The organism is Acidovorax sp. FG60 (assembly GCF_057808995.1).
The window spans coordinates 219020-274926 of the sequence record NZ_JBMDJC010000005.1; the positions used below are offsets into that span (position 1 = coordinate 219020).

Here is a 55907-nt window from a genome sequence, read left to right on the forward strand (position 1 = left end):
GTGGAGTTGATGGACAGCCACACCACGCCTTTGCCGGTGGCGTCTTTCTGCGTGGCGGGCATGTTGCCGCTGTCGTAGTGCTTGCGCACGAAGGGGCAGCCGGGGTTGGTCCATTCCAGCACCACGTGTTTGCCCTTGAAGTCCGACAGGCGCACGGTTTTGCCCGACGTGTCCTTGAGCGTGAAGTCGGGTGCGGGCTGGCCCACGGTGGCGGCGGCCTGGGCGCCCAGGGCAACCAGGGCGGCGGTGGCGATCAACGTACGGCGAAGCAGCTTCATGGCAGGGTCTCCTAGCGGTTGACGAGGGGGCGAAATGTTCTGGCAATCAACAGGGCAGCGTGAAGTCGGCTGCTCGGCACGCAATGACCGGATTGCTCCTCAGGCAATCAAGTTGGACGGGGTCGGGGCTCGCCAGGGGGGACTCCTGGGCGAGCCTTTCTGTGCGCCCACAGCCACAGCCCCACGCCCGCCGCGATCATCGGCAGGCACAGCCACTGCCCCATGCTCATGCCCAGCGACAGCAAGCCCAGGTGGGCATCCGGTTCGCGGAAATATTCGGCGATGAAGCGGAACAAGCCGTAGCCGAACAGGAAGGCTGCGGCCACCTGGCCCGGGCGGCGCTCTTTGCGCGCGTACACCCACAGCAGGATGAACAGCAGCAACCCTTCCATCAGAAACTGGTAGACCTGCGATGGATGGCGTGGCTGCAGCGAGCCGCTGTGCGCAAACACCATGCCCCAGGGCAGGTCGGGGCTGGCAAAGCGGCCCCACAGTTCGCCGTTGATGAAGTTGCCCACGCGCCCCGCAGCGAGGCCTGCGGGCACGCAGGGCGCCACAAAGTCGGCCACCTGCAGCCAAGGGCGCCTGCGCGAATGCGCAAACCACAGCATGGCTGCCACCACGCCCAGCAGGCCACCGTGGAACGACATGCCCGGGGTCCAGATCATCAGGATTTCCAGCGGATGGCTCAGGTAGTAGGCGGGCTTGTAGAACAGGCAGTAGCCCAGGCGCCCACCCACCACCACGCCCACCACGCCAAGGAAGAGGATGTCCTCCACATCCTTGCGTGACCAGGCGCCAGGGCCGCTGATGGAGGCGAACGGTGCGTGGTGCAGGCGCAGACGGCCAAGCAGCAGGAACAGCCCGAAGGCCGCAAGGTAGGTCAGGCCGTACCAGTGAACGGCCAGCGGTCCAAGCTGCAGTGCGACGGGGTCGATGGCGGGGTAGGTCAGCATGGGGCGGCGTTAGGGCTGGGGGTTTTCAAATACATCGCATGCCTTGCGCTTGCAGCGTTCCTGCCCTATAGCTGGGAGATGGTGGCGCGCACCTCGTCCACGCTGAGCACCTCGGTCAGTACCACCGGCGGCTTGCCGGGGCGGTAGAACACGTACACCGGCACGCCGCTGCGTCCAAGCTGGGTCAGCGCCGCCGTAATGGCGGGGTCGCGGCGCGTCCAGTCAGCACGCAGCAGGGCTACGTTCTTGGTCTGCAGGTCGGCCAGCACATCGGCGTTGGCCAGCGTGGTCTTCTTGTTGTATTGGCAGGTCACGCACCAGGCGGCGGTGAAGTCCACAAACACCGGGCGGCCCGTGGCCACGATCTGCTCGGCCGCGCCGGGTGCCCAGGGTTGCCAGCCGGTGGCCGAAGCCTGCGTGGACGGTGTGGCGGCCTGCGCGGTAGGAATGTGCGTGATGTGGGGCGCAAAGGCCCAGACCAGCAAGGCCATGGCCGCAATGGACACCGTGGCCATCCACACCCGCGCCTGCCCGGCCAGCGACAGCGCCCACACCACCAGCGACAGGCCCACCAGCAGGATCAGCAGCGCACCGGCGCCATCGATGCCGCTTTGCTGGCCCAGCACCCACACCAGCCAGACGACAGTGGCCAGCATGGGGAAGGCCATGAGCTTGCGGAAGGTGTCCATCCACGCGCCGGGGCGTGGCAGGGCGCGCGCCACGGCGGGCACAAAGCTGGCTGCCAGGTACGGCAGCGCCAGCCCCAGCCCCAGCGCCGCAAACACGGCCAGCGCCTGGGGCGCGGGCAGCGTGGCGGTCAGGCCCAGGGATGCGCCCATGAACGGCGCCGTGCACGGCGAGGCCACGGCCACGGCCAGCACGCCGGTGAGGAAGCTGTCTGCCACCGGGTGGCGTGCCTGCAGGCTGGCCACCGAGGACGGCAGGAAATGCCCGAACTCGAACACGCCCGCCAGGTTCAGCGCGATCAGCGTGAACAGCGCCGCCAGCGATGCCACCACGGCGGGCGACTGCAGCTGAAATCCCCAGCCCACCGCCTCGCCCGCCGCGCGCAGGCCCAGCATGAGGGCGCCCAGGGCGATGAACGACAGCACCACGCCCGCTGTGTAGGCGATGCCGCTGATGCGGTGCGCGCGCCGGTCTTGCGCGTGCTGGGTAAAGCCCACCACCTTGATCGCGAGCACCGGGAACACGCAGGGCATGAGGTTGAGAATGAGCCCGCCGAGCAAGGCGCCCAGCAGCGCGGCCGTGAGGGTGAGGGACGAGGCGCCGGAGCCCATGGCCGGCGCGGCAGCGCCGCTTGCCTGCGCGGCATTCGCCTTGAGCGCGGCCTCCAGCGCGGGCGACACGCTGGCAACCGACGCGCCCTGCGGCCAGGTGCCCAGCACCTTCAACTCGGCGCGGTAGCCGGTGCGCGTGTCGGGACCGGTGGCATGTGCGGGCGACTGCTCGGCCAGCACCACGGGCATCAGGCTGGGGCTGGCGCTGCGCTGGGCGGACAGGGGAATCTGCGCGGTCCACACGCTGCCGTTCCAGGCCTGCTTCCACTGCGCAGCGTTGTCGATGACCTCGGCGGTTTCGGGGAACAGGTCCAGTGTCTTGCCACGCAGCGCCACGGGCAGGCCCTGCACGCTCACGTTCAGCAGGTTGCCGTCGGCAATCTGCGCCTGGCTGTCCGGCACGATGCCGTTGGTGCCGGCCAGCACGGGTTGGGGTTGTGCTTTGGCGGCCGCCTCAAAGGCGGCACCGTTGAGCGCCGTGGTGCTCTGGATGGGCAACTGCAGCGTGAATTCGCCTTCTTCGGGAATGCACTCCTTGCGGCACACCAGCCAGGAGGCGCGCAGCTTGATCGTCGCGTCCTTGGCCAACGGGCTCGGGGCAAAACTGCTGGCCACGGTGACGGGCACGGGCAGCAGCACCGTGCCTTCGTAGCCATAGTTGGCCAGCGTGCCGATGGGGATCTTCTTGGGCAGGGGCCAGGCGATCTCGCCCGCGTCCAGACCGGCTGGCAGCGTCCAGGCCAGGTCGGTGGGCAGGCCAGAATCGCCAGGGTTCTTCCAGTAGGTGTGCCACTCGGGCTGGTGGGTGATCGAGAGGCCCAGCCACAGCGGCTGGCCGGGCGCCACGCCCTGGGGCGCATGGGCCAGCAACTCGGCGCGAACATAGGGCGTGGTGACCACGCTGGTGCCCTGTCCGCTGGTTTTTGGGCTAAATTGGGCGTTTGCGCCCGTCCATAAAGCGCTTGCAGCTATCAAAAACAGAGTAACTGCGAGGCGGTAAAGCGGGCGTGAAGGCATGGTGCAGTGTGGGAGCTGGCAGGGCGGGTTTGGTTCCGGCGCCCCTGTGCTCTGCCTGCGGGGCGATCAGACTGGCGGAGGGGGATTCCCCGGAACCTTCCGCCAGCCAGGCGCCTATTGTGTCGCCAGGCTCAAATCCGCACGCGGGGTCCACTTTTCGGGCTGTTTGCCAGCCTTGGGGGCCGCTACGAACAACCGCTCTACTGGCAGCTTCTGCGCCACCAGATAGGCGCGGATCGCCTGGCCGCGCTGCGTGGCCAGTTCGGCGGCCATGGCCTCGGTGGCGGGCTGGTTGGCCAGCAGCAGGGCTTCCATCTCGGGCACCGTGAGCTCCTTGGCCAGGCCGACCAGGTTGCGCGGCTTGGGGATGTCGGCGCGGCGGTACACCTCCTTGAGCAGGACGGGGTATTCGGCGGCCGATACGGGGGCGGTATCGCCCGGATTGGCGCGGCGTTTTTCGGCCAGCACCCGTTGTTGCAGGCTCTCGCGCCGCAGGCCTTCGCGCTCATCCTGCAGGCTGGCCGTGCCGGTCACAGTGATCTTGAGCGCGGGGCGGTCGGCCAGGGCCTTGGCCACCTTGTCCAGGTTCTGCTGCGCCTCGGGTGTGAGGGTGGCGCTGCCAGGGGCAAAGGGCACGTGGCTCATCTCGTCGCCACCGCCGAAGGCGCTGGCCAGCAGGCTGAAGGGCGAGGTCAGCGCCTTGCCGATGAGGTTGACGATGATCTTGAAGATCACCGGGCCAATGCGGAACTGCGGGTCGTTGAGCGAGCCGCTGATGGGCAGGTCCAGGTCGATCACGCCCTGGCGGTCAGCCAGCAGGGCCACGGCCAGCTTCACGGGCAGGCTGTTGGGCGCGCCCTCCACGGGCTCGCCAAAGGTCAGCTGGTTGAGCACCAGCCGGTTGCTGGCGGTGAGCTGGCCGTTGGGCAGCACCTTGTAGTTCACGTCCACGCTGAGCTTGCCGCGCTCGATGCCATGGCCCGCGTATTTGACGGAATAGGGCGTGAGCGGGGGCAGCTCCAGGTCGCGCACCTTGCCCACGATGTCGAGGGCCAGCGGTTTGGCCAGCGGGTTGAGCTTGCCGGTGACTTCGAGCGATGCCGAGCCCTCGGCGCGGCCGCGCAGCTCCAGGTCGGCCAGCATGGGCTCGCCACCCGAGGCTTCGGACGAGAACGCGCTGAGCTTGCCAGTCAGCTCCGACAGGTCGGCCGAGTAGTTGGGCTTGATGAAAAAGTCCGAGAACAGCACCTTGCCGTTGACCAGGCTCACGGGGCCAAAGACCACCACAGGGGCCAGCGGGTCGGCCTGGGCCACCGCAGCAGGGGCAGGGGCTGTGGGCGCTGCCGATGCGGCTGTGGCGGGGGCCGATGCCGTGGGGGCGGCCGTGCTGGCAGCGGCGCTGGCCGCATTGGCCGCCCGTGCCTCGGCCGGGGTCTTGGCAATGTCGCTCAGGTTGATGCGGCCGGCCTCGTTGATGGTGACCCGGGCAAAAAAATCCACCAGGCTGGTCTCCTTGACCTCCACGCGCGGCGCGGTGCCGGGGGCGGTGGCCACGGCCAGGCCGCGCAGGTTCAGGCTCTTCCAGGCCAGCAGTTCCTCACCCACCTGGGCTTCGGTCTTGGGGGTGAAAGCGGCCGTACTATTGGCCTGGAGGTCTTCCACCACGGCATCACCGCTCAGACGCAGGCTGACTCCTTTGTCAGTCTGCGCCAGGGCCACCTGGCCCCGGTAGCCCACATCGGCGCGCAGCAGTTCTACCGACAGTTGGCTGGCCAGGTAGCCGTCCAGTGCGTGCAGCGGCAGGCGGGTGGCGTCGAGCTTGCCCTGGGTGGCCAGCGGCTGCAGGGCCAGCGTGCCCTGGTAGTCGAGCTTGCCCGGCGCGGCCTTGCTGCCCTTGCCCGGTGCGGCGGCGCGGGCGGTGAGCGTGAAAGCTTCGGGCTTGCTGCCGTCGCTGGCCAGGTTGCGGGCGGTGATGCCCAGGGCCGTCACGTCCAGCGCCACGGGGCGCGGCTGGGCGTTGTCGGCCAGCGAGACGGTGCCGCCCTGCACCGAGAAATCGGCCACGCGCAGCTTCCAGGGCGCGGCGTTGCTGGCGGGGGCTGGGTCGGTCGTTGCGCTGCCTTGCACGGAGGGCGCTGCCTTGAGCCAGCGCTCGAACATCCAGCGCCCGTCCGCGCCCCGTTCCACCGCCAGTTGCGGCTGGCTGATGGCCAGGCGCTCCAGCGTGGCGGCGCGTGCGTCCAGGGGCACTTCGGCCCCGGCAATGTCGAGCTTGCCCAGGCTGGCCAAGGTGGTCTTGCCTTGCTTGACGGCCAGTTGTTCCAGCGCCAAGGGGCCTGCCTTGAGGGTGACGCCGGTGGCGCCTGCCTGCGCGGCTTGCGGTGTGGGCGCTTGCCACACCACGCCCACATCGCCCGTGAGCTGGCCGGACACCGTGGGCTCCAGCGTCTGGGCCAGGTAGGGCGCGGCCAGTTGCAGGGCCAGGGCGTTCAGGGTGGCGTTGACCTGGGCCTTCTGGTCCGTGGCTTCGCCGGTGAAGCTGAGTGTGCTGCCCTGCAGGTTGAGCCCACCCTTGAAGGTAAAGGGTTTGGCGAAGGGGACGGCGACGTCGGCCGCATCCAGCGTGACCTCTGTGGCCTGCAGGGCCGCTGCGGGGCGCGTGGTCTGGTCGGCCCAGCGCAGGGTGCCGCCGCGCACTGCGGCGGTGGCGACTTCTACTACCCAGGCGGGTGCGGCCTTGGCCTTGGCTTTGCTGGAGGAAGCGGGCGAGGCAGAGGCCGATGCTGCGCTGGCGCTGGTCAGTGGCGAAGACGCCGGTTCAGCAGATGCAGGTGCCGCAGGTGCGGGGGTCTTGCCCTTGACCGCCGATGGCGGCGGTGCAGGCGGTGCCAGTTGCGCCAGGTTGATCTGGCCTGCTGCATCGCGCGTGGCGGTGACCACGGGCGCGGTCAGCTCCACATGCTGCAGTCGCACCACCTGGTCCAGAGGGCGCACATCGGCCATGTCGACTTTCAGGCGCTCATAGCTCAGCAGGTCGGCGCCCTGGCGGTCTGCGATGCGTACGCCGCTGGCTTGCACGGTGCCGGTCAGCTTCACGGCCATGCGCGGGTGCTGCTCAAAGGCCACCTTCACATCCGCATCCAGCGTGGCGCCCAACACCTTGACGGGCAGGTTGGCTGGCAAATAGCCCAAGTAGGGCGCGAGGTCCAGCCCGTCCAGCCGAATCTGCGCGTCAGCCTGGCCGGTCTGCGCAAACGGCGTGCCCTGGGCGGACGAGTCAAACCGGCTGCCATTGAGCGTGAACGCCAGGTGGGGCTCGACCTTCACCTCGCGTTGCGACGGCAGGGTGCTGATGAAAGGCACCTTGAGGGCCAAGTCGCGCACCTCGTGGGTTTTATCCACGGCGGTGTCCGAGAAGTCGATGCTGCCACCCGTCAGTGCCAGGTTGTACAGCGCCACCCGTGCGGGGCCTTTGTCGGGCTCGGGTTCGCTGGTGGGCGCGGTGACCTTGGCGATGATGTCGTCCACGTCATAGCGGCCGTCGCCCAGGTGGGTGATGCGCAGCACCGGGTTTTCGATGGTGAAGGCGTCCACCACGGGCGCCAGGCGCAGCAGCGACTGCAACTCGCCATCGGCATAGACGCGGCCAATGGTCAGCTGTGGGGGCGCGCCGTTGGCACCCGCCACGGCCACGTCGCGCAGCGCGAATTCCAGGCTCCAGGGCTCAAAGTCGATGCCCCCCACGGTGACGGTGCGGCCCAGTTGTTCGGACGCAATGCGCTCCAGCGGCCCCTTGACCAGCGGCGGAATGGCCAGCCAGGTGACCAGCCACAGGACGATCAAACCCGCCAGCGCGCGGACGACAGGGCGGAACCAGCGGTGCTGGCGCAGGGAGGCAGACGAGACGGAGCGCAGGGAGATCGGCATGGCGGCAGGCAAAAGTGAGCGCCGCAGCCCCAGGAAGCCGGGTGCAAGAAGTCCAAAAAAGGCCGCGCGCGCGGGCCGCTATTGTCCCCGTTGTGGGTCTGGCGGGGTAAGCCATTGCAACCGGGGGCTGCGGCGGCTCAAGATTGTTGACATTTGAGGAGCGTGCTCGTCGCTGCGCTCACTGAGCAAAGCCCAGTACCACCCGTCGAGTCGTTGCGCTCTTTTTCTCGATTTTGGTCACCACGATGGCGCCGATCTCCGACGTGTTGGCCACATGCGTGCCGCCACAGGGCTGCAGGTCGATCAGCGGCGCGTTGTCTTCGCCACCGATGCGGATGGTGCGGATGCGCCCGGTGCCGCGCGGGGGCTGCACGCTCATGCTTTTGACCAGCGCGGGGTTGGCGTCCAGTTCTTCGTCGCTGATCGAGGCCACGGTGAGCGGGTGCGCAGCGGCCACCAGGGTGGCGATGGCGGCGGTCAGCTGCTCCTTGTCCAGCGGGTCGGTCATCGCAAAGTCCAGCCGCGCATAGTCGGGCGTGATGGAGCAGCCGTTGACCAGCTGCGGCACCACATGGCACAGCAGGTGGCTGGTGGTGTGCAGCCGCATCATGCGGTGGCGGCGCTCCCAGTCGATGCGGGCGGTAACGGCGGTGCCGGGCGCGAGCTGCGCCACGCGGTCTTCCTGCCCGGGGGCGGGGATGTGCACGATGTCGCTGATGGGGTTGCCTTCGGCGTCCTTGCCCTTGCGGGTGTCGGCGATGGCGATCTCGGTGCCATCGGCCAGCACCAGCACGCCGCTGTCACCCGCCTGGCCGCCGCCCAGGGGGTAGAACACGGTCTGGTCCAGCACGATGCCGGTATCGGTGACGGCGGTGATGTGGGCGCTGCATTCGCGCAGGTAGGCGTCTTGGCGGAAGAGGTCTTGGGTCATGCGGTGATGGTAGCGGGATGGGCGGCGGCGCGCGGCGGTGGGGCGGGCGCTATGCTGGGCTGCAGGGGTTTCTGCCACGCATCATTCCGCGCCGCTCCACCTTCGGTTTTTCATGAACACGCCCTTGCCCTCATCGCCACAGTCGTCTTCTTCGGCCCCACTTTCGCGCAGGGCGGTGTGGGTCTCGCGCACGCTGGACGTGCTGTTGCTGGGGCTGTGCGTGGCATTGGGGGGCCTGTCCTACTACACCTTCTCGCTGTACTGCGAGAGCTTTGGCTGCCTGGGCGTGGGGCTGTTGTGGATGCTGTGGGCCGGGCTGGCAGCGGTGGGCTGGGTGGTGGCTCTGGTGGTACGCGCCTGGCAGCGCCGCCGTGGCCTGGGCAGCTGGGCCAGTGGGTTGGCATCCACCGCTCTGCTGGTGATGGGCGTGGCACACCTGCTGGTCTGGCTGGGCAAGATGGCGCTGAAGTGACGCGGCCCGGAACAGGCCCTAACATCGCGGCATGACCGCTGCCGCCGCGCCCCAATCTGCACCACTCTCCTTGCCCTCGCACTTTTGGGCCGACCTGTCCACCCGCGACTTTGCCGCGCTGCAGCACAGCGGCCAGGCCGATCAGGTCGTGGCGGTGTTGCCCGTGGCCGCCGTCGAGCAGCATGGCCCGCACCTGCCGCTGTCGGTGGACGCCACGCTACTGCAGGGCGTGATCGACGCTGCATTGCCGCAACTGCCTGCCGACCTGCCCGTGCTGTTTTTACCGTCACAGAACGTGGGCCTGAGCCCGGAGCACATCCGCTTTCCGGGCACGCTCACGCTGTCTCCAGCCACGGTGATTGCGCTGTGGACCGAGATCGGTGAATGTGTCGCCCGTGCGGGCATCAAGAAGCTGCTGCTGTTCAACGGCCACGGCGGCCAAGTGAGCGTGATGGACATCGTCGCGCGCGAGCTGCGCACGCGCTGCGACCTGATCGTCTACAGCGCCAGCTGGTTCAGCCTGCCGCTGCCCGAGGCGGTGGCGGGCCAGTTCAGCGCCCAGGAGCACCGCTTTGGCATCCACGCGGGCGAGATCGAGACCTCGATGATGCTGCACTTGGCACCCGGCACGGTGCACATGGAGCATGCGCGGGATTTCCGCTCCACGTCGCAGGACCGGTCGGAGCGCTACGCCATTCTGGGCAACGGCAAAAGCGCCAAGCTGGGCTGGCAGATGCAGGACTACCACCCGGCCGGTGCAGTGGGCAATGCGGCTGGAGCCACGGCCGACAAAGGGCAGGCGGTGGTGGACGCTGCGGCAGGGCAATTGGTGGCGCTGCTGCAGGAGCTGGTGCACCTGCCGTTGCAGACTGTGCGCCCCGAGACCGAATGAGCGCATTTGCGCAACCCCTCCCGTCCGTCCCCGCATGACCACGATCCGGCGCGCCATCTTCCCCGACGATCTCCCCGCAGTCACCGCGATCTTTCGCGAGTACGTCCAGAGTCCGACCGCCAATCTCGATTTTCAGGACTATGAGCAGGAGTTCGCGGAGCTGCCCGGCAAGTACGCGGAGCCCGATGGCGGTGTTCTGCTGGCCGTCGTCGAGGGCCGTGTGGTGGGTTGCGCGGCCCTGCGCCGCGTGGAGGACGGCACCTGCGAGTTGAAGCGCGTGTATGTGCGGCCTGTGGCCCGGGGGATGGATCTGGGGCGGAAGCTGGTCGAGGAGATGCTGCGCGTCGCGAGGGAGGCCGGCTACCGGCGCATGTGCCTGGACGTGCTTCCCGAATTTGTCGCGGCCCAAAGGCTCTATGAATCCTTGGGCTTTGTCACGGCTGAGCCCGTGAGCTTCAACCCGGTGCCGGGAACCCGGTTTCTGGCGCTGAATTTGTAGAGGGGCGGTAAGGTCCCCCAACACGGATTCCGGTGTGGGAGCGGCCTGGAGTCGCGGTGCTGCTGCCTGGCGCAGTTTGGGGGGCAGGAATGTCAGTTTGCTATAAATTACATAGCTTTTAGCGCTTGTCCAATAGGCGCTAGAAGCCAAAAACACCCAAAATTCCGACCGCAGGCGTCAAGCATGCGTCACCCATCCCGCATGCTCCAGCTCGTTCAGGTGCGGCAGCGTGTTGAACGTCTGCAGCATCAGCCGCTTGGGCGAGATCGAGAACTCCGTCACCGCGCTGTTGCGGATGCGCATGTTCAGCGCAATGGTCACCTCGGGTGCGGTGCCCAGCACCTCGCCCACGGCCGTGGAAATGGGGCCGCCACTGCTTACCAGCAGCACGTTGTGGCCCGCGTGGTGGTGGCGCACATGGTCGAGCACAGCGCGCACGCCAGCAGAAAATTCGTTCCACGTCGGCATGCCCTGCGGACTGATGACGCCCGCCATCCACTGCGCCAGCGCGTCGCACAGGATGCGAAAGTGCGCGCGGTACAACTCGGGCGTATCGGCTTTGCCCAGCGGCTGAGGGTGGATGGCCGCGATGAGTGCATGGCTGTCGTATTCGTTGAGGCCCGGCAATTGAAGCACTTGGGGCATGGCCTGCAAGCCTTCGGCAATGCCTTCCAGCGTTTGCGTGTGGCGGCGCAGCGTGCCGGTGATGACGGCGTCGAACGCCATCCCCCGCGCTCGCCAGTATTCGCCCAGGCGCACGGCCTGTTCGCGCCCGCGCGCGCTGAGCACGTCATAGTCATCTGCGCCAAACGAGGCCTGGCCGTGGCGCACGAGGTAGAGGGTTCCCATGCGGCGGATTGTGGCCAGAACAGGGCCCTGGCGCTTGTCACACAAGCGACCAATGCTACTGAATGAATAGCATGGTAGCTTGTGTGTGCAACGGGATCAGCCTGCCAGAACGCCGCTGAACATCGGAGCGTCCACGTTGCCGCCTGTCAACGCCAGGCCCACATGCAAGCCCTGGAGCTGGTCGCGTTCCTGCAGCGCTGCCGCCAGCGCCGCAGCGCCTGCACCCTCGGCCACGTTGTGCGTGTCGGTGAACAAGGCGCGCATGGCGGCGGCCACTTCGGTATCGCTCACCTGCACGATATGGTCGATGTGCCGGGCCATCACGGCCAGGGCTTCGGCGTCGGCCACGCGGCAGGCCATGCCGTCGGCGAGCTGGGTGGTGACGGGCGCCTCGACCACGCGGCCGGCGGCCAGCGAATCGGCGTACGTGGTGGCGTGGCTGCTCACAACGCCGACCACGCGCACCGAGTGCTGCAGGGCCAGCTTGGCCGCGATGGCCGAGCACGCACCCGAGCCTTGGCCGATGGGCACATACACCACGTCGAGCTGAGGCACGGCGCGCAAGAACTCCCACCAATACGTGCTCACGCCGCGCAGCAGGTCGGGGTGGAAGCTGGGCACCATGTGGGCGCCGCGCTGGGCCGCGAGCTGGATGGCGTGTTCGCGCGCTTCTTGGAAGTCGTCGCCGTGTTCGATGAGCGTGACGCCCAGTGCGCGCATGGCAGCGTTTTTCTCGACCGAATTGCCGCGTGGCACGACGATGGTGCAGGCCACGCCGTGGCGGCGCGCGGCCCAGCCCATGCTTTGGCCGTGGTTGCCGCGTGTGGCGCTGATCACTTCCATGGGCAGCGAGCCGCGTTGTGCGAGCTGGTCAAAGTAGGTCAGCCCGCCGCGGATCTTGAAGGCGCCCACGGGCGTGTGGTTCTCGTGCTTGAGCCAGCAGTCGGTGCCCAGGCGCTGGCTGAGCAGGCCCCAGCGGTACTGGGGCGTGGCGGCGAAGTCGCGGTACACCACCTCGGCAGCGGCTTCGATGTCGGCCAGGGTGGGCAGCAGGGCGGTGGGGTCGAGGCGGGTGTTCATGCGGCGGCTTTCTTTTCAGTCAACAGTTTGAGGGCCAGCAGACCCAGGACGGTGCCCATGAAATAGCGCTGGGCGCGCATCCATGCAGCATTGCGGTTGAGGAGCAGCGCCACGCGCGCTGCGCCCAGCACCAGCAGTGCGTTCACGGCGGCACTGGTGCTGATCTGCACCGCGCCCAGCGTCAGGCTTTGTTGCAGCAGCTGGCCGCGCTCGGGGTGCAGGAACTGCGGGAAGAACGACAGGTAGAACATGGCCACCTTGGGGTTCAGGAGGTTGGTCATGAAGCCCATCAGGAACAGCGTGCGCGGGCTGTCGTGCGGCAGGTTGCGCGCCTCGAAGGGAGCAGCGCCGCCGGGTTTGACGGCCTGCCAGGCCATCCACAGCAGGTAGGCGGCACCGGCGTAGCGGATGGCGTCAAACGCCAGTGGCACGGCGGCGAGCAGCGCAGTGAGGCCCAGCGCCGCTGCCAGCAGGTGCACGACAAAACCCAGCACCACTCCGGTCAGCGAGACAAGCCCGGCGCGCGGCCCCTGGGTGAGGCTGCGCGAAACGCAATACACCATGTTGGGGCCCGGCGTGAGCACCAGTACCAGCGCGGCGAGTGTGAAGAGCAGCAGTTCCTGTACAGAGAAAAGCATGGCGGTTACTCCTGAGGGGTGAACGACGAGAGGGTGACCGGACCCCGTGGCGTGCTGAGCTGCGCGGTGAGCCGGGGCGTGTCGCCGGGTGTGATGGCGACGCAGTTTGCTACCCCCACCGCTTCGCACGCGGCCTGCAGCGTGGCGGCCTGCGGATGCTGCAGCGTTAGCCGCTGCAGTTGCACGCCGCTGGCGGGCAGGCTGCTGCACGGGTGCACGCCGCCCCACTGGATGAGGGTGGGCAGGCAGCCGTCCATGAGGCGCAGGCCATCGTGGCGCACGGTGATCTGCCATTGCAGCAGGCCGTTTGGCGTGGGCCGGCTGGCGGTGACGATGGCGCCGCGCTCGATGTCGAGCGCCCCCAGCGCGGCACACCGCTCGGCCACGTCGGGCACGGAGGCCACCCAGTGGATGAGCTGCGGGCCGTGCGCTGCCACCTGCTGCTGCAGAGCCGCATCGTCCATGTCAAACCAGCGCCTTGCGCCCGCTGGTATTGCGGGAGTTGCTCCTGTGTTGATAGCAATGATCTCCAGATAGATGCGCGAATGCGCCGGGCTGGAGACGTTGATGATGCGGTTGTGTGTGCCCATCAGCGGGTGTTCACCGCCCGCAGTGGGGGGGATACCCAGCGTGCGCTCGCACCACGCCACGCCGCTGGCGAGGTCCGTAGCCAACACAACCAGGTGGTCCACGCAGGGTGGGTGCTGGGGGATGGCCGTGGTCACAGCAGCACCTCGCCCGACACGCAGGTGACCGAGCTCCCGCCCACCCAGATGGTGTCGCCGTCCTGCTGCACGTACACCCGCCCGGCGCGCCCCAGGCAGGTGCCTTGGGCGGCCACATACTGCGTGGGGGCCAGCCCGGCGCCGATGAGCCACTGCGCCAGCGCGGCATTCAGGCTTCCGGTGACGGGGTCTTCGGCCAGGCCGTTGTTGCCGGGGAAAAAAGCGCGCACCTCGAAGGCGATGCCTTCTGCGTCCGTGCTGCCGATGACACCCACTTTTCCGCGCGGTCCCACCACGCCCACATCGAGTTGGCCGAGGATGCTGGCGTCGGGCTTGAGCGCCAGCACCTGCTCAGCCGAGCGCAGCATCACCCCGCGCCAGTTGGGGCCGTTGTCGCACCAGGCGTGGTGCAGGATGTCGCTGCGGTCCACCCCCAGGCCCCTGGCAATCAAGGCCACGTCGTCTTCCGCCAGCGGGCCGCTTTTGATCAACGCAGGCGCGGCAAAAGCCAGGCGGTCGCCATCCTGGCGCAGCGTGACCAGGCCCACGCCGCATTCCTGCACCACCTTGCCTGCTACCTGGGGCTTGCCCCCGGCCTGCAGCCAGGCGTGGCAGCTGCCCAGCGTGGGGTGGCCGGCAAAAGGCAGTTCGCGCCCGGGGCAGAAGATGCGCACGCGGTAGTCGGCACCGGCGGCGCGGCCTTCGGGAGTGGGTGGCAACAAGAAGGTGGCTTCGGACAGGTTGGTCCAGTTCGTGAACTCCTGCATGGTCTCAGTGGACAGGCCCGTGCCATCGAGCACCACGGCCAGCGGGTTGCCCCGGTAGGCCTGGGCGGTGAAAACATCGACTTGATGGAAGGGGCGCTGTTGCATGGTGGTCCTTGGTAGAAAAATCGGTGATGCGGCCAGTGAGGTGACGGTGGAGGCACGCCGGGGGCTTACCGGGTGTGTTGCCCGGTGTTTTTGGTGTGGATTCGGTAGGCCCCGTCAGGAGCCCGCAGGCGTGAAATTCAGCCGCTGGGGCGCGGCACGGAAGCCATCAAATTCATAGCAGCACCGTGCCCTCGATGCAGGTGACTGCGCGCCCGCCCACCCAGATCTGGTGATCGTCGTCCTGGCGGATGTGCACGCGGCCGGCGCGGCCCAGGCATTCACCCTGGGCGACCAGATAGCTGCGTGGCGCCAGGCCATCGGCAATCAGCCACTCGGCCAAGCTGGCGTTCAAGGTGCCGGTGACCGGGTCTTCGGGGTTGCCCATGGGGGCGGCAAAGGCGCGCACCACCACGCCGGGCTGGGCGGTGTCGCTGGCGTTGGGACCGACATGGATCACGCCCACGTCCTGGCCCAGGTCTTTCAGGCGCGCGTGGTCCGGCCGCAGGCCCAGCACGGTGTCCGCGCTGTCGAGCAGCAGGCCCAGCCACACTGGGCCGTTGTCCAGCAGTTGTGCCCCCAGGATCTGCGGGGGGCGCAGGCCCAGCGCGCTCGCAATCAGCGGCACCAGGGCCGGGCTGGGCGCGCTGCGCTTCAGGGGCGGGGCGGCAAAGGCCAGGGTGCCATCGGCCTGCGCGATACGCACCAAACCCAGCGCGCACTCCTGGATCACCATGCCCTGCTGGCGTGGCGTGTTGCCCGCCTGCAGCCACGCATGGCAGGTGCCCAGCGTGGGGTGCCCCGCAAAGGGAAGTTCGCCATTGGGGCTGAAGATGCGCAGGCGGTAGTCGGCACCCGCGGCGCGCCCGGCCTCGGTGGCGGGCAGCAGAAAGGTGGTTTCCGACAGGTTGGTCCACGCCGCAAAGCGGCGCATGTCGCTGTCGCTCAGGCCCTCGGCATCCAGCACCACGGCGACCGGGTTGCCAAAACCCGGGCGATCGCTGAACACATCGATTTGCTTGAAGGGACGCTGGTGCATGGGGGGCTCCGGGATCACGACAGGGGCTGGTCCAGCACCCCGCGTGCGCCGGGCCGGGTGCTGACCGTGTTGTACCACCGCTCCAGGTGAGGGCGCGCCACACGTTCTTGTGGCAGGCCCCACCATCGGTGGATCTCGCAGGCCACAGGGATGTCCGCCATGGTGAACCGGTCGCCCGCCATGAAGGGCTGGCGCGCCAGATGCGCATCCAGCAGTCCCATCAGAGGCTCCGTGGCCGCCACGGATGCTGCAATCAGCCCGTCGTCCCGCTGGGCCGCTGGGGTGCGTATCCACTGCACAAAGGCATCGCGCCCGGCCGGGTTCAGGGTGGTCTGCTGCCAGTCCATCCATTGCTCGGCCACGAAGCGCTCACGCAAGGTTTCAGGGTACAGCTCGCCCGGAGAGTGCCGTGCGCACAAGTAGCGCACGATGGGGTTGGATTCCCACAACACGGTGCTGGTCTCGTCGTCTTCCATCAGCGGCACCAGGCCATTGGGATTGCGCTGCAGATAGTCGGCCTCGCGCACCAGCCCGAACTGGCCGCCCGCGTCGGTGCGCTGCACCGTGATGCCGAGTTCTTGCGCAGCCCACACCACCTTGCGCACGTTGATGGACGACAGGCGCCCCCAGAGCCTCAGCATGTTGAATCAACTTTCATGTGCGTTGAACGAACTGTGATGTATGAAGCGGGCGTGGCCCGGCCAGCGGCCGCCGCGCAAGGGCCGCCCCGCCGCGCTGGCGGCGTCCCCCTTCCGCATCGCACAGCGATGTCAGAGAAGGGGGAAGGCGCGCAGCGCCACAGGGGGTTGTTCACTTGTTATCGCGGATGGCCGCTGCCAGCGCAGCAATGCCGGTGGCAATCTGCTCTACCGTCGATGTGACAAACGACAGGCGCAGGGTGCGCGGGTCGGCGTTGTCGGCGTAAAACGCCGCGCCGGGCACGAAGGCCACGTTGCGCTCCACCGCCTTGGGCAGCAGTTCGACGGCACTCATGCCTTCGGGCAAGCGCACCCACAGGAACATGCCGCCATCGGGGCGGTTCCACTGCACACCGAGGCCCTGCATTTCCTTGTCGAGCGCGGCCAGCATGGCCTCGCACTGCTGCTTGTACAGCGCGCGGATGGTGGGCACATGGCGGTCCAGGAAATTGCCCTTCATCACCTCTGCCACCAGGCGCTGGTTGTAGCCGGGCGTGTGCAGGTCTGCGGCCTGCTTGGCCTGCAGCAGCTTGGGGTAAACCGCCTTGGGCGCCACCACAAAACCCAGGCGCAGGCCGGGTGCCAGCACCTTGGAGAACGAGCCCATGTAGATGCAGCCTTCAGGGTTGCGGGCCGTCAGCGGCGCGGGTGGCGGGTTGTCAAACCACAGGTCGCCGTAGGGGTTGTCTTCCACCAGCGGCAGATTCAGTTCAGCGGCAGCCTGCACCAGGGCGGCGCGACGTGCTTCGCTCATGGTGCGGCCCGTGGGGTTCTGGAAGTTGGGCAGCACGTACAAAAAGCGCGCTCTGTTGGCACCCGTGCCCACCTTGGCCTTCAGGTCGTCGATGAGCACACCTTCGTCATCGCTGGCCACGGACACCACGGCAGGCTCCATGGGCGTGAAGGCCTGCAGCGCGCCCAGGTAGGTGGGTGTTTCCACCAGCACGCGGCTGTCGGTGTCGATCAGCACCTTGGCGATCAGGTCCAGCGCCTGCTGCGAGCCGGTGGTGATGAGCACCTGGTCGGCATCCACATCCCAGGGCAGGAAGTCCGCGATGGCCTGGCGCAGCGGGCCATACCCTTCGCTGGCGGCGTATTGCAGGGCGGCGGGGCCGTCATTGGCCAGCACGGCGGCCGAGGCTTCGGCAAAGGCCGAGACCGGGAAGGTCTTGGGCGAGGGCAGGCCGCCCGCCAGGCTGATGATGCCGGGCTTTTCCGTGACCTTGAGGATTTCGCGGATGACCGAAGGGTTCATGCGCTCGGCGCGGCGCGCCAGGGTCCAGGTGCTGGTCTGTGGAAGGTCGTTCAGTTTCACTCTCGTTCTCCTCCGGGCGGTCCCCAAAAGACTACCCATGTTGCAAAGTCGTCAGAAAAATTCTCAAAGCGGTGGTGCTGTCCCGCAGGTACAAAAAAGGCGTCTCCGGCTGCAAAGTGGTGGCGGGCTTCACCTTGCACGAATTCTCCGCTTCCACGCTGGATGAAATACAACTCGTCCTGCGCGTGCGGCTGCTGCGGGTCGTGGCCGCGTGGCGCATACAGCTCCGTGCGCATGCTGCCGTGGCGCAAGAGTTCCACGAACCGCTCACCGGCCGGGCCAGGTAGCTGCTGCAATGCGTGTTCCACGGAGTATTTCACAGGAGTTCCCATCTTCCTGGTCAGTCCACGATGAACAGGGTTGCCCCTTGGGGTGAGCTGGAACGGTGGGGCTCGGCGTTGTCCGCCACCTGGTAGCTCAAGCCCGGCGTCAGCGTGAAACGGCGGCCGTCGGCCAGTTCGGTGTGCAATTCTCCGCTGAGGCACAGCAGCACATGGCCCTTGACACACCAGTGGTCCGAAACGTATCCGGCCGTGTACTCCACCATGCGCACGCGCATGTCGCCGAACTGCTGCGTGCGCCAGAAGGCCTGGCCTGCCTGTGCGCTTTTTTCTTCGCGGGGAATGCTGGACCAGTCGGTGGTGGCAAACGGGATGTTGTGTATCTGCATGGCTGTCAGTCTTTCACGGAAACCACCGCTTCAATCTCCACCGCGAAGCCACGCGGCAGGGAGCCTACGCCCACGGCAGAGCGCGCATGCCGCCCCGCGTCGCCGAACACCTCGACCAGCAGGTCCGAGCAGCCGTTGATGACCTCGGTGTGCTGCATGAAGTCGGGGGTGGCGTTGACCATGCCCAGCACCTTGACCACGCGGCGCACCCTCGAGAGGTCGCCCAGTGCAGCCTTCATCGTCGCGATCAGGTGCAGTCCCACCTCGCGGGCATGGTCCCTGGCTTCTGCGGCGCTGATGTCGCGCCCCACCTTGGGCACGGTGGCCATGTCTTCGCGGGCGGGAGCGCCCTTGCCCGACAGGTACAGTGTGTTGCCGTCGAGGACATAGGCGTCGAAGTTGCCACGGGGTGCGGTCACGGTGGGCAATACCAGGCCCAGCTGCTGCAGGCGTTGTTCCGGGGCGATGGAGGTCATGCGGCGGTTCCTTGGTGAACGGGCATCTTCTTGCCCACAAATACGGTGGCGATCACGGCCAGTGCAAACACCACCGTGACGGTATCCAGCCGCTCTCCCAGCAGCGGCACGGCGAAGAGCAGGCTCAGGAACGGCTGGATCAGCTGGATCTGGCTCACGCGCACGGCACCCAGTGCCAGCGCCCGGTACCAGGCAAAGAAGCCGATCCACATCGAGAACAGCGCCACGTAGACAAAGCCCAGCCAGCTCATGCCGCCGATGGCCGAGGGCATGGCCGGTGCAAACCACCAGGCGATGGGAATGGTCAGCGGCAGGGAGCACACCAGTACCCAGCAGATGACCTGCTCGGCGCCGAGCCTTGGCGTGAGGCGGGCGCCGCCGATGTAGCCGAACGCGCCCGTGGTCATGGCTATGAGCAGATAGATGTTGGCTGCACCCAGGTAGATGCCGCCGGCACGCCACACCATGAAGCCCAGCACCAGGCTGCTGCCCAGCACCGCGCAGGCCCAGAATCCGGCGGAGGGCCTTTGCCGATACCACAGCGCGCCGAGCAAGGCGGTGGACAGTGGCAGCAAGGCGGTGACCACGGCCCCATGCGTGCTGGGCACATGGCGCAGCGCCAGAGCCAGAAACAGCGGAAACCCCACGATCACGCCAAAGGCCGTGATGGCCAGCAGCGGCCATTCTGCTTTCTGCGGCAGGTTGAGGCGCCCGCGCGCATGCTGCAGCCACAGGTAGGCGATGGACAGCAGCCCTGCCACGGCAGCGCGGCCGAATGTGACGAACCAGGGCGACAGCTGCGGCGCGTCGGTGGGCCCCACGGCGAGGCGGGTCATCGGCAGCGTGGCCGCAAACAGGGTGACGCCCACCAGCCCCCAGACCAGCGCCTCGCGTTCTTGTGCGTTGTTCATAGCGCGAGCATCCAAAGGGCAGTGGCAACGAGCACCAGGGCCAGTGCGCGGTTGAACCAGAGCAGGCGCTGGCCCTGCGCCAGCCACTGGCGCAGCAGCGAGCCGATGAGCGCGTAGGCAAAGTTGCTGGTGAACGCAAACACCATCATCACCCCGCAGATGATGGCCAGGCGCTCGCCCGGATTGGTCGAGGGCTGGCCTGCGGCGTTGACCACCCAGCCCGCGCTGAGCGTGAGCGCCAGCATCCAGGCCTTGATGTTCACGAACTGCAGGCCCACGCCCTGCCAGAAGGTCACGTTCAGGCGCGTGGTGTCGATCTCGGTCATCTTGCCTGCCCTGCTGAGCTTCCAGGCCAGCCAGAGCATGTAGGCCACGCCCAGCAGTGTTACGGCCCAGCGCAGCGCGGGCACTCCGGTGATCAGGGCGCCCAGGCCCAGGCCGCTGCCCAGCATGAGCAGCGTCCAGCCTGTGGGCACTGCAAAGCAAAAGCGCAGGGCGCGCTTGAGGCCCAGGTTCGCGGCCAGCGCAGTGGACAAGGTGGTGTTGGGCCCCGGCGAAAAACTCATCGCGGTGCAGAACAGCAGCAGGGCAGTCAGTTCGGGGGCGGTCATGGGCAGGTGGGTCCGGGCTTTATGGCGGGTGGCTTGTCATCGCCTGGGCTTCAATGTAATCTTCGATGTCAGTACACAACCAGTACAGTTAAGCAGCGCAGTTCGTGATCTGTATTGGCTGCGATAACAGTACACAAGGACACCGCCATGCTGATGAAAACCACCACCCAGTCGCTGACCGAGCAGCTGTCGGCGCGTTTCGGCGAGCGCATCCGCAACCGGCTGCTGGCGCCCGGCGCGCGCCTGCCTTCGGTGCGGCAGTGCGCGCAGCAGCATGGCGTGAGCCCTTCCACTGTGGTTGCAGCGTACGACCAATTGCTGGCGCAGGGGCTGGTGGAGGCGCGCAAGAACCGGGGCTTTTTTGTGCGCGAGATGGCCAACGGGTTGCTGGACAGGGGCGCTGAGGACGACGACGCGGGCGCCCAGGAAGTCGAGCGTGCCATGGGCAACTGGAGCACCGCGCACTGGTTTGCCGCGCGGGGCGCCGGGCGCGGTGCAGCGCGGGGGGCGCCGCCCGTCAACGCCACGGCGCTGATTCGGGGCATGTTCCACAAGATCAGCGACAAGCCGCAACCCGGCATGGGCGTGTTTCCGCCTGCCTGGCTGGAGTCCACGTTCATGCCCGCCGCTGTGCGCAAGGTGACCAGCACACGCGCGTTGAATGATTTTTCGCTGCAGTACGGCGAGCCTCTGGGCGACACGGGGCTGCGCCGGGTGCTGTCCAAGAAGCTGGCCACGCTGAATGTGCATGCGGCCCCCGAAAACATCATCACCACCGTGGGTGCCACGCACGCGCTCGACATCGTGAGCCGTACGCTACTGCGCCCGGGCGACCCGGTGATGGTGGAGGAACCCGGCTGGGCGGTGGAGTTTGCGCGCTTGTCTGCTTTGGGCATGCACATCCTGCCGGTGCCGCGCCGTGCCGACGGGCCAGACCTGGAGGTCATGGCGAAGTACTGCGAGGTGCACCAGCCCAAGCTTTACGTGAGCGTGAGCGTGTTTCACAACCCCACGGGCTACTGCCTGTCTCCGGGCAGCGCGCATCGCATCCTGCAGCTGGCCAACCAGTACAACTTCCATGTGGTGGAGGACGATACCTACAGCCACATCGCGCCCGAGCACGCCACGCGCCTCACGGCGCTCGATGGGCTGCAGCGCACCATCTACGTGAGCGGCTTTGCCAAGATCCTCGCGCCCAACTGGCGCATCGGTTTCATGGCCGCACCCCCCGCGCTGGTGGAGCAATTGCTGGACACCAAACTCCTGGCCACGCTGACCACGCCCGCGCTGCTGGAAAAAGCCCTGGCCCTGTGCATCGAACAGGGCCAACTGCGCCGCCACGCCGAGCGCATCCGCACGCGGCTCGACGCTGCGCGTGCGCGCAGCGTGAAGCTGGCGCTGGGCGCGGGCTGCACCTTTGCGGCCGAGCCCGTGGGCCTGTTTGGCTGGGTGGAGACGGGGGTGGACACCGACGCGCTGTCGCAGCGCATGCTCGACGAGGGCTACCTGCTGGCGCCGGGCGCGCTGTTCCATGCAGAGCGCCAACCCAGCACCCTCATGCGCATCAACTTTGCGACCACGCAGGAGGCGGAGTTCTGGAAGACTTTTGCGCGGGTGCGCGATGAGCAGGCACGGTGAGCCGACCCACTGCCTTTGAGCCCATGTCCCAGACTTGCGCTGTCGGCAAATACTGGCGCGGCCCCAGCCAGTGCCACCGTGGAACCGGCTTTGCCGGGCCACCGGTGGCGTCCCCCTTGGGGGAAGACGCGCAGCGGCTCAGGGGGGTTATCTTCGCTCTACTTCCAGGTCGGCCAGCACCCGCAGCAGCGCGCGGTTGACCTCTTCCAGGTCCAGCTCGAACGTCTCGCAGAGGTTGCGAATGGCACTGGCGTCGTCCGTCTCCAGCGCGCAGGCCATCTGCAGGCCACCGGTGTAGGGGCCGGTGCGCAGCACCGTGGCGTCATAGATGCGCTCAGACAAGGGCAGACGGCGCAGGATGGTGCCAAGCGGCTCCCCCAGCAGGTCGTCGATCTGCGACAGCAGACCACACAGGTAGATCTCGCGGCGCAGATCGTTCTCCACGCCCGCGTCGAGCAGCTGTGCGGTGAGTTGGGCACGCATCACCATGGCCTCGCGCACCGGCTGCATGTTGGGGTCGGTGCTGGCATGGGGCAGTTGGTCAGACAGCCAGCGCTTGATGGAGCCGTAGCCCATCATCACCAGGCCCCGGCGCAGCGAATCGATGCCGGTGCGCAGGCCCAGGGCCGCAGAGTTGGTGTACACCATGAAGCGGTACGCCAGGATCGGGTCCTGGCCCATGATGTCTTCAAAGGTTTCCAGCGACTGCTCTGCGTCGATGGCCTTCATGAGCTTGAAGATCACCGCGTGCGATGGCTGCTGGGGATGGTGGCGCAGGCTGTAGAGCACATCTTCGGTGGGCCAGCCGGCCAGTGCCAGGGCGTTGTGCTGGTCCAGGCAATGCTCCATGAGCGCGCGGCTGGCAATGTTCTCGTACATCTGCCCGGCCAGCACCGGGCTGGTGGTGCGCGCGGGCTGCGTGGGGGTGCCGCCAGGGCGTGCGGCGGGGGCCGCCTTCAGGGCCGCCACGGCGTCTTCGGGGCGCAGGGTGAGCAGGCTGTTGTCAAAGCACTGGGCAATGTCGGGCTCGGGCAGCCGACCCAGCTCGCCGCGCCACACGAGCTTCAGGCCCCGCTGGTGGGCGGCCTTGACCAGCGCATAGATGGTGGAGTCGGACAGCCAGTTGCCGCGCACCTCGATCCACGGTGCGCCACGTGGCGCGTGCTCCAGCATGTTGGACAGCAGCTGGTGGCTTTGGGGGGACAGCAGAATCGGGGGAGAACTGGCAGACCACAACTCCTGCAGCGTGCGCAGCAGGTGGGCGGTATCGACCAGGGCCGAGGCCTCGCTGTGCACATAAAGCTGGATGGCCGCGAGCTTGCGGGCGCGGTTCCACAAAGGGCGGTAACCCAGAATCAGGCTGCCAAGGACAGATTGGACCATGTGCTCTTAGGCGGTTGTCTCGTCGTTGGGGCCTGTCCCCGCCCGGGGCTGTGCAGCGTGGGCAGGCCCGCTTTAACTGATGAAATTGAACAGGGACAGCTTCTGAACCTGCGCATAGGACTTGAGTGCTGCCTCGTACCCCACCTGCTGGTTCTGGAAGTCTGAAATTCCCTGGATCATATCGAGATCCTCGGCCCGCGAGCGGTCGCCTTCGAGCTGGATGGAGCGCTTTTCCTGGTCACCTGTGATGCGGTCCGCTCGGTTGAGCAGCTCGCCTGCGTAGCCGCGCATGTTGTGCAGGCGTTCCAGGCCAATGTCCATGTTGCCCAGGGCCTGCCCCACTGCCTGCGCCGCTGCATTGCTGTCGGGGGCGCTGCGGATGTCGCGGATCGCGTTGTCCAGGGTGCTGAACATGCTCGGGCTGGGCTGCAGGGTAATGGTGTCCCCGGTGGCGGGGTTGCCCTTGATGTCGAAGCTCAGGCCCGGGATGCTGGTGATGGCGATGGTCACTGGCTTGTCGGTGGGATAGTCGGGCACCACCACGGCCGGTGACACGGCGCCTGTGGTGGTGTTGGTGAGCGTGTAGGTGGCGGTGGTGGTGCCGGGTGTGGCACCCGGGCCGACCGCGCTGAAGGTGATGGTGTAGTTGTCGCCCGTTACCAGGCTCGGGTCCACGGGGGTGACCGCCGTGGTGTTGAGGAAGCGGCTGGAGGGAATGGCGCTGACGCCTGCGGTGTAGACACCATCGCGCTGCGGGTCGAACATGAAGGCGGCTTCGCCATCCAGGGTGTTGGGAATCGACACGCCACTGCTGGCTGTCTGGCCAGGCAGTCCTTCAAAGCTGTAGTCGGGGCTGGTGCTCAGGGGGCCGAGGAACGGCGCGAGCGCGCTGCCCAGGGCGCTGAGCAGGGGAACGCCGTTGGTGTCCTTGCGGTTGGCCACTTCCAGCAGCTGCTCGCGCAGGCCTTGCAGCTGGTTGGCGATGGTGTTGCGGTCGTTGGGGGTCAGGGCCGCACTGCCGGCGTTCACCACCAGTTCGCGGAAGTTCTGCACCAGGTCCACTGCGTCGCCCAGGGCGGACTCGGCCTGCGCGATGGCGTTGCGCTGCGTTTCCAGGGCGCGCTGCTCGGTCTGGATGCGCGCCAGCCGGTTGATGGCGCGTTCGGCCTGCGCGGCCGACACGGGGTCATCGCTGGCCCGCACCACGCGTTTGCCCGAGGTCAGGTTCTCCTGCAGGTTCGACAGGTTGGTCTGGCGCGTGCCCAGGTTGCGCAGCGCGTTGTCATACATGTTGGCCGTGCCAAGGCGGTAGATGCTGTTACTCATGTCGAACTCCTAACTCCTGTCCCGCCGTCAGCGGCCGAGGCCCTGCAGCAGCGAGTCAAAGATGTTTTGCGCAATCTGGATCATTTTGGACGATGCCTGGTACGCCTGCTGGTATTGGATCAGCCTTGCAGCCTCCTCGTCCAGGTTCACGCCCGAAATCGCCGTACGGTCCCGTTCCAGGTTGGCCGCGATGGTGGTGGAAAGCTCGGCCGCGAACAGCGCGCTCTGGGTGCGGGTGCCCACCTGGGCCATGGCCCCTGCGTAGCCGTCGGAGAGTGTGGACTCGTCGAACATCTTCACGTCCCGCAGGCCCATGAGTGCACTCGCGTTGCCCGCATTGCGCGTGAAGATGTCGCCGTACTGCGGGTCCGATGCATTGCCGATGACGACGGTGTCGCCCGTGTTGGGGCTGCCCTGCAGCTTGATCTCCCAGCCGTTGATCGAGATGGGTGCACCCGGCGTGTAGGGCTGCGCAGCGGCAATGGTGGTGGGTGGCGCAGTGCCCCGGTCCAGCACGTCGTATGTGGTGGGCGGGCCGGCCGTGAACTGCAGCTGGATACCGCCCAGGATGGGGGGCAACGCCGCCGGGTTGGCGTTGGGCGGCAGCACCAGCCCCGGCGGGTTGGGCAGGCCCGTGGCTTTGAGGCCCGCCAGCTGCAGCGTGCCGCCGTTGGAGGTGCCCATGGCCGCGTTGATGGGGTTGGCCGCAGCCAGATCACGCGGTGAGTACACCAGCGACTGGATGTTGGCCGCCGCCGTGCTGAACGGCTTGAACAACATGCGCTCGCCGGGGTTGCCGGGCGTGGTCAGGTTGAAGTTCAGGCCATCGATCTGCAGCGTGGCCAGGTTGGCCGCGTCGGTGAACGGGGTGGACGTGCCGTCCGACAAGCGCACCACCTGCCCGGCCGTGCCGGTGGTAAAGCGGATTTCATAGTCCGACGCCGCGAACTCCGTGGGGCCGGTGAAGGACACCGTGCCCACGCCCGCGCCGTTGGTGTGGCCCGGCATGCTGGCGGGCAACGCGAACAGGTCCTTGCCCAGCGCACCGTCCAGCGTCAGGCCCAGGTTGTGCTGGTCGTTCATCGTCATGCCGATGGCCATGGCCATGCGGCCCAGCAGGTTGCGCCCTTCGGCCAGATCGTTGTTGTTAAAGCGCAGCAGGCCCGACATCGAGCCCCCGCCGAGCACGTTCTCGTCCATCTCCACGGCTGGCGCACCGGGCCGGTTGAAGAACAGCTTGATCTGACCGCTGCCGGGGAACGCCGTCGCGTCATCGATGGACAGGCTGGTGGCCGTGGTGCCCAGCACCAGCGGCTGGCTGCCCGCCACAAACAGGCCCACGGTGCCATCGTCAGCTGGGATCTGCGTGGTCTGCACGTACTGGTTGATGTCGCGGATGATCTGGTCGCGCTGGTCCAGCAGGTCGTTCGGAGTCTGGCCATTGCCCTTGGCGCGCGCGATCTGCTCGTTCACGCTGGCCATCTGCCCGGCCAGGCTGTTGACGGCGGTGATGCTGCTTTGCAGCTGTTCGGTCACGGTGTACTGGATTTCGTTGATGCGGTCGGCGGCCGCACGCATGCGCGAGGCGGTTTCGTCCATGCGCGTGAGCACCACGGTGCGCGCAGTGATGTCCGTGGGGGCGCTCACCACGTCCGAGAACGCATTCATCATGTCATTGATGGCTGCACCCAGGCCCGCCGTGCCGCCGCTGAAGACCTCCTGCAGCTGGCGCAGGCGCTCGGCCCGCACGATGTCGGACGACTGCACCGAGCCCGCCGTGGCCGACTGGCGCGTGAGCAGCTCGCTCTGGTTGCGCAGGATGGTCTGCACATCCACGCCCTGGCCGATGTAGCCGCCGCCTGTGAACTGGCCCTGCACGGTCTGCAGCACCACGGTCTGGCGCGAATAGCCGGGCGTGTTGACGTTGGCAATGTTGTGGCCCGCCGTCTGCAGCGCCACCTGGTTGGCCAACAGGGCGCGGGCGCCGACGTTGAGCAAGCTCATGACTCACCTCGCATTTCAGTGATCCCCAGCGCTGCCTGCACCCCCAGCGCGTGAGACTGGCGCGGCCCTAGCCAGCGCCCCCGCGCAAGGGCCGCCCCGCCGCGCTGGGGGCGTCCCCCTCCCGCGAAGCGAGAGAGGGGGAAGGCGCGAAGCGACTCAGGGGGTGTTTGCATGGTCAAGCCTGCGCGCGCAGCGTGCGCAGCACGCTATTGATGGCACCACCGAGCTTTTTGGCGTACTCGGGGTCGGTGGCGTAGCCCGCCTTTTGCAGCGCCGAGGCATAGGCCATGGCCGAGCCGGACTGGGCGACGGATTCGGCCTTCTCGTAGCGCGGGCTGTCCTTGATGAGCTTTGCGTAGTCCCGGAACGAATCCTCGTACGAGTCGTAGGCGCGGAACTTCGCCGTCACCTTCTGGGCCTTGCCGTTGATGTATTCGGTGGTGGTGATCTCGGCCACCTTGCCTGTCCAGCCCTTGCCGGCCTTGATGCCGAACAGGTTGAACGAGTTGGAGCCGTCCTTGTGCTTGATCTCGCTCTTGCCCCAGCCGGTTTCGTGGCCCGCCTGGCCCAGCATGAAGCTGGCGGGAATGCCGCTCTCCTGGGCCACGCGCTCGGCTGTGCCCGAGAGGTGCTGCACAAAACCATCGCGGCCCTTGGGGGCGGGTCCAGCGGCCTCGGCCGGTGTGCCGGTGGCCGAGGACGCTGCGCGGGGTAGCGCCTGCGGCAGGCTCAGTGTGGAGGGCACGGAGAAATTCGCGTCGGCCCCGCCCATCTGGCGCGAGAGCTGGCGTGCAATCGCTTCAGACAGCCCGCCTTGCTGGCCCGACATGCTGACCGAGAGCTGCTGGTCCAGCATGTCCTGGCCCAGGTTGGCCTGCTCGCCTTCCATGAGGCCGGATTTCATCGTGGCGTCGCGCATGCTCTTGATCAGCTCGCGCATGAACAGCGACTCGAACTGCTTGGCGACCTCGCGCGTGGTCTGGGCGTTGTTGGCCGTGCCCGCGTCGTACTTGAGCGAATTGAGCGAGCGGATGTCCACCGCCAGCGCATTGGACGTGCTGCTGGTGGTGCTGGACGAGGGCAGGGTGAGGGCCATGTTTGCTCCCCGGGGTCAGATCACTTCCAGCTCGGCGTTGAGGGCGCCGGCGGCCTTGATGGCCTGCAGGATGGCCAGCAGGTCGCCCGGCGTGGCCCCCAGCGTGTTGAGCGCCTTGACCACGTCTGCCAGCTGGGGTGAAGCCGGCATCTGGATGATGTTTCCCGGTTCCTGGTTGATGCGGATGTCGCTTTGCTGCGCCACCACGGTCTGCCCTTGCGAGAGTGGAGCGGGCTGGCTGATGACGGGCGTGGAGCTGATGGTGATCGACAGGTTGCCGTGTGCAATGGCGCAGGGGCCCAGCGTCACGGCCTGGTTCAGCACCACCGAGCCGGTGCGTGCATTGATGACGACCTTGGCCGAGGGGGTGGACGCCTCCAGGGGCAGTTCTTCCAGGTCGGCGATGAAGCCCACGCGGGCGCCGGGGTCCAGCGGTGCGCGCACTTGCACGGTGCGCCCGTCGAGCGCCGTGGCCAGGCCGCTACCCAGTTTGGTGTTGATGGCCTGCGCCACGCGGCGTGCGGTCTGGAAGTCCGAGGCATTGAGCCCCAGGTTGATGGTGTCGCCCTCGTTGAGGGGTGTGGGCACGGCGCGTTCGACCTGTGCGCCTTGCGGAACCCGGCCTGCACTCAGATGGTTGATCTGCACCTTGCTGCCGCCCGCCGAGGCGCCCGCGCCTCCCACCACCACATTGCCCTGGGCCAGGGCGTAGATCTCGCCGTCGGCGCCGCGCAGGGGCGTGACGATGAGCGTTCCGCCCTTGAGCGACTTGGCGTTGCCCATGGAGGACACGTTGATGTCGATCATCTGCCCGGGCTGGGCAAAGGCCGGCAACTGTGCCGTGACGATCACCGCCGCCACGTTCTTGAGCTGCAACTGGTTCGCCGTACCAGGCGGCAGGCTGATGCCCATCTGCTGCAGGTAGTTGGACATGGCCTGCGTGGTGTAAGGCATCTGCGTGGTCTGGTCGCCCGTGCCGTCCAGCCCCACCACCAGGCCATAGCCCGTCAGCTGGTTGCTGCGCACGCCCTGCACCGCCGCCACTTCCTTGATGCGCAAGGCATGGGCAGGCACCGCCACACCAGCAGCCACGAGGGCCAGCAACAGCCACAGCGCGCGCACGGGGCGTGACAAGAAGGAGTGGGACAAGGCTTTCATGACACCGATTGTGGGCGGCCCCGCCAGGAACTAAAACCCAAAAAGAAGCGGGTTCACCGGCCTATTGCATGGGTTCCCGAGCGGGTGGGAAACGGCGGTGGCGTACCGTGCGCCCGGGCGGTTGGTCCGGGGCAGGCTGCAAGGTGAAATATGAATAAAAATGCCCGCTAGCGCTTTATGGATAAGCGCTAATAGCTATAAATATAATAGCTTTCTTGGGTTGACTGCTTTGGGCCAAGGGACATCGCATAGCCCATTGCTTGTCAAAACTGGCGCGGCCCAGGCGCGGGCCGCCGCGCAAGGGCCGCCCCGCCGCGCTGGCGGCGTCCCTCCTCAGGGGGGAAGGTGCGCAGCGACTCAAGGGGGGAGTCTAGAACGGCGTGATCGTGTTGAAGACCCGGTTCATCCAGCCCAAGGCCTGGGCTTCGTTCTGTGCGCCACGGCCACGGGATTCCACCCGCACATTGGCCACCTGGGTCGAGTTGACAATGCTGCCCGGCTGCAGCGCGCGCGGATCGATGGTGCCCGAGAAGCGCAGCACATCCACGTTCTGGTTCACGCCGATCTGCTTCTCGCCCGTCACGACCAGGTGGCCGTTGGGCAGCACGTCCACCACGGTGGCGGTGATCGAGCCGGTGAAGGTGTTGGCGCTTTCGGTGCCGCCCTTGCCCGAGAAGGTGCTTTCCGAACCGGCGCCGAGCGTGGTGCGGTCGGCCAGCGACTTTTTCACGAAAGGCAGGTTGGTGATGCCGGCCGAGGCCTCCGAGGTACGGTCCACGGTGGACGAGGATTTCTGGCTGGCCGTCACGTTCTCGACGATCATGATCGTGACGTTGTCGCCCACCAACCGTGCGCGGCGGTCTTCGAACGCGGGGCGGTAGCTGGCGTTGTGGAACAGGCCCCCGGTCACGGGCGGTGGTGCACGGTGCACTGCGGCCAGTGGTGGTGGGGTGGTCGGCAGGATGTCCACCGGCGGCGGCGGCGACAGGGTGGCGGCGCAGCCTGTGAGCAGCAGCGCGCCCACGGCGGTGGGCAGGGCAAAAAGGCGTGTGAACGGCAGCATGGCGAACGCTCCTGGTGTCGGCATCGGGATCACAGCTGGCTGAGCTTGGCCAGCATCTGGTCCGAAGTCTGGATGGCCTTGGAATTCATCTCATAGGCACGCTGTGCCTGGATCATGGTGACCAGCTCTTCCACCACGTTGACGTTGGAGGCTTCCAGAAAACCCTGCTTGAGAATACCCAGCCCGTTGGTGCCGGGCGTGCCCTGCTGGGGCTGGCCCGAGGCGGCCGATTCCTTGAACAGGTTCTGGCCAATGGGCTCGAGGCCGGCCGGGTTGATGAAGGCCGACATCGCCAGGTTGCCCAAGGGCTGGGGCTGGGTGTTGCCCTGTACGGTGGCCGACACCACGCCGTCGGCGCTGATGGTCACGCTCGTGGCGTTGGCGGGCACCGTGATGCCGTTGGCCACGGGCAGGCCGCTGGAGTTGACCAGGCGGCCTTGCGAATCGACCTGGAACGAGCCGTCGCGCGTGTAGCCGATGGTCCCGTCGGGCATGGTCACTTCCAGAAAACCATTGCCGTTGATGGCCACGTCTAGGTTGTTCTTGGACTCCTGCAGGCTGCCCTGCACGAAGTTGCGGCTGGTGGCCACCGTGCGCACGCCCAGGCCGAGGTGCAGGCCGGTGGGCAGCTGGTTCTGCTCGGTGGTGTTGGCACCCACCTGGCGCAGGTTCTGGTAGATCAGATCCTCGAACACCGCGTTGTTGCGCTTGTAGCCGGTGGTGGAGACGTTGGCCAGGTTGTGCGAGATGACGTCGAGCTGGGTCTGCTGGGCAGACATGCCGGTCTTGGCGATCCAGAGGGAGTTGATCATGGTGCTTCCTTTTGGCGTGGCGGCGCGGGGCGCGACCTCAGCCGTTCATGCTCAGCAACTGGCTGGCGGTCTTGTCGTTGGTTTCGGCGGACTGCAGCAGGCGCATCTGCTGTTCGAACTGGCGCGATGCGGCAATCATCCCGACCATGCTTTCCACCGGATTCACGTTCGAGCCTTCCACTGCGCCTGCCAGCATGCGGGCGTTGGCGTCATTGGCAATCGGGTCGCCGGACGTGGTGCGAAACAGCCCGTCGTCGCCGCGCTTGAGCGGGTCTTCCGGGGTGGGAGTGGCCAGCTTGAGGCGGCCAATGGCCTGCGCGGGCTGGCCCGCTGCCTTGGCAGTGACCGTTCCATCCGAGCCCAGCGTGACTTCGGCCCCCGGCGGGACATCAATGGGCGCGCCGCCATCGGACAGCACGGGCAGTCCGGTAGGGGTGAGCAGCTGGCCCGTGGCCGACACCTCAAAGGTGCCTGCGCGGGTGTAGGCCTCGGTACCGTCAAGTCCCTGCACGGCAAACCAGGCATTGCCCACGGCCATGGCGTCGAGGTTGCGGCCGGTACGCTGCACGGGGCCGGGCGTGCTCACATGGCCCGAGGTGGCCTCCAGCGCAAACACACGGGTTTTGGAGCCATCGCCCTGGATCGGGACCGAGCGGAAGGTGGACATCTCCGCACGAAATCCCTGGGTGGAGGCGTTGGCGAGGTTGTTGGACAACACGGCCTGCCGGTGGGCGGCCGCGTTGGCGCCCGTCATCGCGGTGTAAATGATGCGGTCCATGGGGGCTCTCCGTTGTCCAGGGCTGTTTCAGTGCAGATTTCTTACGAACCGTTCCCGATCAACGCAAGTTCACCAGGGTGGACATCACCTGGTCTTGCGTCTTGATGGTCTGGGCATTGGCCTGGTAGGCGCGCTGTGCGGTCATCATGTTCACCAGCTCGGCGGTCAGGTCCACGTTGGAGTCTTCCAGCGCGCCCGAGCGCAGCGACCCGAAGTTGCCGTCGGTGGCCGTGCCAGCCACCGGCTGGCCGGATTCAAAGGTGGCGACCCAGTTGTTGCCGCCTACCGAAGCCAGGCCCTGCGTATTGCGGAAGCTCGACAGCGCCAGCTGGCCTTCTGCACGGGTCACGCCGTTCGAGTAGCGGGTCATGATCATCCCGTTGTTCTCGATGTTGATGCCCGTGAGCTCGCCCGTGGTGTAGCCGTCCTGGCTCAGGTTGGAGACCGAGAACTTGTTGCCGCTCTGTGAGACTTTGTCCAGGCTCACCGCCACATCAAACGCGGGCAGGTTGTTGGGGTTGGGCGGGGTCGGGTTCACGTTCAGCGTGAGCGCGAAGCCCGTGGCGGGGGGCGTGGCCACGGGGGCCGTGATGGCGCCATTGTTGTCAAACGTGATCTGGCCTATAGGAGTTGCCACCACGGGAGGCACTGCCGTGGGGTCGTCCAGCTGGTCGTACACGTCCCAGGTGTTGTCGGTGGCGGTCTTCTGGAAGTACAGGCTCACTGGCTTGGCCACGCCCTGGCTGTCGAACACGTTGATCGACGTGCCGTAGGTGGCGCGCGGTGTGGCCGGGATGGGCGGCGTGGCGGCAGGGTCGCCGGCCGCATCGGTGGCCGTGGCCGGCAGGTTGAATGCTGCCGTGATCGTGGTGGTCTGCTTGGCAGGGATGGGCTCGGAGGTGGGGAACACCATCGGGATGGGGTCGGTGCCCGAACGCAGGCCGGTGACCGGGTCCACGGGGTAACCCATCACGTTGGCGTTGTCGTTGGTGATCATGTTGCCCTCCTTGTCCAGCTTGAAGTTGCCGGAGCGGGTGTAGGCGGGTGTGCCATCGGGCAGCGTGAGCGTGAAAAAGCCGTTGCCGTTGATGGCGACATCCAGGCTGTTGCCCGTGATCGTGAGATTGCCCTGTGTGAACTGCTGGGAGACCGCGCCCACTTCGACGCCGATGCCCGCATTGGTGCCGCCGGACGAGCCGATGGCGGACGCCACCATTTCGGCAAACTCGGCCCGCGAGGCCTTGAACCCGACGGTGTTGGAGTTGGCGATGTTGTGCCCGATGACGTCGAGGTTCTTGCTGGCGGCGTTCAAGCCAGAGAGGCCTTGCTGAAAACTCATGGTGTTCTCCTGATGGGGGCTATCACTGAATCGGCCGGGTTAGACCAGGGCCTTGATCTGGCTGTAGTTGATGGTTTTTCCGTTGGCCAGGGTCAGCACCAGCTGGCCGTCCTCGGCACCTGCGGCCGTGACCTTGGACAGGGCCAGCGACGTGCTGTCGATCTTGGTCGAGCCATTGACGGCACTGACGCGGAACTGCAGTCCCTCGGTGGAGCCGGTGTACTTGCTGGCATCCCACTCGAAGGTGTGGCGCCCTGCAGCTTTGGCACCCAGGTCCATGGTCTCGATCACCTGGCCGCCAGCGGTCATCACCTCGACCTTCACCTTGGTGGCGGCCGAGGCCAGCTCAAAGCCACCCTTGCCGGCCTTGTCGGCCACGGCCAGCGTCGAGCCTTCGGTCATCACGTTGCGGCCAATCAGGGCCGTGCCCTGCATCACCTGCAGCGAGTTGAACTGCGCCGACATGCTCTCCATCGTCTGGTTGAGCTGCTGGATGCCGGTCACCGTGTTGATCTGCGCAATCTGCGAGGTCATCTGGGCGTTGTCCAGCGGGTTCATCGGGTCCTGGTTGTTCAGCTGTGCAACCAGCAGTTTCAGGAAGCGGTCCTGCGCGGCTGCAGGGTCGGTGGCGGCGTTGGCCTTGGTGCCGGTCGCATCGGTGACCGTGGGCGCGCTGGTGGCGGAGTTGAGGATCATGGTGGCGTCCTAGAGTTACTGGCCCATCTGCAGGGTCTTGAGGAGCAGCGACTTGGCCGTGTTCATGACCTCGACGTTGTTCTGGTAAGAGCGGGAGGCAGAGATCATGTTGACCATTTCCTCCACGGCGTTGACGTTGGAGTGCGTCACATAGCCTTCCGCGTCTGCCGACGGGTGGCTGGGGTCGTGCACGCGGCGGCCGGGAACGTTGCTTTCGTTGATGGAGCTCACGCGCACACCGGCCGAGCTGTCCGCGCCCATGGGGGCGGTCTGGAATACCACCTGGCGCGCCTTGTAGGCCTGGCCGTCGGGGCCTGCCACGGCATCGACATTGGCCAGGTTGCTGGCCACCACGTTGAGCCGCTGCGACTGCGCGCTGACGGCGCTGCCCGAGACGCTGAAGATGGAGAACATGGACATGGGGAGACTCGCTTTCTGCGCTGCACTGCGGATGGCTTATTGGCCCTGGATCGCGCTGAGCATGGTTTTGGCGTTGCCGTTGATGAAACGCAGCGTGGCTTCGTAGCGCACGGCGTTGTCGACAAAGTTGGCGCGCTCGCGGTCCAGGTCCACCGTGTTGTTGTCCAGGCTGGGCTGGGTCTGCACGGAATAACCCAGCGTGCCGGGTGCGCCGGTGCCCGTGCTGGCCGCTGGCAGCGGAATGTGGCGGGGGTCTGTGGCGCCCTTGGCCCCCAGGTTGCCCGTGGTGCCCACCGAGCCACCCGTGGCCAGGCGGGTCACGCCCGAGCCCAAGCCCGTGGCTTCGCGCATCGCATCGCCAAAGCTGAAATCGCGTGCCACGTAGCCCGGGGTGTCAGCGTTGGCGATGTTGCTGGCGATGGCGCGCTGGCGCTCGGCACGCAGCACGAGCGCGTTGCCGAGAAAGTCCAGCCGGTTGGTCATCTTGTCAAGCATGGTTGCCTCACACCCTGGGTTGCAATAGGAGCCGGTTGGGGGTTTCCGGCGTGGTTCGATTGTGAAAGCCGCCGCTTTTTTCTAAAGCGCGAAGAACGCGGAAATGGGTGCGCAGTTTCGGGTTTTGCGCAGGGCTCGCCTGCCTATAGTTCCAGTCGTGAAAGAGTCTTTGCCGCCCCGCGCGGTCAGACCTGTTGACCTGCGATGCCCAGGAGGCCCCATGCCATCGATCTTCGTTTTCCCCTTCGTGTCCCCTTTGGTTCGCGCTGGCGCTCTGGCGATCGCCGGGCGACGTGCTGTGGCTCGGCACGCTCTGGCGGTGGTGCTGGGGTTGACTGCAGTGGCTGGCAGCAGCGGGGCCGCGCTGGCCCAGGCGGCAGCCGACCCGAGTGCCGACCTGGGCCCGCTGACCCAACGCTGGCTGGATGACGCGATGTCGCGCAACCAGGCCTCCGGCTTGCCGCTGCGTATGGAAGTGAGCGTTGGCTCACTCGACTCGCGGCTGCGGCTGGCGCCGTGCGCGCGGGTCGAACCCTACCTGCCGGTCGGCGCCCGGCTGTGGGGCCGCACCCGCCTGGGGCTGCGCTGTGTCGAGGGGCAAACCGCATGGAACGTTTACCTGCCGGTGACCGTCAAGGCATTTGGCCCGGCTTGGGTGCTGACCGGCCCGGTGGCTCCGGGGACGGTGCTGACCGCCAATGACGCCACCGAGGCGGAAGTGGACTGGGCCGAAGAGTCGGCAGCCGTGATGGCCAACCCGGAAATGTGGGTCGGGCAGGTCGCCGCGCGCCAGCTGGTGGCCGGCCAGGCATTGCGCCAGACCATGGTGCGGCCCCCCCAGCTCTTTCGCGCAGGCGCCCAGGTCAAGGTGATTGCCCAGGGCCCCGGCTATGCAGTCACCTCCGCAGGGCAGGCCATGTCGGCAGGCGCTGCGGGGCAGATTGTTCGCATCCGCATGGATAATGGCAGGATAGTCAGTGGAACTGTGAATGAGGTTGGGACAGTGGTCGTCGCTCTTTGATGACGGGGCGGTGATAAATGGCTAAAGTCCGGGCCAAATGGGTCGAAAACATTGCTACTGTGCCCCACATCAAACGGGGTGGTGGAGAGAGCGATGAAGATTGGTCAAAAACCGGAACTCCCGGGCGCCTTGGCGCAGACGGGGCTTGCCAAGCAAGCCAAAAGTCCTGCCAGCGCTGCTGAAGGAGCCGCCAAAGACGCTGCGGCTGTGTCAACCGCCGGTGTGCCCGTCACCGTCTCCACCGCTGCCCGTGCGCTGGACCAGACATCCCGTTCCACAGGTGATTTTGATGCGAGCAAGGTCAAGGCGGTGCGGGCGGCCATCGAAAAAGGCACTTTTTCGGTGGACGCCGAAGCCATTGCCGACAAGATGCTCTCCAACGCCCAGGAAATCCTGGCCCGCTCGCGCGGTTGATTCCTCAGCGTCCCGCACGCACCTTTATTGACAGACTTGGCAGGCAGGCGCTATCCACCTCACAATGCGCCATGTCCCTGGAAGAATCCCTCTCGGCTGTTGAACAGCTGATCGAAAAAGTCTCCGCCGCCCTTCTCGCGGCAGACCCCCAATCCCTGGAAAAGAACAGTGTGGCCCTGCGGGATGCAGCGGCCCAGTTCGCGCGCGTTCTGGAGCAGACTGCAGCCAGGGGTCTGCCCGTGCCGGCACAGCTGCAAAAGCGAGCCCGGGCCATTGACGATATGCTTGCCGTGCACCGCGAAAGCCTGGCGCGCCTGGCCGTGAATGCCGATCGCCAGGTGGCAGGCTTGGTGCCGCAGGCGGGCACACCCTCCACCTACGGCGACGGTCGGGGCGCACAGGCCGGCAAGCCCGGCGTGGCCCGTATCTACAAATCGGCTGGTTGAGCCAAAAAAAGATAGCTGCTGGCGCTTGTCCCTGTTGGCTTTGAGAGGAAAAACCTCTCAAAGCCACGGATTACAAGTGCAAGCAGCTATTGTTTTGACCGTTACCAGTGAAGGCCGGAGGATTGAACTTCGATGTCTGCTCGGCGCGGTTACCCCTGAAACGGTCGCAGCCCCCGACCAGTGCCACCGTGGAACTGGCTCCGCCAGGCCACTGGTGGCGTCCCCCTTCAGGGGGAAGGCGCCGAAGGCGACTCAGGGGTAGTCAATGCGCCCGCATCTTGGCCCGCAGGCGTGCGATGGACTGGCTGTGCAGCTGGCATACCCGAGATTCGGTCACCCCCAGCACGGCCGCGATCTCCTTGAGATTCATGTCGTGCTCGTAGTACATGCCCATGATGTGCTGCTCGCGTTCGGGCAGGGTCTTGATGGCATTCACCAGCGACATCTTGAGCCGTTGGTCGCGCAGCAATTCCAGAGGGTCTGCGTCGGCGTCTGCCACATGGCGGTCCAGAAAGCCGTCATCGTCCTCGTTGCCATGCGTCATGTCCTCCAGATACACCAGTTGTGTACCCCGAACCTTGCCGAGCAGGCTTTGGTATTCGACCAAGCTCATGCCCATCTCGCTGGCAATTTCAGACTCCAGCGGGCTGCGGCCCAGCTTCTGCTCCAGCCGGTGCACGGCGTGTTCGATGTCTTTCTGGCTCTTGCGGGAGCTGCGGCTCATCCAGTCGCCCTCGCGCAGCTCGTCGAGCATGGCGCCGCGGATGCGCTGGGTGGCAAAGGTCTCGAACTGCACACCCTGGGCCACTTCGTAGCGCGACAGGGCTTCCGCCAAGCCCATCATGCCAACCTGGATCAGGTCGTCCAGCTCCACGTTGGGAGGCAGCTTGGCGATCATGTGGTGCGCGATTCTTCGCACCAGCGGGACGTGCTGGCGGATCATCGCATCACGATCGAGCTGGCCTTTGGCGGTGTACATCAGATCAACGGCTCCGGACAAATCAGATCAATGGCTCCGGACAAAATGCGCAGGCATGGCTGCCAAGTTGCTGGGTGGCAGCGCTGTCAGCGACTCACTGATAGTGCCCGCATTTTCCAGCAGTTGCAAGGCCAGGCGCTGGAGGTCCTGAGGGTTCTGTGTGGCGATGGTGGTCGTGCGGACCGGGCCGCCCAGGTGGCGTTCCGCGCAGTCCTGCAAGGTCATCAGTGCATGCTGGGTCTTGCGCCGTTCTGCGGGCGTGGTGCCGCGCAGCAAAGCCGCCACCATACAGGGCAGTCCTGTGTGCATCGCGATCTGTTTGAGGCTCTTGTAACTGGTCAGCACACCAGCCGAGCCGTCGCCCATCACCACCAGCGGTACGGTGGCGGTGTGCGTCAGCAGCGGCCCCAGCGTGGCCGCAGGCGCGTGCAGCACGATCAGCCCGTAGGTTCGGAAATAGGGCAGCAGACAGGGCAGGGGTGCGGTCTCGTTGCGGCTGGCCTCGCGGCTGACGCGCTGCAGGCCTTTGGCTGCGGGAATCACTGCCAGCGATGAGGCCATGGCCCCCATGTTGAGGCTGACGCCCTCGTTCCACGGCGCTTGTTGCAGCAGGTGCAGCAAACCCGGGTACTCGTCCGTCTCCTGCGCTGTGCCGTCGAGCACCACGACCGGGTAGCCCAGGCGCTGCAGGCTGGCGCAGATCTGCCAGAGCGTCTCCAGCCCGGTGCCCGCGTTGTCCTGGCTGGCAACAGCCACCACGCGCAGCTCTGACTGCGGGGTGAAGCTGTGCAGGCCGGCTGCCTGGTGAAAACCGATATCAAGCATCGACCAGCCCCCGTTCGTTCATGGTGTCGGGCGAATGCGAGAAGAAGAAATTCAGGTCGGTCGCCTTGGGGTCGAAGGCCGACTTGGCAGGCGCGCGCATGGAGGTGCTGATGAGCTTGTGCGCATCGGCACGTTCCCAGTCTTCCGGCACACGCTGGCCGTTGGTCACGCCGCGCAGCACCATCTGGTGGCGGATCAGTGCGTCGATGGCGGGGCCCAGCTTCACGGCCTCGTCCACCTTGGACAGGATGGCTTGCTGGGAACCTTCGGTCTTGAATGCGGTGAGCACGTCATCGAGCGTGTCGCCATGGCAGCCTGCGTTGAGCACCAGCAGGCGGTTGACGTGGGGCAGGTCCAGCACGTCCAGCATGTCGCGCTTGCGCGGGTCGCGGGGGGCCACGCCGGTGGTGTCGATCAGCACCATTTTCTTGCCGCTGAGCAGGCCCAGGAGGTCCTGCAGCGCGGCGCGGTCGTGCGCCAGATGGGCCACGATGCCCAGCATGCGGCCGTAGCTGCGCAGCTGCTCGTGCGCGCCCACACGGTAGGTGTCCAGAGTGATCAGGCCCACGCTGCCCGGGCCATGGATGCGCGCACACAGCGCGGCCAGCTTGGCCGTGGTCGTGGTCTTGCCCACGCCGGTGGAGCCCACCATCGCGAAGATGCCGCCTTGCTCATACAGCGGAGGCTCGGCCAGGTCGGTCTTGAGGTTGCGCTCCAGCACATCCATCAGCCAGCGCACCGACTCGGCGGCCGACAGGTCTTCCGGCATGCGCTCGAGCACGGCGCGGGCCAAAGATGGGGAGTAGCCTGCACGGATCATCTTGAGCATGAGGTTGGACTGGATCGGGTTCTGGCGCGCCTGGCCCAGCCAGGCCATGGTGTTAAAGCGGTCTTCGATCAACTCCCTCATGGCATGGAGTTCATTCATCACGCTTTGCTGGTTGTTGTTCGACTGGGCCAGGTGGGCGCTGGCGGCTTCCTGCCGGCGGCGTGGAGGCTCCGGTGGAATGTCCATGGGGATGCTGCGCAGCGGGTTGTGGCGCACGACGGCGGGTGCTGGCATGCGTTCGCGCTCGGGCTCCTGGTCGCGGCTGCGCTCCGACAAGGTTTGTGGTTCGGCCGGGCCGTTGAGCGCCTCGTGGCGGCGGCGCAGCATGCGCTCGCGCACGTAGTCCTGGAACGACAGCGTGCTCATCGCCAGCTGCTCGGTGTCTTCCTCGACTGCGTTGCGGCCCAGGGTGCTGGCTGCGGCGGTCTGGCTGGCGCGCTGGGGGGCGCTGCGCGCCGGTGTGGGGGCCAGCAAGGGCGGGTTGCTGGACGCGCCTGCACTTCCATCCAGGGCCGACAGCGTGTCTTCGGCCGTGGCCACAACCTCGACGCCGTTGGCCGTGGGGCGGTTGGACAGGATGAGGGTGCCCTCTCCAAAGGCCATGCGCGCCTTGGCCAATGCCTCGCGGGAGGTGGGGGCGGTAAAGCGTTTGATGTTCATGCTGATGCACCTCTAAGGATCGGCCCAATGCGGATGGTGTGGGTCTCTGGAATTTCACTGTGCGCAAGCACTTGCAGCCGGGGCGCCACACGGCGCACCAGGCGGGAGATGGCGTTGCGGATCTGGTCGGGAACCAGCAGGCAGGCGGGCAGGCCCATCTCTTCCTGCTTGAGGGCCACCTCGGCGGCCTTTTGCGTGAGGATGTCGGCCACGCCGGGGTCCAGAGCCGGTCCTGCTGCGTTGCCCAGGGCTTGCACCAGCAGGCGTTCCAGGCCAGGCTCGATCGCAATCACGTTGAGTTCGCGGGTGGGGCCGTAGATCTGCTGGACGATGGCGGGCGACAGCGCAATGCGCACGCGGCGGGCCAGCTCGACCGGGTCTGTGATGCCACCGGCGTGCTCGGCCAGCGTTTCGATGATGGTCCGGATATCGCGGATGTGCACAGACTCTTCCAGCAGCAGCTGGAGGACCTTCTGGAACGTTGCGATGGAGACCATTTTGGGGACCACTTCTTCGATGAGCTTGGGGGCCAGCTTGGCCACGTGCTCCACCAGTTGCTGGGTTTCTGTGCGACTAAGAAGCTTGGCGGCTTGCACTTGCATCAAGTGTGACAAATGGGTGGCCATCACGGTTTCGGAATCAACGACGGTAAAACCCGCCATTTGTGCGGCTTCCTTCTGCCGTTCGTCGATCCAGTGGGCTGGCAGGCCAAAAGCGGGGTCGGTGGTGGGCGTGCCGATCAGGGGCGTGGTGATACCGCCGGGGTTGATGGCCAGGAACATGCCGGGGAAGGCTTCGCCTTCGCCCACCACCACGCCACGCAGCGTGATGCGGTAGCCGCTGGGCTTGAGTTCGAGGTTGTCGCGCACATGCACGGCGGGCGGCAAGAAGCCCACTTCTTGCGCAAACTTGCGGCGCACTCCCTTGATGCGGGTGAGCAGGTCGCCCTGGCGGCTCTTGTCCACCAGGCTGATCAGGCGGTAGCCCAGCTCCAGGCCCAGCAGGTCTATGGGTTGCAGGTCGTCCCAGGTGGCTTCGCCATCGCTGACCGGGGCGGGCGGTGCTTCGACTTCGGGCGGCACTTTCTGGCGTTCGTACAGCACCCAGGCGGCGTAGCCCAAGAGGCCACCCATGGTCAGGAACACCATGTGGGGCATGCCGGGGATCACGCCCAGCAGCAGCAGGATGCCGGCGGTCACGCCCAGCACGCGGGGCGACATGAAGAGCTGCTGCACGATCTGGCGGCCCATATCGTGGTCCTTGCCCACGCGCGAGATCACCATGGCCGCAGCCACCGAGATCAGCAGCCCGGGAATCTGTGCCACCAGAGCATCACCAATGGCCAGCAGGATGTAGCTATCAGCCGCCTGCTTGGCCGAGAGGTCGTGCTGCAAAACCCCGATGGCAAAGCCACCGATGATGTTGATGAGCAAAATCAGGATGCCGGCGACCGCATCGCCGCGCACGAACTTGGAGGCACCGTCCATGGAGCCAAAGAAGTTGGCTTCTTCCGCCACTTCGGCGCGGCGGCGCTTGGCTTCCTTTTCGTCGATCAGGCCCGCGTTCAGGTCGGCGTCCACGGCCATCTGCTTGCCGGGCATGGCGTCCAGGGTAAAGCGTGCCGACACTTCGGCAATGCGCTCGGCGCCCTTGGTGATCACCACAAAGTTGATCACCACCAGGATGGCGAACACGATCAGCCCCACGGCAAAGTTGCCGCCGATCAGAAAGTGACCAAAGGCCTCGATCACCGCACCCGCCGCGCCGGGGCCGGTGTGGCCTTCGAGCAGCACCACGCGCGTGGAGGCCACGTTCAGCGACAGGCGCATCAGGGTGGTCAGCAGCAGCACCGAGGGGAAGGCTGCGAAATCGAGCGGCCGCAGCATGTAGGCCGCCACCATCATCACCATCAGGGCCACGGCGATGTTGAGCGTGAAAAACGCGTCGAGCAGCCAGGGCGGGATGGGCAACACCATAAGCGCCAGGATCGCCACCACCAGCAGTGGTGCCGACAGGCCCTGCAGGGCGCCTGCATTGGTGCCCGCCCATTGTCGAAGAGACGTTACGGAGGTGTTCATACGGCGGCGCCTTGCACGGGAGTGCGGTTCAGCGGATCAAGTTCAGGCGGAACGAAGGGCTCCACCAGGCTGTCGGGCATGCGGCCTTCGCCACGCAGGGCGGCCTTGAGGCGGTAGACATAGGCCAGCACCTGGGCCACGGCGGTGTAGAGCGTGGCGGGAATGGCCTGGTCCAGTTCGGCATGCGCATACAACGCCCGGGCCAGCATGGGCGACTGCAGCACGGGCACGTCGTGCGCCTTGGCCACGTCGCGGATCTTGAGCGCGATGAGGTCGGTGCCGCGCGATATCACTTGGGGGGCACTCATGGTCTTTTCGTCGTACTTGAGTGCCACCGCATAGTGGGTGGGGTTCATCACCACGAAATCGGCCTTGGGAACTGCGCCCACGCTGGCGCGGTCGGCAATCTCGCGCTGCTTCTGGCGGATGCGGCCCTTGGTGTGGGGGTTGCCGTCGGATTCCTTGTGCTCTTGCTTGACTTCCTCGTGCGACATCTTCAGGCGCGACTTGAAGAAGTAGGCCTGCAGCGGCACGTCCACCAGCGCGGCCAGGAACACGACCAGCAGCAGCAGGCTCATGCCCGAAGTCAGCCAGTCAGCCAGCTGGCGAATGGCCATGGGGGAGGGCTGCAGCACCAGCATGGCCACGGTGTCGATGCTGTTGCCCATGAACTTCCAGGCCACATAGCTCAGGATCGCGGTCATCAGCACCATCTTGGCCACGTTGGCCATCTGCTGCTTGGAGAACAGGTTGGCCAGGCCCGAGATCGGGTTGAGCCGGTTGAACTGCGGCGTGATGGGCTTGAGGCTCAGGATCCAGCCGCCAGCGCCAATGGCGCTGATCAGGGCGGCGGCGCTGGTGAGGATGGCAAACACTGCACTGGCCACCAGGCCCACCACCACCATGTCCTGCAGGCGCTTGAGCATGGTGCCTGGCGCCATGACGGTGGCGGCGTCAAACGCCAGTTGCTGGCTCATGGCCCGCTGCATGTGGTCCATCAGCTGGGGCGCCAGCACCAGCAGGCAGGCGGCCCCGGCACCCAGAATCGCGAGGTGGGAGAGATCGCGCGAGCGTGCTCCCTGGCCGTCTTCGCGCGTTTTCTGCAGCTTGCGCTCTGACGCGGGTAGGCTTTTTTCTTGGCTGGATTCCATGGTGGCATGACGGCTGGTGTCATGCCATTGTCGTGAGCAGCCCGGAAATCTAAAGCTGGATAAGGGGGCTGCAGCCCCCTCTTTTCCATGCGGGCCGAAGGGGCCTTGCCTGCGTGGCCTCACCCGAAAAAGGGTGGGTGGTGCCGGGATGGGATACTAAAAAAGATAGCTGCTAGCGCTTTGTGGACAAGCGCTAGCAGCCATTTTGACCGCAAAAAGCCCCGGGCGGGCTCAGAACCCGAGGCTGGCCAGCAGGTCGTCCACCTGGGACTGGTCGGTGACCACGTCGGGGGTGTGCTCGGGGTCCACCACGGGGCCCTGCAGATGCTGAGGGCGGGGTGGCTCGACGGGCACCTGTGCGTTGGGTGGGGCCGTTTGAATCAACAGCTGGACCAGCTGGTCTTCAATGGTGGCCGCCAGGTTGACCACGCGGGCAATCACCTGCCCCGTGAGGTCGTGAAAGTCCTGTGCCATCATGATTTCGGTGAGGTGCGTGTCGGCTTCCTTGGTCACGCGCTCCACATCGGTCAGGAAGTTGAAGATCTCGCCCTTGGCCACGGCCGCCACCGGGTCGGCCACCAGCGAGTTGACGACCCGGCGCGTTTCCGCCGCGATGTAGTCATGCTGGGCTTTGGCCTGTTCGACGCGGTTGAGCACCTTCTCGGCCGCTTCCCCCGTCAACCGCGCGATGTAGGACAGGCGGCTTTGCGCGTCGGGCAGTTCGCCCATGGAGCCGCGCAGTTTGTCGGCATAGCCCAGTTCGTTGAGCGAGTCGTGCAGCTGGCGCGTCAGCTGGCCAATCTTGTGGTGTACATCGGCAGGCGGCTGGCTGTTGTCCGGTGTGTCGTCCATGGTGTCATAGCCCCATCTTTTTCAGGATCAAGGTCACTTTTTCTTCCAGCGTGGCCTTGGTGAAGGGTTTGACGATGTAACCCGCTGCGCCACCCTGGGCGGCTGCCACGATGTCTTCCTTGCGGGCTTCGGCTGTGACCATGAGGACGGGCAAGTGCTTGAGCTTGTCGTCCTTCTTGATTTCAGCCAGCAGCTGAAAGCCGTTCATGTTGGGCATGTTGATGTCCGTCACCACGAAGTCGAACTTGCTGTTGCGCAGCTTGTTCAGGGCGGCCACGCCATCTTCGGCCTCGTCGGCATCGGCAAAGCCGCTTTCCTTGAGCAGATTGCGCACGATGCGCCGCATGGTGGAGAAGTCGTCAACGATCAAAAAACGAAGGGCTGTGGTCACTTGGGACCCTTTCGGTCGAGAATTACTGTGGGCATTGTCATGGGTGGCAGGTTTGGTGACAAGTCGTAACTGTTACCTGCTTGGGGGGGGATTTTCCCGCTTTTCATTCAGCAGTTCTGTGGAAGTGATTTCGGGAATCCCTTTGCCCATGAGTCGTTCTTCGGCCTCGCGGGTCAGCACCGTGATGGTGATGCGCCGGTTGGCGGGTGCGCGCGGGTTGTTTGGCTCCAGCAGATCGCTGGCCGCCAAGCCCACCACACGTCCCAGTTTAGCGTCTGGCATGCCGGCCGACACCAACTCGCGGCGTGAGGCATTGGCGCGGTCGGCCGACAGCTCCCAGTTGCTGTAGCCCCGGTCGCTGTTTCCGTAAGGCACGGCGTCGGTGTGCCCGGCCAGGCTGATGCGGTTTTCCACCCCGCCCAGCGCTGCCCCGATCTCGCGCAGGATGTCGCGCATGTAGGGTTTCACCAACGCGCTGCCGCTGTCGAACATGGGGCGGTTCTGGTCGTCGATGATCTGGATCTGCAGGCCGTCGGGGGTGATGTCGATGCGGATCTGCGACTTGTATTCGTTCAGGCGTGGGTTTTCGGTGATGAGCGCGTCGATCTTGGCCTCCAGGGCCTTGATGCGGTCCAGGTCCTGCTTGGCGCGCTCGGCGCGGGCGGCATCAATGCTCATGCGGCGCTGCTTGGCCTCTTCCACGTCAGAGCGCCGCACTTGTCCGTGCACCTTCGAGAGATCGTTGCCCCCGCCCGGAATCACACTGGAGCTGTTGCCCGCGCCGTCGCCGCCGGTCATGGCCACCTTGAGCGGAGACGCGAAATACGCGGCGATCCCCTGCAGTTCGCCCTTGGCCGTGGAGCCCAGCAGCCACATCAGCAGGAAGAACGCCATCATCGCCGTCACGAAGTCGGCATAGGCGATCTTCCAGGCGCCGCCATGCACCGCATGACCGCCTTTCTTGATGCGCTTGATGATGATGGGCTGGAGTTTTTTTTCTGCCATGGCGTTTGGGGTTTCGCGGCGCGGACGTCGCTACTTCTTGCCTTTCACATGCCCCTCCAGCTCGGTAAAGCTGGGGCGGACGCTGGAGAAAAGCACCTTGCGGCCAAATTCGATGGCCGTGGCGGGGTTGTAGCCCTGCATGCTGGCCAGCAGGGTGGACTTGATGCACTGCAATTCCTTGGCAGCGTCTTCAGTCTTTTGCTCGACCAGGCCGCCCAGGGGTTCGACCACACCGTAGGCCAGCAGAATCCCGAGGAACGTGCCCACCAGCGCCGAGCCGATCATGCCGCCCAGCACCGAGGGCGGCTGGCCCACCGAGCCCATGGTGTTCACCACGCCCAGCACGGCGGCCACGATCCCGAAGGCAGGCAGGGCACCGGCCAGGCGGGCCAGCGCGGCCACGGGGGCGTGGGCTTCCTGGTGGTGGGTGTCGATCTCGCTGTCCATCAGCGCTTCGATCTCGTGGGAGTTGAGGTTGCCCGACACCATCATGCGCAGGTAGTCGGTGGTGAACTCGATCACATGGTGGTCGCTGCCCACGGTGGGGTACTTCTTGAAGATCTCGGACTCGTGGGGCGCTTCCACATCCTTTTCGATGGCCATCAGCCCTTCCTTGCGGGCCTTTTGAAGGATGTCATAGAGCATGGCCATCAGCTCCATGTAACGGGCCTTGGTGTACTTGGAGCCCTTGAGTGCCATCGGAATGGCCGCCAGGGTGGCCTTGATCACCTTGGGCTGGTTGTTCACCACGAAGGCGCCCAGTGCGCCGCCCAGAATGGTGACGATCTCGAAGGGGAGGGCCTTCAGGATCACACTGATGTTCCCCCCGTGCACGATGTACACGCCGAAGATGCAGCCTAGGCAGACAACGTAACCAATGATGACGAACATGCTGTAGACGTGTTGGGCGGCAGCCGGGGCTAAACAAGTGGGCGGGCGGAGCCGCTGGCAACGCGGCTTACCGAAGGTTACTGTAAATGTATCGGATTGATGAGTGTGGAATGCACTCAAGAGCGCCATCAACACAGGCCTTCTTCGGGAAATGGCGCCAGCGCCACACCTTTGCCTCTTTTGCCGGGGTTTTGACGGTTGTCCTGGGGCGCGGATTATGTAAAAAAAGCCTCTATCGCTTGGTGGTAGAAGGTTTGTTGCTATATAAAATATAGCGATATTCCAATTGTTTGCACCCATCTCCATCTGCGCGCGGTGCCAATCCCTGCATTTGGCCCGTATTTCCACAGTGACAGGGCCTTTTGGCGGCGCAGGGGCTGCACTATGCTGCGGGCATGAAAGCCGTACTGCTCGCGGGGGGGCTGGGAACCCGCATCTCGGAAGAGTCGCACCTGCGTCCCAAGCCCATGATCGAGATCGGTGGGCGGCCCATCCTTTGGCACATCATGAAGATGTACGCCGCCCATGGCGTCAACGATTTCATCATCTGCCTGGGCTACCGGGGCTACGTGATCAAAGAGTATTTCGCCAACTACTTCCTGCACATGTCGGACGTGACCTTTGACATGGCCAACAACCGCATGGAAGTGCACCACCGCCACGCCGAGCCTTGGCGCGTGACGCTGGTGGACACCGGCGAAAGCACCATGACGGGCGGGCGCCTGCGCAGGGTGCAGGAATACCTGCCCGAAGGCGAGCCCTTCTGCTTTACCTATGGCGACGGCGTGGCCGACCTGGACATGACCGCGCAGTTTGCCTTCCACCGCGCCCATGGCCGCCAAGCCACGGTGACGGCCGTGCAGCCCCCGGGGCGCTACGGCGCGCTGGTGCGTGACGGCGAGACCGTGGCCGGGTTCGAGGAAAAACCGCGTGGCGACGGCGGCTGGATCAACGGCGGCTTTTTTGTGCTGCAGCCCGAGGTCATCGACTACATCGACGGCGACGCCACCAGCTGGGAGCTGGAACCCATGGCCCGCCTGGCCACCAGCGGCCAGCTGCGCGCCTTTGAACACACGGGCTTTTGGCAGCCGATGGACACGCTGCGCGAGAAGAACCTGCTCGAAGACCTGTGGCAATCGGGCCGTGCCCCCTGGAAATGCTGGTGAGCACGATGCGCCCTGATCCCGACTTCTGGCGCGGCAAGCGCGTGTTGCTCACCGGCCACACCGGCTTCAAGGGCGCGTGGCTGGCCCTATGGCTGCAGCGTCTGGGCGCGCAGGTCACTGGCGTGGCGCTGCCGCCCGCCACCGACCCCAACCTGTTCACCCTGGCTCAGCTGGGGCAGGGCGGCCCGGGCATGGAGAGCCATTTTTGCGACATCCGCAGCCCCCAGGCCCTGGCCATGCGCGTGCGCGCCGCCCGGCCCGAGGTCGTGCTGCACTTGGCCGCGCAGGCGCTGGTGCGGCCCGGCTATGCAGCGCCGCTGGATACCTTTTCCACCAACGTGATGGGCACGGCGCATTTGCTCGATGCCCTGCGCGGGCTGGCTGGCGTGCGCGTGGCCGTGGTGGTCACCACCGACAAGGTTTACCGCAACCGCGAATGGGCCTACCCCTACCGCGAGGACGACGCCCTGGGCGGGCACGACCCCTACAGCGCCAGCAAGGCCGCCACCGAGCTGGTCACCGCCAGCTACCGCGATTCGTTCCTGGCCGCACAGGGCATCGCCGTGGCCACCGCCCGCGCGGGCAACGTGATCGGCGGCGGCGACTGGGCCCAAGACCGCCTGCTGCCAGACGCCGTGCGCGCCTGGGAGAAGGGCGCCACCTTGCACATACGCCGTCCCCAGGCCACGCGCCCCTGGCAGCATGTGCTGGAGCCGCTGGCCGCCTACCTGCGTCTGGCCCAGCGCCTGTGGGAATCTCCCGCCTTGGCCGGTGCCTACAACTTTGGCCCGCTGCCCCACGAGGCGGCCACGGTCAAAAATGTCATTGAATTGGCCTCCACCGCCTATCCAGCAAGCGCTACCAGCTATGAAAACGAGAGCGAAGGACCGCACGAAGCCGGCTGGCTCGCGCTCGAAACCGCCCATGCCCGCCAGGTGCTGGGCGTGGCCCCCCATTGGTCGCTGAACACCGCCGTGGCCCGCACCATGAACTGGTACCGCCAGCAACATGGCGGCGCCGACGCCCGCGCGCTGTGCCTGGCCGACATCGACGCCTGGGAGGCGCGGCCATGAGCCGCCTCGCCCTGGCGCCGCTGCCACTGGCGGGGCTGTTCCGCGTGCAACGCCAGCCGCTGGTGGACGAGCGCGGCTTTTTTGCGCGCCTGTTCTGCGCTGATGAACTGGCGGGCGCAGGCTGGGCGGGCCCCATCGCCCAGATCAACCAGAGCTACACAGCCCTCCAAGGCACCGTGCGTGGTATGCACTACCAAAAGCCGCCCCACGCCGAGATGAAACTCGTGACCTGCCTGCGTGGCGAGGTCTGGGACGTGGCCGTGGACCTGCGCCAGGGCTCTCCCACCTTTTTGCAGTGGCATGCCGAGCATTTATCCGCAGACAACGGCAACGCGCTGCTCATCCCCCCTGGTTTTGCCCACGGCTTCCAGGCGCTGACCGACCATGCCGAGCTGCTGTATTGCCACTCAGCCGCCTATGCACCGGCCGCCGAAGTGGGCCTGAACCCGCTCGACCCGCGCCTGGCCATTGCCTGGCCCCTGCCGGTGGGGCAAATGTCGCCCCGCGACGCAGGCCAGCCCAAGATGACCGAAGAATACGAAGGAGTGCGCCTGTGAAGTGCCGACACTGCGGCAGCCCGCTGCAACGCTCGTTCCTGGACCTGGGCAGCGCGCCCCCGTCCAACGCCTACCTGAGCGAGGCCGCGCTGCGCACGCCCGAAACCTGGTTCCCCCTGCGCCTCTTGGTGTGCGAAACCTGCTGGCTGGTGCAGACCGAAGACCACGCCGGGCGCGAGGCGCTGTTCACCGACGACTACGCGTATTTCAGTTCGTTCTCGTCGTCCTGGCTGGCCCACGCCAAGGCCTATGTCGATGCGATGCGTGAGCGCCTGGGCCTCACCGCCGCCAGCCGCGTGGTCGAGGTCGCGTCGAACGACGGCTACCTGTTGCAGTACGTGCAGGCGGCCGGCATCCCCTGCTACGGCGTGGAGCCCACGGCCAGCACCGCAGCCGCAGGCCGTGCTAAGGGCATCGAGGTGGTCGAGCGCTTCTTCGGCGTGGCGCTGGCCGATGAGCTGGCTGCCGCCGGCCGCCAGGCCGACCTGATCGCCGCCAACAACGTGCTGGCCCATGTGCCCGACATCAACGACTTTGTGGGCGGCTTCACGCGGCTGCTCAAGCCCCATGGCGTGGCCACCTTCGAGTTTCCGCACCTGCTGCGCATGGTGCAGGGGTGCCAGTTCGACACGGCGTACCACGAGCATTACTCGTATTTGTCGCTCACGGCAGTGCAGCGCATTTTTGCGGCCAACGGCCTGGTGGTGATCGATGTGCAGGAGCTGCCCACCCACGGCGGCAGCCTGCGGGTGTTTGCCGCCCGCGCCGATACCGTGGGCCACCTCCAGGTAACGGCTGAAGGCACCACCCGCGTGCAGCAACTGCTGGCCAACGAGACGGCGGCGGGCATGCTGGGTGCCGGTTTTTACAGCGACTTCCAGGCCCAGGCCATAAGGGTCAAGCGCGAGCTGCTCACGTTTTTGCTGCAATGCCAGGCCGACGGCATCACCGTGGGCGCCTACGGCGCGGCCGCCAAGGGCAACACCCTGCTCAACTTTGCGGGTGTGCGGCCCGATCTGCTGCCTTATGCCGTGGACAAGAACCCCGCCAAGCAGGGCCAGTACCTGCCCGGCAGCCACATCCCGGTGGTGAACGAGGCGCACCTGCGCGCCCACAAGCCGCAGCGCATCCTGATCCTGCCCTGGAACCTGCGCAGCGAGGTGGCCGACCAGCTGGACTACACGCGCAGCTGGGGCGCGCAGATGGTGGTGGCCGTGCCGCGCCTGGAGGTGTTCTAGGTGATCGAGCTGCACCCCACCGCCAAGGTTTCGCACCTGGCCGACATCGAAGACTCGGTGCGCGGCACGCGCATCGTGGTGGGCGCACATTCGGTGATCGACAGCTTCGTCAAGGTCAAGCCTGCGGGCGGCAGCGGCGACCTGGTGGTGGGCGAACATGTGGTCATCAACGCGGGCTGCGTGCTCTACACCGGCAACGGCATCCACATCGGTAATTACGTGGCGATTGCCGCCAACTGCACCTTTGCGCCGGTCAACCATGCCTATGCCGAACGTGGCCGGTTGATCCGCGAGCAGGGCTTTCTGCCCAGCAAGGGTGGCATCGTGATTGAGGACGACGTGTGGATCGGCGCTAACTGCGTGCTGCTGGACGGCGCCGTGCTGCGGCGCGGCTGCGTGGTGGGCGCAGGCTCCATCGTGCGCGGGGAGCTGCTGGCGTACACCGTGTATGCGGGCCAACCGCTGGCGGCCGTGGGGGAGCGCCGGTGACGGACCTGCCCCCTTCGACGTTTACGGTGCTGGGCGCCACGGGCTACATCGGCAGCCGCTTGGTGGCGCACCTGCGGGCCCAGGGCCACACCGTGTGGGCGCCACCGCGCGGCGATGCCGAGGTGTTCACCCGCGCGCTGGGCCATGTGATCTATTGCGTGGGGCTCACCGCCGACTTCCGCACGCGCCCGTTCGACACCGTGGACGCCCATGTGGGCCTGCTGGCCGAGGTGCTGCGGCGCGCGCAGTTCGACTCGCTGCTTTACCTGTCATCCACCCGCGTCTACATGGGGGCGGCTGATACCCACGAAGACGCGCCCCTGGCCGTGTTGCCGGGCGACCCTTCGTACCTGTACAACCTCACCAAGCTCACCGGCGAATCGCTGTGCCATGCCTGCGGGCGCCCCGGGGTGCGCGTGGCGCGCCTGTCCAACGTGGTCGGACCGGGCATGGACGCGGCCTCCGGCAACCTGGTGGCCGACCTACTGGGCCAGGCCCGGGCGGGCCGCATCGTGCTGCGCTCCGATCCGCAGTCGGCCAAGGACTATGTGCATGTGGACGACCTGCTGGACTGGCTGCCGCGCATTGCGCTGGCGGGTCGCGCTGCCACCTACAACGTGGCCAGCGGCCGACAGACCCTCCATGCCCAGTGGCTGGCCTGGTTGCAGGCGCGCACGGGCTGTACCGTGGAGGTGGATGCCCAGGCCCCGCTGCAGGCGTTTCCCCCTATCAACGTGCAACGCCTGCGGGGTGAATGGGGTGTGGCACCCCGCGCCGTGCTGGCCGATGACCTTTTGCTGAACGACGCTTCCGTTGTGACCGATCCTGTTGGAGTAACCCCGCCATGAACCCCGTTGACCAATTTGCCCAGGAACGCCGCGACCGCCTTGCGGGCTATGCCCAGGACACCGCGTTCCAGACCCTGTCGCGCGACTGGCTGCAGGCCTCCATGCAGCGGCAGTACGTCTACAACTTCGACTGGATGGGCCGGCCCATCATCCAGTACCCGCAGGACATGGTGGCCATGCAGGAACTGGTGTGGCGCGTGCGGCCCGATCTGATCATCGAGACTGGCATCGCCCATGGCGGATCGCTGGTGCTCAGCGCCTCGCTGCTGGCGCTGCTCGACATGAGCGATGCCATCGAGGCAGGCACCACGCTGGACCCGCGCGCCTCGCGCCGCAAGGTGCTGGGGGTGGACATCGACATCCGCGCCCACAACCGCGCCGCCATCGAAGCCCACCCCATGGCCAGCCGCATCGCGATGATCCAGGGATCGGCCGTGGCGCCCGAGGTGGTGCAGCAGGTGCGCGACTTTGCGAAGGGCTACCAGCGTGTGCTGGTGTGCCTGGATTCCATGCACACCCACGACCATGTGCTGGGCGAGCTCAACGCCTACGCGCCCTTGGTGACGCCCGGCAGCTACTGCGTGGTGTTCGACACCTTTGTGGAAGACATGCCGCCCAAGTTCTTTGCCGACCGCCCCTGGGACGTGGGCAACAACCCCAAGACGGCGGTGCACCAGTGGCTGGTCGGGCACGCCGAGTTCGAAGTGGATGCCGAGATGGAGCAGCGCCTGCAGGTCACGGTGGCGCCGCACGGGTTTCTGCGACGCAAGGGGTGATGGGCGCAGAAAATATGGGGAAAAATGCCGCATTGCGCGCGGTGGGTATGTGTTTGTTGCTATATTGTTTATAGCGTTTAGCGCGGCGCAGCCCTGCCCCTGTAACTGAGCGCCAAGGCGTCAGGGCATCACGCAGCAGGGCTCGCCCCCATATCCAGGCCCATCGCCTGCGTTGCGTGCCGCAGGTAGGTCACGGCAAATTCGGTGTGGCCGTGGGCGTGTTCCACCTCGGCCAGGCAGGCCAGGGCCACCGGGTCGTGAGGCATAGCGCTGAGCACGGTTTCGGCCAGCTCGGTCACGGCGATCCAGTGGCGGTCCTTGAGAGCCGGGCCCGCGCTGGTGTCCGCGCCGGTGGCGGGTGCGGGCGGCGGGGCGGCCTTGGCCTTGTCCACCAGGTCCTGCAGGCGCTGGTGCGCCTCGTGCAGGCTCACACGCTGGCCTGGCTTCAGGCCCACGCCGGGCACGGGTGGCTGGGTCCAGGCCTCTGGCAGCTGAGGCAGCCAGTCCTGGATCGCCTGGGCCTGCGCGGCGGGATCGTCCGGGTGTTCGGCCCGGGCCAGCCACTGTAGCCACATCACGCGCAGGCCTTCGGCAAAGTGGTGGTTGAAGATGTCCTCGCGCATCAGTACAGAGGCCTCCACCTCGGCGCGCAGCCCCTGCCGCAGGGTGTTCAGCGCCTGTGTGTCGGCCGCCAGGCTGGTGGCGATGCGCACATAGTCCTCGGGCGTTTCGGCCAGCCATTCGGTGCGGCCCAGGTAGGCCAGCAGGCCCACGCCCATGCGGCTCTTGAAGCTTTCGCCCACCATCGACACGATGGGCAGGCCCATCCACAGCACGTCAAATGTGGTGGTGCCGCCCGTTAGCGGGAAGGGGTCGAGCGCGATGTCGATGCGGTGGTAGGTCAGGTACTGGTTGTCGGTGCGCTGCGCCACCAGGTCTACCTGCGCCGGCGGCAGGCCCAGGCGCTCGCAGCGCTGGCGGTAGGCGTTGGCAAAGTCCGGCCGGTCCAGGTTCTTGCCCTCTATGAGCAGGCGCGAACCCGGCACCGCAGCCAGTACCTGGCCCCACAGGGCCAGCACCTCGTCGGTCAGCTTGCCCAGGTTGTTGCACGAGCCGAAGGTGATGAAACCGTTGGCGAGCGCGGGCGTGGGGCGCACCTGGTAGCGCGGCTGGTAGCGCCACAGCGGGTTGCGGCTCATGGGGCGGTAGCACGCGAACAGCGTGGGCAAGCGGTAGAGCTGCTCGGTGTACTGCGCCTCTGCGCCGGGCGGGTCGGTGATTTCGTCGGTGAACTTGTAGTCCACGGCCGTGAGCCCGGTGGTGGCCGGGAACCCCAGCCAGGACACCTGCACCGGGGCCGCCTTGTGGGCCAGCGTCAGCAGGCCGTTGTTGCCGGTGTGGCCCGCCAGGTCGATCAGGATGTCGATGCCCTGCGCGCGAATGGCCTCGGCCTGCTGCTGCGGGCTGAAACCGGCCAGGGGCACAAAATGGTCGGCATGGCGCTGTACGCGCTCGGTGACGTGATCGTCCCGCGGGAACAGATAGAAAGCGAAAACTTCAAACTGCCGCCGATCCAGTTGCGCCAGCAGACCCTCCACAAAGTACATCACCGAGTGCACCCGGAAGTCGGGGGAGAGGAAGCCGATCTTCAGGCGTCGCCATGGCGAGCCCCGGTGCTCCTGGAAATCGGGCCACTCTGGGCGCAGCGGCGGTTCGAACACAGCGCCGTACTGCCGTGCGGCCGCCGACAGCTGCGCGGCGTCCACCTGGGGATCGGCCAGCATGAACAACAGCTTGTTGGTGTAGTTGCCAGGGTCGTTGTAGCGCAGGGCGATGGCTGTCTCGCAGTCCTTGACAGCCTCGCGCACCTGGCCCAGCTCGCGCCGGTGGATGGCGCTTTGCATGAGTGCGGCGACGCGGTCGTGCAGTGTCTCGGCCAGGGCGGCGGCCCTCTGGCTGGCGTCAAAACCTTTGTCGTGTTGCGTCAGCAGGTAGCAGCATTCGGCCAGCTTGATCCAGCCAATGGCCTGCTGGGGGCGCAGTTCGCACACTTTTTCCAGCAGGGGCAGGGCGTCGATATTGCGTGCTTGCTCAATGAGCACGTTCGCATAGTTGACGAGTAGCTCGGCGTCTTCAGGCCAGTACGCATAGGCCTGTCGGTAAGCCTTGAGGGCGGCGTCGAACTCGCGCTGCTTGTTCAGTGAGAAGCCCAGCAGCCGATGCGCGCTGAGGTGGCGACTGTTCTTGCGCAGGACCTGGCGGCACAAGCGGGTGAGAAGGGGCCAGTCGGAGGCAGCAAGTGCGGCCTGCAGGCGGGACGCGTCCTGGTCGGTGTGTTTGGTGTGCACGGTGGCGCCGATCTACGAGCAAAGGAGCGGGATGTGCAGGCAGTGTGCCATGTACAAAGGGGCCCGATGGGCCCCTTTGGTGTTGCTGTTTCACTGCGCAGCGTGTGGTTTGGTCAGGTTACTTGAGCAGAGACAGCACGCCCTGCGGGATCTGGTTGGCCTGGGCCACCATCGCCGTACCGGCCTGTTGCAGGATCTGGGCACGCGACAGGTTGGCTGTTTCGGCCGCGAAGTCTGCGTCCTGGATGCGCGAACGCGATGCGGACAGGTTCTCAGACGTGATCTGCAAGCTGGAGATGCTGGTTTCGAAGCGCGATTGCAGGGCGCCGAGCTTGGCGCGTTCACCGTTGATGAAGGCCAGGGCCGAATCTACGGTCTTGAGCGCGTCGGTGGCGTTGGTGAAGGTGGTCACGTCCAGGTTGGCCACGGTGTGCAGCGAGGAGCCCCCGTTGTCCAGCTGGTTGCTGGCCGAGGTCACTGCGAAGGACTTTTCGGAGTCCAGCGTGATGTAACCGCCGGTGTTGATGAACTCCACGTTCGCGTCGGCGGCCAGCGTCCGGGTCGCGCCGTTGCTGGCACCTGCCGCGTCATAGCCGGTGACGGTCACCGCACCCGCGTTGGCGTTCACCGTGTCGCCGATCACGATGTTGTTGCCGGTGGCGTTGGTCAGAATGATCTGCGTGCCGTCGGAGTTGAGCGAGGCATTGATGCCGGTCTTGGCCGCTTGTTCATTGATGGCCGACACGGCAGGGGAGAGGCGGTCGGTCCCCGTGCCTGCGACCAGCGTGAATGAAATGGTGCGGGGACTGCCGATGTTGTCACCTTCCAGCGTCAACGAATAGGACCCGGCCGCCGCCATGCCACCCAGGTGCACTTCGGTGCGTGCTGTGGCGGTCACGCCAGTGGTGGCCTGTAAGGCATTGATCTGGTCGGCGGTGGCTTTGGCGGTAGCACTTGCAGCCACCGTCAGGGTGCCGGTGCCCAGGTAGCCGCTGACGGCTACCGAGCCGGTGGTCACACCGTTGGTGCCTGCGGTGGCCTGGGTGGCCGATGCGCCAATGCCCGAGCCGTTGGAGGCGACGTTCTGGTTGTTGCCGTACACGCTGGTACGCAGGTTGGCTGTGGCCGCCACAATGGTCTGGTTGGCGTTTGCACCCACTTGGAACTGCTGCGTACCAAAGGTGCCGTCCAGCAACTTCTGGCCGTTGAATTCGGTGGTTTGCGAAATCCGGTCCAGTTCAGCTACCAATTGGCCGACTTCCTGCTGCAGGGCCTGGCGGTCGCCAGCGCTGTTGGAGGCGTTGGCCGACTGTACCGCCAGTTCACGGACCCGCTGCAAAATGTTGCCAGCCGACCCCATTGCACCTTCAGCCACCTGCGCCAGAGAAATCCCGTCGTTCGCATTGCGAACAGCCTGGTTCAGGCCGCGGATCTGGCTGGTGAAGCGCTCGGAAATCGCCAGGCCGGCGGCGTCGTCCTTGGCGCTGTTGATACGCAAGCCGGACGACAGG

The 55907-nt window shown here is 66.3% G+C and carries 55 protein-coding genes (2 of these 55 running past the window's edge); 14 read left to right on the forward strand and 41 right to left on the reverse strand.

Annotation, left to right across the window (positions count from 1 at the left end):
• The 5 genes from ACODS0_RS10060 to ACODS0_RS10080 form a co-directional block, all read right to left on the reverse strand.
• Nucleotides 1–278: the 5' portion of a thioredoxin family protein gene (locus tag ACODS0_RS10060; protein WP_488834666.1), read on the reverse strand. 337 nt of this gene lie to the left of the window's left edge; the window shows 278 of its 615 coding nt (coding positions 1–278); the start codon lies at nt 276–278; the stop codon falls past the left edge of the window.
• A 107-nt stretch (nt 279–385) separates the two neighbouring features.
• Entirely contained in the window at nt 386–1234 is an 849-nt protein-coding gene (gene lgt, locus ACODS0_RS10065) for a prolipoprotein diacylglyceryl transferase (RefSeq protein WP_488834668.1), read from the reverse strand.
• 65 nt (nt 1235–1299) lie between these two features.
• The gene (locus tag ACODS0_RS10070) at nt 1300–3549 is read right to left on the reverse strand and encodes a protein-disulfide reductase DsbD family protein (RefSeq protein WP_488834670.1); all 2250 of its coding nucleotides are present in this window, start codon (nt 3547–3549) and stop codon (nt 1300–1302) included.
• Between the two features lie 114 nt (nt 3550–3663).
• Nucleotides 3664–7476 (reverse strand): DUF748 domain-containing protein, encoded by a 3813-nt coding sequence (locus tag ACODS0_RS10075; RefSeq protein WP_488834672.1) that lies wholly within the window; start codon nt 7474–7476, stop codon nt 3664–3666.
• A 178-nt stretch (nt 7477–7654) separates the two neighbouring features.
• Nucleotides 7655–8407, reverse strand: coding sequence for an alanyl-tRNA editing protein (locus tag ACODS0_RS10080; protein WP_488834676.1), 753 nt, complete (start codon nt 8405–8407; stop codon nt 7655–7657).
• Between the two features lie 112 nt (nt 8408–8519).
• Here ACODS0_RS10080 and ACODS0_RS10085 point away from each other — a divergent pair, with 112 nt between their 5' ends.
• From ACODS0_RS10085 to ACODS0_RS10095, 3 genes are read left to right on the forward strand one after another with little or no spacing between them, the layout of a single operon-like run.
• Nucleotides 8520–8879: a hypothetical protein gene (locus ACODS0_RS10085; protein WP_055398333.1), complete on the forward strand. Its 360-nt coding sequence runs from the start codon at nt 8520–8522 to the stop codon at nt 8877–8879.
• A gap of 31 nt (nt 8880–8910) precedes the next feature.
• Nucleotides 8911–9771: a creatininase family protein gene (locus ACODS0_RS10090; protein WP_488834677.1), complete on the forward strand. Its 861-nt coding sequence runs from the start codon at nt 8911–8913 to the stop codon at nt 9769–9771.
• A 34-nt stretch (nt 9772–9805) separates the two neighbouring features.
• Nucleotides 9806–10270, forward strand: coding sequence for a GNAT family N-acetyltransferase (locus tag ACODS0_RS10095; RefSeq protein WP_436130800.1), 465 nt, complete (start codon nt 9806–9808; stop codon nt 10268–10270).
• A 177-nt stretch (nt 10271–10447) separates the two neighbouring features.
• Here ACODS0_RS10095 and ACODS0_RS10100 read toward each other — a convergent pair whose 3' ends face one another.
• From ACODS0_RS10100 to ACODS0_RS10160, 13 genes are all read right to left on the reverse strand, one after another.
• Nucleotides 10448–11119 carry a histidine phosphatase family protein gene (locus ACODS0_RS10100; RefSeq protein WP_488834679.1) on the reverse strand — a complete coding sequence of 224 codons (672 nt, stop codon included), beginning with the start codon at nt 11117–11119 and terminating at the stop codon, nt 10448–10450.
• 96 nt (nt 11120–11215) lie between these two features.
• On the reverse strand, nt 11216–12199 hold the full coding sequence (locus ACODS0_RS10105; protein ID WP_488834681.1) for a threonine dehydratase: 984 nt from the start codon (nt 12197–12199) through the stop codon (nt 11216–11218).
• Complete coding sequence (locus ACODS0_RS10110) at nt 12196–12837, reverse strand: LysE family translocator (protein ID WP_228898986.1); 642 nt, start codon at nt 12835–12837, stop codon at nt 12196–12198. Before ACODS0_RS10110 ends, ACODS0_RS10105 begins: the two co-directional genes overlap by 4 nt.
• A gap of 5 nt (nt 12838–12842) precedes the next feature.
• Nucleotides 12843–13529, reverse strand: a complete 687-nt coding sequence (locus ACODS0_RS10115; RefSeq protein WP_488834683.1) for a VOC family protein — start codon at nt 13527–13529, stop codon at nt 12843–12845.
• A gap of 29 nt (nt 13530–13558) precedes the next feature.
• The gene (locus ACODS0_RS10120) at nt 13559–14434 is read right to left on the reverse strand and encodes a PhzF family phenazine biosynthesis protein (RefSeq protein ID WP_431150877.1); all 876 of its coding nucleotides are present in this window, start codon (nt 14432–14434) and stop codon (nt 13559–13561) included.
• Nucleotides 14435–14606: 172 nt separating this feature from the next.
• On the reverse strand, nt 14607–15470 hold the full coding sequence (locus tag ACODS0_RS10125) for a PhzF family phenazine biosynthesis protein (RefSeq protein ID WP_176887193.1): 864 nt from the start codon (nt 15468–15470) through the stop codon (nt 14607–14609).
• Between the two features lie 14 nt (nt 15471–15484).
• Nucleotides 15485–16111: a glutathione S-transferase gene (locus tag ACODS0_RS10130; RefSeq protein ID WP_055398324.1), complete on the reverse strand. Its 627-nt coding sequence runs from the start codon at nt 16109–16111 to the stop codon at nt 15485–15487.
• 169 nt (nt 16112–16280) lie between these two features.
• The gene (locus ACODS0_RS10135; protein WP_488834686.1) at nt 16281–17483 is read right to left on the reverse strand and encodes an aminotransferase-like domain-containing protein; all 1203 of its coding nucleotides are present in this window, start codon (nt 17481–17483) and stop codon (nt 16281–16283) included.
• Nucleotides 17480–17803 carry a cupin domain-containing protein gene (locus ACODS0_RS10140; RefSeq protein WP_488834689.1) on the reverse strand — a complete coding sequence of 108 codons (324 nt, stop codon included), beginning with the start codon at nt 17801–17803 and terminating at the stop codon, nt 17480–17482. Before ACODS0_RS10140 ends, ACODS0_RS10135 begins: the two co-directional genes overlap by 4 nt.
• A gap of 20 nt (nt 17804–17823) precedes the next feature.
• A complete protein-coding gene (locus tag ACODS0_RS10145; RefSeq protein WP_121421313.1) occupies nt 17824–18153 on the reverse strand; it encodes a DHCW motif cupin fold protein in 330 nt (109 codons plus the stop codon).
• 5 nt (nt 18154–18158) lie between these two features.
• Nucleotides 18159–18629, reverse strand: coding sequence for a RidA family protein (locus ACODS0_RS10150; RefSeq protein WP_488834694.1), 471 nt, complete (start codon nt 18627–18629; stop codon nt 18159–18161).
• Nucleotides 18626–19540 carry a DMT family transporter gene (locus ACODS0_RS10155; RefSeq protein WP_488834697.1) on the reverse strand — a complete coding sequence of 305 codons (915 nt, stop codon included), beginning with the start codon at nt 19538–19540 and terminating at the stop codon, nt 18626–18628. The genes ACODS0_RS10150 and ACODS0_RS10155 overlap by 4 nt, the downstream gene beginning before the upstream one ends.
• Nucleotides 19537–20151, reverse strand: a complete 615-nt coding sequence (locus ACODS0_RS10160) for a LysE family translocator (protein ID WP_121421310.1) — start codon at nt 20149–20151, stop codon at nt 19537–19539. Before ACODS0_RS10160 ends, ACODS0_RS10155 begins: the two co-directional genes overlap by 4 nt.
• Nucleotides 20152–20298: 147 nt before the next feature.
• On the opposite strand from ACODS0_RS10160, the gene ACODS0_RS10165 reads away from it, so the two are divergent.
• Complete coding sequence (locus ACODS0_RS10165) at nt 20299–21789, forward strand: aminotransferase-like domain-containing protein (protein ID WP_121421309.1); 1491 nt, start codon at nt 20299–20301, stop codon at nt 21787–21789.
• Nucleotides 21790–21936: 147 nt separating this feature from the next.
• Here the strand turns inward: ACODS0_RS10165 and ACODS0_RS10170 are convergent, their stop codons facing one another.
• From ACODS0_RS10170 to flgB, 12 genes are all read right to left on the reverse strand, one after another.
• Nucleotides 21937–23172 carry an HDOD domain-containing protein gene (locus ACODS0_RS10170; protein WP_121508438.1) on the reverse strand — a complete coding sequence of 412 codons (1236 nt, stop codon included), beginning with the start codon at nt 23170–23172 and terminating at the stop codon, nt 21937–21939.
• Between the two features lie 72 nt (nt 23173–23244).
• Nucleotides 23245–24498 carry a flagellar hook-associated protein FlgL gene (flgL, locus tag ACODS0_RS10175; protein ID WP_055398316.1) on the reverse strand — a complete coding sequence of 418 codons (1254 nt, stop codon included), beginning with the start codon at nt 24496–24498 and terminating at the stop codon, nt 23245–23247.
• Nucleotides 24499–24525: 27 nt separating this feature from the next.
• The gene (flgK, locus tag ACODS0_RS10180) at nt 24526–26502 is read right to left on the reverse strand and encodes a flagellar hook-associated protein FlgK (protein ID WP_055398315.1); all 1977 of its coding nucleotides are present in this window, start codon (nt 26500–26502) and stop codon (nt 24526–24528) included.
• Between the two features lie 175 nt (nt 26503–26677).
• The gene (gene flgJ / locus ACODS0_RS10185; RefSeq protein WP_488834701.1) at nt 26678–27598 is read right to left on the reverse strand and encodes a flagellar assembly peptidoglycan hydrolase FlgJ; all 921 of its coding nucleotides are present in this window, start codon (nt 27596–27598) and stop codon (nt 26678–26680) included.
• Between the two features lie 15 nt (nt 27599–27613).
• On the reverse strand, nt 27614–28756 hold the full coding sequence (locus tag ACODS0_RS10190) for a flagellar basal body P-ring protein FlgI (RefSeq protein ID WP_488834703.1): 1143 nt from the start codon (nt 28754–28756) through the stop codon (nt 27614–27616).
• Nucleotides 28757–29126: 370 nt separating this feature from the next.
• A complete protein-coding gene (locus tag ACODS0_RS10195; protein ID WP_488834706.1) occupies nt 29127–29819 on the reverse strand; it encodes a flagellar basal body L-ring protein FlgH in 693 nt (230 codons plus the stop codon).
• A 29-nt stretch (nt 29820–29848) separates the two neighbouring features.
• Complete coding sequence (flgG, locus tag ACODS0_RS10200; protein ID WP_121421302.1) at nt 29849–30631, reverse strand: flagellar basal-body rod protein FlgG; 783 nt, start codon at nt 30629–30631, stop codon at nt 29849–29851.
• A 37-nt stretch (nt 30632–30668) separates the two neighbouring features.
• Complete coding sequence (gene flgF / locus ACODS0_RS10205) at nt 30669–31409, reverse strand: flagellar basal-body rod protein FlgF (RefSeq protein ID WP_121421301.1); 741 nt, start codon at nt 31407–31409, stop codon at nt 30669–30671.
• A 58-nt stretch (nt 31410–31467) separates the two neighbouring features.
• Nucleotides 31468–32748 (reverse strand): flagellar hook protein FlgE, encoded by a 1281-nt coding sequence (flgE, locus tag ACODS0_RS10210; protein ID WP_121421300.1) that lies wholly within the window; start codon nt 32746–32748, stop codon nt 31468–31470.
• Between the two features lie 39 nt (nt 32749–32787).
• Nucleotides 32788–33444: a flagellar hook assembly protein FlgD gene (locus ACODS0_RS10215; RefSeq protein WP_121421299.1), complete on the reverse strand. Its 657-nt coding sequence runs from the start codon at nt 33442–33444 to the stop codon at nt 32788–32790.
• A gap of 15 nt (nt 33445–33459) precedes the next feature.
• Nucleotides 33460–33864, reverse strand: coding sequence for a flagellar basal body rod protein FlgC (gene flgC, locus ACODS0_RS10220; protein WP_121421298.1), 405 nt, complete (start codon nt 33862–33864; stop codon nt 33460–33462).
• Between the two features lie 36 nt (nt 33865–33900).
• Nucleotides 33901–34359 carry a flagellar basal body rod protein FlgB gene (gene flgB / locus ACODS0_RS10225; RefSeq protein ID WP_121508441.1) on the reverse strand — a complete coding sequence of 153 codons (459 nt, stop codon included), beginning with the start codon at nt 34357–34359 and terminating at the stop codon, nt 33901–33903.
• A 220-nt stretch (nt 34360–34579) separates the two neighbouring features.
• On the opposite strand from flgB, the gene flgA reads away from it, so the two are divergent.
• The 3 genes from flgA (at nt 34580) to ACODS0_RS10240 (ending at nt 36240) form a co-directional block, all read left to right on the forward strand.
• Nucleotides 34580–35380: a flagellar basal body P-ring formation chaperone FlgA gene (flgA, locus tag ACODS0_RS10230; protein WP_228898966.1), complete on the forward strand. Its 801-nt coding sequence runs from the start codon at nt 34580–34582 to the stop codon at nt 35378–35380.
• Nucleotides 35381–35473: 93 nt separating this feature from the next.
• Nucleotides 35474–35794: a flagellar biosynthesis anti-sigma factor FlgM gene (flgM, locus tag ACODS0_RS10235; RefSeq protein ID WP_121508442.1), complete on the forward strand. Its 321-nt coding sequence runs from the start codon at nt 35474–35476 to the stop codon at nt 35792–35794.
• Nucleotides 35795–35865: 71 nt separating this feature from the next.
• Entirely contained in the window at nt 35866–36240 is a 375-nt protein-coding gene (locus ACODS0_RS10240) for a hypothetical protein (RefSeq protein ID WP_121508443.1), read from the forward strand.
• Between the two features lie 262 nt (nt 36241–36502).
• Here the strand turns inward: ACODS0_RS10240 and ACODS0_RS10245 are convergent, their stop codons facing one another.
• The 9 genes from ACODS0_RS10245 to motA all read right to left on the reverse strand — a co-directional run bounded on the left by ACODS0_RS10245 (nt 36503) and on the right by motA (nt 45901).
• Entirely contained in the window at nt 36503–37219 is a 717-nt protein-coding gene (locus ACODS0_RS10245; RefSeq protein WP_121421293.1) for an RNA polymerase sigma factor FliA, read from the reverse strand.
• A gap of 27 nt (nt 37220–37246) precedes the next feature.
• Nucleotides 37247–38044, reverse strand: coding sequence for a hypothetical protein (locus tag ACODS0_RS10250; protein WP_488834711.1), 798 nt, complete (start codon nt 38042–38044; stop codon nt 37247–37249).
• On the reverse strand, nt 38037–39533 hold the full coding sequence (flhF, locus tag ACODS0_RS10255) for a flagellar biosynthesis GTPase FlhF (RefSeq protein WP_121508445.1): 1497 nt from the start codon (nt 39531–39533) through the stop codon (nt 38037–38039). Before flhF ends, ACODS0_RS10250 begins: the two co-directional genes overlap by 8 nt.
• Complete coding sequence (gene flhA / locus ACODS0_RS10260) at nt 39530–41611, reverse strand: flagellar biosynthesis protein FlhA (protein WP_121421290.1); 2082 nt, start codon at nt 41609–41611, stop codon at nt 39530–39532. The genes flhF and flhA overlap by 4 nt, the downstream gene beginning before the upstream one ends.
• Complete coding sequence (locus ACODS0_RS10265; protein ID WP_228898963.1) at nt 41608–42762, reverse strand: EscU/YscU/HrcU family type III secretion system export apparatus switch protein; 1155 nt, start codon at nt 42760–42762, stop codon at nt 41608–41610. Before ACODS0_RS10265 ends, flhA begins: the two co-directional genes overlap by 4 nt.
• 231 nt (nt 42763–42993) lie before the next feature.
• Nucleotides 42994–43614 carry a protein phosphatase CheZ gene (locus ACODS0_RS10270; protein ID WP_055398299.1) on the reverse strand — a complete coding sequence of 207 codons (621 nt, stop codon included), beginning with the start codon at nt 43612–43614 and terminating at the stop codon, nt 42994–42996.
• Between the two features lie 4 nt (nt 43615–43618).
• Nucleotides 43619–44005, reverse strand: coding sequence for a chemotaxis response regulator CheY (gene cheY, locus ACODS0_RS10275; protein ID WP_010466076.1), 387 nt, complete (start codon nt 44003–44005; stop codon nt 43619–43621).
• A gap of 72 nt (nt 44006–44077) precedes the next feature.
• On the reverse strand, nt 44078–45010 hold the full coding sequence (motB, locus tag ACODS0_RS10280) for a flagellar motor protein MotB (protein ID WP_055398298.1): 933 nt from the start codon (nt 45008–45010) through the stop codon (nt 44078–44080).
• Nucleotides 45011–45040: 30 nt separating this feature from the next.
• Nucleotides 45041–45901 carry a flagellar motor stator protein MotA gene (gene motA, locus ACODS0_RS10285; RefSeq protein ID WP_055398297.1) on the reverse strand — a complete coding sequence of 287 codons (861 nt, stop codon included), beginning with the start codon at nt 45899–45901 and terminating at the stop codon, nt 45041–45043.
• A gap of 395 nt (nt 45902–46296) precedes the next feature.
• On the opposite strand from motA, the gene rfbF reads away from it, so the two are divergent.
• Genes rfbF through ACODS0_RS10320 form a run of 7 tightly spaced genes read left to right on the forward strand, consistent with a single transcriptional unit; the run spans nt 46297 to nt 52048 of the window.
• Nucleotides 46297–47067, forward strand: a complete 771-nt coding sequence (gene rfbF, locus ACODS0_RS10290) for a glucose-1-phosphate cytidylyltransferase (protein ID WP_218301575.1) — start codon at nt 46297–46299, stop codon at nt 47065–47067.
• A 5-nt stretch (nt 47068–47072) separates the two neighbouring features.
• On the forward strand, nt 47073–48140 hold the full coding sequence (rfbG, locus tag ACODS0_RS10295; protein ID WP_488834758.1) for a CDP-glucose 4,6-dehydratase: 1068 nt from the start codon (nt 47073–47075) through the stop codon (nt 48138–48140).
• Nucleotides 48137–48697, forward strand: coding sequence for a dTDP-4-dehydrorhamnose 3,5-epimerase family protein (locus ACODS0_RS10300; RefSeq protein WP_488834718.1), 561 nt, complete (start codon nt 48137–48139; stop codon nt 48695–48697). Before rfbG ends, ACODS0_RS10300 begins: the two co-directional genes overlap by 4 nt.
• Nucleotides 48694–49935: a methyltransferase domain-containing protein gene (locus ACODS0_RS10305; protein WP_488834719.1), complete on the forward strand. Its 1242-nt coding sequence runs from the start codon at nt 48694–48696 to the stop codon at nt 49933–49935. Before ACODS0_RS10300 ends, ACODS0_RS10305 begins: the two co-directional genes overlap by 4 nt.
• Nucleotides 49936–50424: an acyltransferase gene (locus ACODS0_RS10310; RefSeq protein WP_176887155.1), complete on the forward strand. Its 489-nt coding sequence runs from the start codon at nt 49936–49938 to the stop codon at nt 50422–50424. It abuts the gene before it with no gap.
• Nucleotides 50421–51272 (forward strand): NAD-dependent epimerase/dehydratase family protein, encoded by an 852-nt coding sequence (locus tag ACODS0_RS10315; RefSeq protein WP_488834722.1) that lies wholly within the window; start codon nt 50421–50423, stop codon nt 51270–51272. The genes ACODS0_RS10310 and ACODS0_RS10315 overlap by 4 nt, the downstream gene beginning before the upstream one ends.
• Nucleotides 51269–52048 (forward strand): cephalosporin hydroxylase family protein, encoded by a 780-nt coding sequence (locus ACODS0_RS10320; RefSeq protein WP_488834724.1) that lies wholly within the window; start codon nt 51269–51271, stop codon nt 52046–52048. Before ACODS0_RS10315 ends, ACODS0_RS10320 begins: the two co-directional genes overlap by 4 nt.
• Nucleotides 52049–52176: 128 nt before the next feature.
• Here the strand turns inward: ACODS0_RS10320 and ACODS0_RS10325 are convergent, their stop codons facing one another.
• Both ACODS0_RS10325 and ACODS0_RS10330 read right to left on the reverse strand, forming a co-directional pair.
• Nucleotides 52177–54396, reverse strand: coding sequence for an O-linked N-acetylglucosamine transferase, SPINDLY family protein (locus ACODS0_RS10325; RefSeq protein ID WP_488834726.1), 2220 nt, complete (start codon nt 54394–54396; stop codon nt 52177–52179).
• Between the two features lie 118 nt (nt 54397–54514).
• Nucleotides 54515–55907 carry the 3' portion of a flagellin N-terminal helical domain-containing protein gene (locus tag ACODS0_RS10330; RefSeq protein ID WP_431150853.1) on the reverse strand. The gene runs 92 nt beyond the window's last position, so 1393 of the gene's 1485 nt are visible here — the last part of the coding sequence; its start codon lies off the right edge, out of view; its stop codon occupies nt 54515–54517.

Excerpts from the sequence above, each read along its gene's own strand:
- lgt (WP_488834668.1), bottom strand. The coding sequence starts at position 1,234 with ATGCTGACCTACCCCGCCATCGACCCCGTCGCACTGCAGCTTGGACCG.
- ACODS0_RS10070 (WP_488834670.1), bottom strand. The coding sequence starts at position 3,549 with ATGCCTTCACGCCCGCTTTACCGCCTCGCAGTTACTCTGTTTTTGATA.
- ACODS0_RS10075 (WP_488834672.1), bottom strand. The coding sequence starts at position 7,476 with ATGCCGATCTCCCTGCGCTCCGTCTCGTCTGCCTCCCTGCGCCAGCAC.
- ACODS0_RS10080 (WP_488834676.1), bottom strand. The coding sequence starts at position 8,407 with ATGACCCAAGACCTCTTCCGCCAAGACGCCTACCTGCGCGAATGCAGC.
- ACODS0_RS10085 (WP_055398333.1), top strand. The coding sequence starts at position 8,520 with ATGAACACGCCCTTGCCCTCATCGCCACAGTCGTCTTCTTCGGCCCCA.
- ACODS0_RS10090 (WP_488834677.1), top strand. The coding sequence starts at position 8,911 with ATGACCGCTGCCGCCGCGCCCCAATCTGCACCACTCTCCTTGCCCTCG.
- ACODS0_RS10095 (WP_436130800.1), top strand. The coding sequence starts at position 9,806 with ATGACCACGATCCGGCGCGCCATCTTCCCCGACGATCTCCCCGCAGTC.
- ACODS0_RS10100 (WP_488834679.1), bottom strand. The coding sequence starts at position 11,119 with ATGGGAACCCTCTACCTCGTGCGCCACGGCCAGGCCTCGTTTGGCGCA.
- ACODS0_RS10105 (WP_488834681.1), bottom strand. The coding sequence starts at position 12,199 with ATGAACACCCGCCTCGACCCCACCGCCCTGCTGCCCACCCTGGCCGAC.
- ACODS0_RS10110 (WP_228898986.1), bottom strand. The coding sequence starts at position 12,837 with ATGCTTTTCTCTGTACAGGAACTGCTGCTCTTCACACTCGCCGCGCTG.
- ACODS0_RS10120 (WP_431150877.1), bottom strand. The coding sequence starts at position 14,434 with ATGCAACAGCGCCCCTTCCATCAAGTCGATGTTTTCACCGCCCAGGCC.
- ACODS0_RS10125 (WP_176887193.1), bottom strand. The coding sequence starts at position 15,470 with ATGCACCAGCGTCCCTTCAAGCAAATCGATGTGTTCAGCGATCGCCCG.
- ACODS0_RS10130 (WP_055398324.1), bottom strand. The coding sequence starts at position 16,111 with ATGCTGAGGCTCTGGGGGCGCCTGTCGTCCATCAACGTGCGCAAGGTG.
- ACODS0_RS10145 (WP_121421313.1), bottom strand. The coding sequence starts at position 18,153 with ATGCAGATACACAACATCCCGTTTGCCACCACCGACTGGTCCAGCATT.
- ACODS0_RS10150 (WP_488834694.1), bottom strand. The coding sequence starts at position 18,629 with ATGACCTCCATCGCCCCGGAACAACGCCTGCAGCAGCTGGGCCTGGTA.
- ACODS0_RS10155 (WP_488834697.1), bottom strand. The coding sequence starts at position 19,540 with ATGAACAACGCACAAGAACGCGAGGCGCTGGTCTGGGGGCTGGTGGGC.
- ACODS0_RS10160 (WP_121421310.1), bottom strand. The coding sequence starts at position 20,151 with ATGACCGCCCCCGAACTGACTGCCCTGCTGCTGTTCTGCACCGCGATG.
- ACODS0_RS10165 (WP_121421309.1), top strand. The coding sequence starts at position 20,299 with ATGCTGATGAAAACCACCACCCAGTCGCTGACCGAGCAGCTGTCGGCG.
- ACODS0_RS10170 (WP_121508438.1), bottom strand. The coding sequence starts at position 23,172 with ATGGTCCAATCTGTCCTTGGCAGCCTGATTCTGGGTTACCGCCCTTTG.
- flgL (WP_055398316.1), bottom strand. The coding sequence starts at position 24,498 with ATGAGTAACAGCATCTACCGCCTTGGCACGGCCAACATGTATGACAAC.
- flgK (WP_055398315.1), bottom strand. The coding sequence starts at position 26,502 with ATGAGCTTGCTCAACGTCGGCGCCCGCGCCCTGTTGGCCAACCAGGTG.
- flgJ (WP_488834701.1), bottom strand. The coding sequence starts at position 27,598 with ATGGCCCTCACCCTGCCCTCGTCCAGCACCACCAGCAGCACGTCCAAT.
- ACODS0_RS10190 (WP_488834703.1), bottom strand. The coding sequence starts at position 28,756 with ATGAAAGCCTTGTCCCACTCCTTCTTGTCACGCCCCGTGCGCGCGCTG.
- ACODS0_RS10195 (WP_488834706.1), bottom strand. The coding sequence starts at position 29,819 with ATGCTGCCGTTCACACGCCTTTTTGCCCTGCCCACCGCCGTGGGCGCG.
- flgG (WP_121421302.1), bottom strand. The coding sequence starts at position 30,631 with ATGATCAACTCCCTCTGGATCGCCAAGACCGGCATGTCTGCCCAGCAG.
- flgF (WP_121421301.1), bottom strand. The coding sequence starts at position 31,409 with ATGGACCGCATCATTTACACCGCGATGACGGGCGCCAACGCGGCCGCC.
- flgE (WP_121421300.1), bottom strand. The coding sequence starts at position 32,748 with ATGAGTTTTCAGCAAGGCCTCTCTGGCTTGAACGCCGCCAGCAAGAAC.
- ACODS0_RS10215 (WP_121421299.1), bottom strand. The coding sequence starts at position 33,444 with ATGATCCTCAACTCCGCCACCAGCGCGCCCACGGTCACCGATGCGACC.
- flgC (WP_121421298.1), bottom strand. The coding sequence starts at position 33,864 with ATGTCCATGTTCTCCATCTTCAGCGTCTCGGGCAGCGCCGTCAGCGCG.
- flgB (WP_121508441.1), bottom strand. The coding sequence starts at position 34,359 with ATGCTTGACAAGATGACCAACCGGCTGGACTTTCTCGGCAACGCGCTC.
- flgA (WP_228898966.1), top strand. The coding sequence starts at position 34,580 with ATGCCATCGATCTTCGTTTTCCCCTTCGTGTCCCCTTTGGTTCGCGCT.
- flgM (WP_121508442.1), top strand. The coding sequence starts at position 35,474 with ATGAAGATTGGTCAAAAACCGGAACTCCCGGGCGCCTTGGCGCAGACG.
- ACODS0_RS10240 (WP_121508443.1), top strand. The coding sequence starts at position 35,866 with ATGTCCCTGGAAGAATCCCTCTCGGCTGTTGAACAGCTGATCGAAAAA.
- ACODS0_RS10245 (WP_121421293.1), bottom strand. The coding sequence starts at position 37,219 with ATGTACACCGCCAAAGGCCAGCTCGATCGTGATGCGATGATCCGCCAG.
- ACODS0_RS10250 (WP_488834711.1), bottom strand. The coding sequence starts at position 38,044 with ATGCTTGATATCGGTTTTCACCAGGCAGCCGGCCTGCACAGCTTCACC.
- flhF (WP_121508445.1), bottom strand. The coding sequence starts at position 39,533 with ATGAACATCAAACGCTTTACCGCCCCCACCTCCCGCGAGGCATTGGCC.
- flhA (WP_121421290.1), bottom strand. The coding sequence starts at position 41,611 with ATGAACACCTCCGTAACGTCTCTTCGACAATGGGCGGGCACCAATGCA.
- ACODS0_RS10265 (WP_228898963.1), bottom strand. The coding sequence starts at position 42,762 with ATGGAATCCAGCCAAGAAAAAAGCCTACCCGCGTCAGAGCGCAAGCTG.
- ACODS0_RS10270 (WP_055398299.1), bottom strand. The coding sequence starts at position 43,614 with ATGGACGACACACCGGACAACAGCCAGCCGCCTGCCGATGTACACCAC.
- motB (WP_055398298.1), bottom strand. The coding sequence starts at position 45,010 with ATGGCAGAAAAAAAACTCCAGCCCATCATCATCAAGCGCATCAAGAAA.
- motA (WP_055398297.1), bottom strand. The coding sequence starts at position 45,901 with ATGTTCGTCATCATTGGTTACGTTGTCTGCCTAGGCTGCATCTTCGGC.
- rfbF (WP_218301575.1), top strand. The coding sequence starts at position 46,297 with ATGAAAGCCGTACTGCTCGCGGGGGGGCTGGGAACCCGCATCTCGGAA.
- rfbG (WP_488834758.1), top strand. The coding sequence starts at position 47,073 with ATGCGCCCTGATCCCGACTTCTGGCGCGGCAAGCGCGTGTTGCTCACC.
- ACODS0_RS10300 (WP_488834718.1), top strand. The coding sequence starts at position 48,137 with ATGAGCCGCCTCGCCCTGGCGCCGCTGCCACTGGCGGGGCTGTTCCGC.
- ACODS0_RS10320 (WP_488834724.1), top strand. The coding sequence starts at position 51,269 with ATGAACCCCGTTGACCAATTTGCCCAGGAACGCCGCGACCGCCTTGCG.